Origin of the sequence: Methylobacterium terricola (assembly GCF_006151805.1) — a bacterium.
Lineage (GTDB): Bacteria > Pseudomonadota > Alphaproteobacteria > Rhizobiales > Beijerinckiaceae > Methylobacterium > Methylobacterium terricola.
In genome coordinates, this window is sequence record NZ_VDDA01000004.1 from 332,629 (window position 1) to 390,299 (window position 57,671).

Annotated in this window: 46 protein-coding genes (1 of these 46 running past the window's edge); 29 read left to right on the forward strand and 17 right to left on the reverse strand. The window is 71.7% G+C overall.

Features of this window, described 5'->3' with window-relative positions:
* Positions 1-301, reverse strand: partial view of a DUF1349 domain-containing protein gene (locus tag FF100_RS12050; RefSeq protein ID WP_139035942.1) — the 5' portion only. Its footprint begins 275 nt before the window's first position; only the first 301 of its 576 coding nucleotides appear in the window; its start codon is at positions 299-301; the stop codon falls past the left edge of the window.
* Entirely contained in the window at positions 301-3,081 is a 2,781-nt protein-coding gene (gene mutS, locus FF100_RS12055) for a DNA mismatch repair protein MutS (protein ID WP_139035943.1), read from the reverse strand. Before mutS ends, FF100_RS12050 begins: the two co-directional genes overlap by 1 nt.
* Positions 3,082-3,310: 229 nt before the next feature.
* Between mutS and FF100_RS12060 the strand changes: the two genes are divergently transcribed.
* Entirely contained in the window at positions 3,311-5,602 is a 2,292-nt protein-coding gene (locus tag FF100_RS12060) for an NADP-dependent malic enzyme (protein ID WP_139035944.1), read from the forward strand.
* Positions 5,603-5,609: 7 nt separating this feature from the next.
* Here the strand turns inward: FF100_RS12060 and FF100_RS12065 are convergent, their stop codons facing one another.
* On the reverse strand, positions 5,610-6,194 hold the full coding sequence (locus tag FF100_RS12065) for a metallophosphoesterase (protein ID WP_139035945.1): 585 nt from the start codon (positions 6,192-6,194) through the stop codon (positions 5,610-5,612).
* A gap of 225 nt (positions 6,195-6,419) precedes the next feature.
* Positions 6,420-6,683 carry a hypothetical protein gene (locus FF100_RS12070; protein ID WP_139035946.1) on the reverse strand — a complete coding sequence of 88 codons (264 nt, stop codon included), beginning with the start codon at positions 6,681-6,683 and terminating at the stop codon, positions 6,420-6,422.
* A 159-nt stretch (positions 6,684-6,842) separates the two neighbouring features.
* On the opposite strand from FF100_RS12070, the gene FF100_RS12075 reads away from it, so the two are divergent.
* The 3 genes from FF100_RS12075 to FF100_RS12085 all read left to right on the forward strand — a co-directional run bounded on the left by FF100_RS12075 (position 6,843) and on the right by FF100_RS12085 (position 12,812).
* The gene (locus tag FF100_RS12075; RefSeq protein ID WP_139035947.1) at positions 6,843-8,858 is read left to right on the forward strand and encodes a putative bifunctional diguanylate cyclase/phosphodiesterase; all 2,016 of its coding nucleotides are present in this window, start codon (positions 6,843-6,845) and stop codon (positions 8,856-8,858) included.
* A gap of 503 nt (positions 8,859-9,361) precedes the next feature.
* Complete coding sequence (locus tag FF100_RS12080; protein ID WP_139035948.1) at positions 9,362-10,567, forward strand: fumarylacetoacetate hydrolase family protein; 1,206 nt, start codon at positions 9,362-9,364, stop codon at positions 10,565-10,567.
* A 148-nt stretch (positions 10,568-10,715) separates the two neighbouring features.
* Positions 10,716-12,812 carry a carbohydrate porin gene (locus tag FF100_RS12085; protein ID WP_139035949.1) on the forward strand — a complete coding sequence of 699 codons (2,097 nt, stop codon included), beginning with the start codon at positions 10,716-10,718 and terminating at the stop codon, positions 12,810-12,812.
* Positions 12,813-12,822: 10 nt separating this feature from the next.
* On the opposite strand, the gene FF100_RS12090 is transcribed toward FF100_RS12085, so the two are convergent.
* The gene (locus FF100_RS12090) at positions 12,823-13,836 is read right to left on the reverse strand and encodes a PAS domain-containing protein (RefSeq protein WP_139035950.1); all 1,014 of its coding nucleotides are present in this window, start codon (positions 13,834-13,836) and stop codon (positions 12,823-12,825) included.
* A 263-nt stretch (positions 13,837-14,099) separates the two neighbouring features.
* On the opposite strand from FF100_RS12090, the gene FF100_RS12095 reads away from it, so the two are divergent.
* Both FF100_RS12095 and FF100_RS12100 read left to right on the forward strand, forming a co-directional pair.
* Positions 14,100-15,263 (forward strand): acyl-CoA dehydrogenase family protein, encoded by a 1,164-nt coding sequence (locus FF100_RS12095; RefSeq protein WP_139035951.1) that lies wholly within the window; start codon positions 14,100-14,102, stop codon positions 15,261-15,263.
* A gap of 52 nt (positions 15,264-15,315) precedes the next feature.
* Complete coding sequence (locus tag FF100_RS12100; RefSeq protein ID WP_139035952.1) at positions 15,316-16,017, forward strand: alpha/beta fold hydrolase; 702 nt, start codon at positions 15,316-15,318, stop codon at positions 16,015-16,017.
* Between the two features lie 4 nt (positions 16,018-16,021).
* Here FF100_RS12100 and FF100_RS12105 read toward each other — a convergent pair whose 3' ends face one another.
* Entirely contained in the window at positions 16,022-16,663 is a 642-nt protein-coding gene (locus FF100_RS12105) for a glutathione S-transferase family protein (protein ID WP_139035953.1), read from the reverse strand.
* Between the two features lie 94 nt (positions 16,664-16,757).
* Here FF100_RS12105 and FF100_RS37020 point away from each other — a divergent pair, with 94 nt between their 5' ends.
* Positions 16,758-16,949 carry a hypothetical protein gene (locus tag FF100_RS37020; protein ID WP_171070134.1) on the forward strand — a complete coding sequence of 64 codons (192 nt, stop codon included), beginning with the start codon at positions 16,758-16,760 and terminating at the stop codon, positions 16,947-16,949.
* Positions 16,950-17,068: 119 nt separating this feature from the next.
* Here FF100_RS37020 and FF100_RS12115 read toward each other — a convergent pair whose 3' ends face one another.
* From FF100_RS12115 to FF100_RS38500, 4 genes are all read right to left on the reverse strand, one after another.
* Positions 17,069-17,959 carry an NAD(P)H-hydrate dehydratase gene (locus tag FF100_RS12115; protein ID WP_139035954.1) on the reverse strand — a complete coding sequence of 297 codons (891 nt, stop codon included), beginning with the start codon at positions 17,957-17,959 and terminating at the stop codon, positions 17,069-17,071.
* Positions 17,956-18,720, reverse strand: coding sequence for a histidine phosphatase family protein (locus FF100_RS12120; RefSeq protein WP_139035955.1), 765 nt, complete (start codon positions 18,718-18,720; stop codon positions 17,956-17,958). The genes FF100_RS12115 and FF100_RS12120 overlap by 4 nt, the downstream gene beginning before the upstream one ends.
* Positions 18,721-18,908: 188 nt before the next feature.
* Positions 18,909-19,319 carry a hypothetical protein gene (locus tag FF100_RS12125; RefSeq protein ID WP_139035956.1) on the reverse strand — a complete coding sequence of 137 codons (411 nt, stop codon included), beginning with the start codon at positions 19,317-19,319 and terminating at the stop codon, positions 18,909-18,911.
* Between the two features lie 458 nt (positions 19,320-19,777).
* Complete coding sequence (locus tag FF100_RS38500) at positions 19,778-20,311, reverse strand: PIN domain-containing protein (RefSeq protein WP_425463302.1); 534 nt, start codon at positions 20,309-20,311, stop codon at positions 19,778-19,780.
* A 356-nt stretch (positions 20,312-20,667) separates the two neighbouring features.
* On the opposite strand from FF100_RS38500, the gene FF100_RS12140 reads away from it, so the two are divergent.
* The 4 genes from FF100_RS12140 (at position 20,668) to FF100_RS12155 (ending at position 26,715) form a co-directional block, all read left to right on the forward strand.
* On the forward strand, positions 20,668-21,171 hold the full coding sequence (locus tag FF100_RS12140) for a (2Fe-2S)-binding protein (RefSeq protein WP_425463306.1): 504 nt from the start codon (positions 20,668-20,670) through the stop codon (positions 21,169-21,171).
* Positions 21,168-24,716, forward strand: coding sequence for a molybdopterin cofactor-binding domain-containing protein (locus FF100_RS12145; RefSeq protein ID WP_139035958.1), 3,549 nt, complete (start codon positions 21,168-21,170; stop codon positions 24,714-24,716). The genes FF100_RS12140 and FF100_RS12145 overlap by 4 nt, the downstream gene beginning before the upstream one ends.
* A gap of 446 nt (positions 24,717-25,162) precedes the next feature.
* On the forward strand, positions 25,163-25,972 hold the full coding sequence (locus FF100_RS12150) for an FTR1 family iron permease (protein ID WP_139035959.1): 810 nt from the start codon (positions 25,163-25,165) through the stop codon (positions 25,970-25,972).
* 95 nt (positions 25,973-26,067) lie between these two features.
* Positions 26,068-26,715 carry a glutathione S-transferase family protein gene (locus FF100_RS12155; RefSeq protein WP_139035960.1) on the forward strand — a complete coding sequence of 216 codons (648 nt, stop codon included), beginning with the start codon at positions 26,068-26,070 and terminating at the stop codon, positions 26,713-26,715.
* A 280-nt stretch (positions 26,716-26,995) separates the two neighbouring features.
* Here FF100_RS12155 and FF100_RS12160 read toward each other — a convergent pair whose 3' ends face one another.
* Entirely contained in the window at positions 26,996-27,544 is a 549-nt protein-coding gene (locus tag FF100_RS12160; RefSeq protein WP_139035961.1) for a DUF924 family protein, read from the reverse strand.
* 217 nt (positions 27,545-27,761) lie between these two features.
* Between FF100_RS12160 and ilvC the strand changes: the two genes are divergently transcribed.
* The 7 genes from ilvC to FF100_RS37025 all read left to right on the forward strand — a co-directional run bounded on the left by ilvC (position 27,762) and on the right by FF100_RS37025 (position 34,478).
* Complete coding sequence (ilvC, locus tag FF100_RS12165) at positions 27,762-28,781, forward strand: ketol-acid reductoisomerase (RefSeq protein ID WP_048425858.1); 1,020 nt, start codon at positions 27,762-27,764, stop codon at positions 28,779-28,781.
* Between the two features lie 513 nt (positions 28,782-29,294).
* Positions 29,295-30,698 (forward strand): alpha/beta hydrolase, encoded by a 1,404-nt coding sequence (locus FF100_RS12170; RefSeq protein ID WP_139035962.1) that lies wholly within the window; start codon positions 29,295-29,297, stop codon positions 30,696-30,698.
* Positions 30,695-32,248, forward strand: coding sequence for a GMC family oxidoreductase (locus FF100_RS12175; RefSeq protein WP_139035963.1), 1,554 nt, complete (start codon positions 30,695-30,697; stop codon positions 32,246-32,248). The genes FF100_RS12170 and FF100_RS12175 overlap by 4 nt, the downstream gene beginning before the upstream one ends.
* On the forward strand, positions 32,245-33,123 hold the full coding sequence (locus tag FF100_RS12180; protein ID WP_139035964.1) for an SDR family oxidoreductase: 879 nt from the start codon (positions 32,245-32,247) through the stop codon (positions 33,121-33,123). The genes FF100_RS12175 and FF100_RS12180 overlap by 4 nt, the downstream gene beginning before the upstream one ends.
* Before the next feature lie 196 nt (positions 33,124-33,319).
* Positions 33,320-33,874, forward strand: coding sequence for a DNA starvation/stationary phase protection protein Dps (gene dps, locus FF100_RS12185; RefSeq protein ID WP_139035965.1), 555 nt, complete (start codon positions 33,320-33,322; stop codon positions 33,872-33,874).
* A gap of 197 nt (positions 33,875-34,071) precedes the next feature.
* Positions 34,072-34,332, forward strand: a complete 261-nt coding sequence (locus FF100_RS12190) for a hypothetical protein (RefSeq protein WP_139035966.1) — start codon at positions 34,072-34,074, stop codon at positions 34,330-34,332.
* A 2-nt stretch (positions 34,333-34,334) separates the two neighbouring features.
* Complete coding sequence (locus tag FF100_RS37025) at positions 34,335-34,478, forward strand: hypothetical protein (RefSeq protein ID WP_171070135.1); 144 nt, start codon at positions 34,335-34,337, stop codon at positions 34,476-34,478.
* Positions 34,479-34,485: 7 nt separating this feature from the next.
* Here the strand turns inward: FF100_RS37025 and ilvN are convergent, their stop codons facing one another.
* From ilvN to FF100_RS12215, 5 genes are all read right to left on the reverse strand, one after another.
* Positions 34,486-35,028, reverse strand: a complete 543-nt coding sequence (gene ilvN, locus FF100_RS12195; protein ID WP_139035967.1) for an acetolactate synthase small subunit — start codon at positions 35,026-35,028, stop codon at positions 34,486-34,488.
* A gap of 29 nt (positions 35,029-35,057) precedes the next feature.
* Positions 35,058-36,836, reverse strand: coding sequence for an acetolactate synthase 3 large subunit (locus FF100_RS12200; RefSeq protein WP_139035968.1), 1,779 nt, complete (start codon positions 36,834-36,836; stop codon positions 35,058-35,060).
* A 256-nt stretch (positions 36,837-37,092) separates the two neighbouring features.
* Positions 37,093-37,638 (reverse strand): biotin transporter BioY, encoded by a 546-nt coding sequence (locus FF100_RS12205; RefSeq protein WP_139035969.1) that lies wholly within the window; start codon positions 37,636-37,638, stop codon positions 37,093-37,095.
* A 29-nt stretch (positions 37,639-37,667) separates the two neighbouring features.
* Positions 37,668-38,276, reverse strand: coding sequence for an energy-coupling factor transporter transmembrane component T family protein (locus tag FF100_RS12210; protein WP_139035970.1), 609 nt, complete (start codon positions 38,274-38,276; stop codon positions 37,668-37,670).
* Complete coding sequence (locus FF100_RS12215) at positions 38,273-38,947, reverse strand: energy-coupling factor ABC transporter ATP-binding protein (protein ID WP_139035971.1); 675 nt, start codon at positions 38,945-38,947, stop codon at positions 38,273-38,275. The genes FF100_RS12210 and FF100_RS12215 overlap by 4 nt, the downstream gene beginning before the upstream one ends.
* 208 nt (positions 38,948-39,155) lie before the next feature.
* Here FF100_RS12215 and FF100_RS12220 point away from each other — a divergent pair, with 208 nt between their 5' ends.
* The 11 genes from FF100_RS12220 to FF100_RS12275 all read left to right on the forward strand — a co-directional run bounded on the left by FF100_RS12220 (position 39,156) and on the right by FF100_RS12275 (position 56,048).
* Complete coding sequence (locus tag FF100_RS12220) at positions 39,156-39,623, forward strand: chemotaxis protein CheW (RefSeq protein WP_342778996.1); 468 nt, start codon at positions 39,156-39,158, stop codon at positions 39,621-39,623.
* Positions 39,624-39,630: 7 nt separating this feature from the next.
* Positions 39,631-41,091, forward strand: coding sequence for a CheR family methyltransferase (locus FF100_RS12225; RefSeq protein ID WP_171070136.1), 1,461 nt, complete (start codon positions 39,631-39,633; stop codon positions 41,089-41,091).
* 33 nt (positions 41,092-41,124) lie between these two features.
* Positions 41,125-41,718, forward strand: coding sequence for a chemotaxis protein CheW (locus FF100_RS12230; protein WP_246102043.1), 594 nt, complete (start codon positions 41,125-41,127; stop codon positions 41,716-41,718).
* 34 nt (positions 41,719-41,752) lie between these two features.
* Positions 41,753-43,429, forward strand: coding sequence for a methyl-accepting chemotaxis protein (locus FF100_RS12235; protein WP_246102044.1), 1,677 nt, complete (start codon positions 41,753-41,755; stop codon positions 43,427-43,429).
* 10 nt (positions 43,430-43,439) lie between these two features.
* Positions 43,440-45,737, forward strand: coding sequence for a hybrid sensor histidine kinase/response regulator (locus tag FF100_RS12240; protein ID WP_139035974.1), 2,298 nt, complete (start codon positions 43,440-43,442; stop codon positions 45,735-45,737).
* A 17-nt stretch (positions 45,738-45,754) separates the two neighbouring features.
* Positions 45,755-46,807 (forward strand): chemotaxis-specific protein-glutamate methyltransferase CheB, encoded by a 1,053-nt coding sequence (gene cheB / locus FF100_RS12245; RefSeq protein ID WP_171070149.1) that lies wholly within the window; start codon positions 45,755-45,757, stop codon positions 46,805-46,807.
* Positions 46,804-48,534: a response regulator gene (locus FF100_RS12250; protein WP_139035976.1), complete on the forward strand. Its 1,731-nt coding sequence runs from the start codon at positions 46,804-46,806 to the stop codon at positions 48,532-48,534. The genes cheB and FF100_RS12250 overlap by 4 nt, the downstream gene beginning before the upstream one ends.
* 23 nt (positions 48,535-48,557) lie before the next feature.
* On the forward strand, positions 48,558-50,447 hold the full coding sequence (locus FF100_RS12255) for a response regulator (protein ID WP_171070137.1): 1,890 nt from the start codon (positions 48,558-48,560) through the stop codon (positions 50,445-50,447).
* Between the two features lie 327 nt (positions 50,448-50,774).
* A complete protein-coding gene (locus FF100_RS12260; protein ID WP_139035978.1) occupies positions 50,775-51,998 on the forward strand; it encodes an efflux RND transporter periplasmic adaptor subunit in 1,224 nt (407 codons plus the stop codon).
* 44 nt (positions 51,999-52,042) lie between these two features.
* Entirely contained in the window at positions 52,043-55,216 is a 3,174-nt protein-coding gene (locus tag FF100_RS12265; RefSeq protein WP_139035979.1) for an efflux RND transporter permease subunit, read from the forward strand.
* Between the two features lie 427 nt (positions 55,217-55,643).
* Positions 55,644-56,048: a type II toxin-antitoxin system VapC family toxin gene (locus tag FF100_RS12275; protein ID WP_139035981.1), complete on the forward strand. Its 405-nt coding sequence runs from the start codon at positions 55,644-55,646 to the stop codon at positions 56,046-56,048.
* 284 nt (positions 56,049-56,332) lie between these two features.
* On the opposite strand, the gene FF100_RS12280 is transcribed toward FF100_RS12275, so the two are convergent.
* A complete protein-coding gene (locus FF100_RS12280; protein WP_139035982.1) occupies positions 56,333-57,604 on the reverse strand; it encodes an aspartate aminotransferase type Ic in 1,272 nt (423 codons plus the stop codon).
* Positions 57,605-57,671 lie beyond the last annotated feature (67 nt).

The following is a 57,671-nucleotide window of genomic DNA, read 5'->3' on the forward strand; positions in this document are numbered from 1 at the left end:
CGCTGCTGATCATCGGCAGACCGTCCGACCATTCGATCCCCGCCTTGACCCACTGGCGCGGCGAGACACGCACCATCAGGCCGGCCTGATCGTACAGATCCTCGTACTGCGCCTGAACCCGCACCTGCGCGGTGAAATCGCCGACGCTCATCACCCCGAGGAAGTGGCCCGTATCGCGGGTGAATCCATAATGGGTTTCCCGCCAGAAATCGGTGGCCCGATCCGTGACGACGTGGAGGGCTCCGTGCTCCCGTCGCCACGTGACCGGCTCGTTGAGCCAGACCCCGTCCTCGACGCTCATCACCCCTCCGCCCGCGCCGCCTTCAACCGATAGAGCGCATCCAGCGCCTCCCGCGGGCTCAACGAATCCGGGTCGATCCCGTCGAGGAGCAGCCCGACCGGGTCGGGCTTCGCCACCGGCGGGGCCGGCGGCGGCGGGCCGGCCGGCATCGCGGAAAACAGCGGCAGCTCGGCCGGGGCCTTCCGCCGCCCAGACCCGCCCTCCCCCCGCTCCAATTCGGCGAGGAGCGCCTTGGCGCGGGCGATCACCGCGGCGGGCAGGCCGGCCAGCCGCGCGACCTGGAGGCCGTAGGAGCGGTCGGCGGCGCCGGGCACCACCTCGTGCAGGAACACCACGTCGCCCTTCCACTCCGTCACCTTGAGGGTGGCGTTGGAGAGCCGGTCGAGGCGCTGGGCGAGACCTGTCAGCTCGTGGAAGTGGGTGGCGAACAGCGCCCGGCAGCCATTGGCGCCGTGCAGGTGCTCCAGGCAGGCCCAGGCGATCGACAACCCGTCGAAGGTCGCGGTGCCGCGGCCGATCTCGTCGAGGACGACGAGGGAGCGCTTGGTCGCCTGGTTCAGGATCGCGGCGGTCTCGACCATCTCGACCATGAAGGTCGAGTGGCCCCGCGCCAGGTCGTCGGCAGCACCCACGCGGGAGAACAGCCGGTCGACGAGACCGAGATGGGCGGACGTCGCCGGCACGAAGGCGCCCATCTGGGCGAGCACCGCGATCAGCGCGTTCTGGCGCAGGAAGGTCGACTTGCCGCCCATGTTCGGGCCGGTGACGAGGAGGATCTGGCCCGCCGTGTCGCCGGAGAGGTCGCAGGCATTGGCGATGAAGGCCTCGCCGGCCTTCGTCAGCGCCGCCTCGACGACGGGGTGGCGCCCGCCCTCGATCCGGAAGGCGAGTCCGTCATCGACGACCGGCCGGGTCCAGTTCAGCTCGACCGCGAGTTCGGCGTGCGAGGCCGCCACGTCGAGGGCGGCCAGCGCGCCTGCCGCCGCGACGATCGAGTCGGATTCCGCCATCACGGCCTTGGACAGGCTCTCGAAGATCTCGAGCTCGAGGGCCAGCCCCCGGCCGGCGGCGTTGGCGATCTTGGTCTCGAGGTCGCCCAGCTCGACGCTGGTGAAGCGCATCGCGTCCACCATGGTCTGGCGGTGGACGAAGGTGGCGCGCCAGGGATCCTTCAGCAGCGTCTCGCCGACGGCCTGCGGCACCTCGATGAAGTAGCCGAGCAGGTTGTTGTGCTTGATCCGGAGCGTGCGGCAGCCGGTGTCGGCGGCGTAGCGGGCCTGGAGGCCGGCCACCACCTGACGCGAATCGCGCTGGAGCGTACGCGTCTCGTCGAGCTCGGGGCGGTAGCCCTCGCGCACGAAGTTGCCGTCGCGACGCTGGAGCGGCAGGTCGTCGGCGAGCGCCGCGGCGAGGTCGTCGGCGAGCGCCTCGTCGAGGCCGGCGAGGATCCGGGCGGCCTTGCCGATTTCGCCCGGCAGGGCGCCGGCCCCGGCGAGCGCCGTCGCGATGCCGCGGGCGGCGAGCAGCCCGTCGCGCAAAGCCGCGAGGTCGCGGGGCCCGGCGCGGCCGAGCGAGATCCGCGACAGGGCGCGGGCCATGTCGGGGGCCCGCGCCAGCTCGGCCCGGAGTTCGGCCCGCAGGGCCGCCTCGCCGACCAGGAACTCGACCGCGTCGTGCCGGCGCCGGATCAGCGCGAGGTCGGTCGAGGGGCCGGCGAGCCGCTCGGCGAGGAGCCGGGCGCCGGCACCGCCGACCGTGCGGTCGATGGCGGCGAGCAGGCTGCCCGACCGCTCGCCCGAGAGGGTGCGGGTGAGTTCGAGGTTCTGGCGCGTCGCCGCGTCGATCATCAGACTCGCGCCCGCCGCTTGGCGGGCCGGCGGGCCCAACGTCACCTTGGCGCCGAGCTGGGTGCGGGCGATGTAATGCAGCACCGCGCCCGCCGCCGCGACCTCGACCCGGCTGAAGGTGCCGAAGCCGTCGAGGGTCTGGACGCCGAACTGCTCCTTCAACGCCCGCTCGGCGGAGGCCGGATCGACGTCGCCGCGCCCGACCGGGGTCACCGCGGCTTTGGCGTCACGCCACAGGCGGGCGAGGTCGGGGTCCTGATAGATCCCCTCCGCCATCACGATCTCGCGCGGGTCGAGCCTCGCGATCTCGGCCGACAGACCTGCACCCTCGACCTCGCCGAGCGAGAAGCGCCCGGTCGAGATGTCGACGGCGGCAAGGCCGTAGCACCAGGCTGACTCCGAGGTGCGCCGGCGGGCGAGCGCCAGCAGCACGTTGGCCCGGCCGGGATCGAGCAGGCGGTCTTCCGTGATGGTGCCGGGGGTCACGAGGCGCACGACCTCGCGCCGCACCACCGATTTCGAGCCACGCTTCTTCGCCTCGGCCGGATCCTCGGTCTGCTCGCAGACCGCGACACGGTGACCGAGGCCGATCAGGCGCTGGAGGTAATCGTCCGAGCGCTCGACCGGCACGCCGCACATCGGGATGTCGGCGCCGGCATGCTTGCCGCGGCGGGTCAGCACGATGCCGAGCGCGCGCGCGGCGGTCTCGGCGTCCTCGAAGAACAGCTCGTAGAAATCCCCCATGCGGTAGAACAGCAGGGAGTCCGGGTTCGCCGCCTTGATCTCGATGTACTGCGCCATCATCGGCGAGACCTTGGTCTCGTCGTCGGGGGCGGCGGCCCGGCGGGTGCGGGCGGGCGGCGGCGGCGCCTCGTCGGCCGGCTCGTAAGCCTCGTTGCGCAGCAGGCGGCCGGTATCGCTATCCATCGTCATGAGATCAGGGGGCTGTCGTCGCATCCGCGGCATCGTGGTCGGGCAGACTACCAGAGGCTCGTGCCCGCGTTCCAGGCCGGCACTTCGGGGATGATGGGGATGATCATCCCCGGTTTAAAATGGGTCGGCGGCGGGTGTCAGCGCCGCAGCGCCGCTTGAGCCGGCCGGGTCATGGCCCTAAGGGACGTGTCCCCTTGAGTCTGATCCCGGTCGCAGAGAAGAGCTTGGCATGAGCGAGTCCCGCCCCGTCACCCGCGGCAAGCGCCCGACCTTCACCGACCAGGAGGCGCTGCAATTCCACCAGCAGGGCCGCCCGGGCAAGCTCGAGGTGGTGGCGACGAAGCCGATGGCGACGCAGCGCGACCTGTCGCTCGCCTACTCGCCCGGCGTCGCGGTTCCCGTGCTCGCCATCGCCGACGACCCGGCGCTCGCCTACGACTACACCGCCAAGGGCAACCTCGTCGCGGTGATCTCGAACGGCACCGCCATCCTCGGCCTCGGCAACCGCGGCGCGCTCGCCTCGAAGCCCGTGATGGAGGGCAAGGCGGTCCTGTTCAAGCGCTTCGCCGACATTGATTCCTTCGACCTCGAGGTCGGGACGGAGGATGCCGACGCGTTCATCAACTGCGTGCGCTATCTCGGGCCCACCTTCGGCGGCATCAACCTGGAGGACATCAAGGCCCCCGAGTGCTTCATCATCGAGGAGCGCCTGCGGGAATTGATGGACATCCCGGTCTTCCACGACGACCAGCACGGCACCGCGATCATCTCGGCCGCGGGCATGATCAACGCCCTGCACCTGACCGGCCGCGACATCGCCGAGACCAAGCTCGTCGTCAACGGCGCGGGCGCGGCGGGCATCGCCTGCATCGAGCTCGTCAAGGCGCTGGGCTTCCGCTCCGAGAACGTGATCCTGTGCGACACCAAGGGCGTGGTGTTCCAGGGCCGCACCGAGGGCATGAACCAGTGGAAGTCGGCCCACGCGGTCGCGACCTCGAAGCGCACCCTCGAAGAGGCGATGGAGGGCGCCGACATCGCGTTCGGCCTCTCGGTGAAGGGCGCCTTCACCCCTGCGATGATCGCCTCGATGGCGCCGCAGCCGATCATCTTCGCGATGGCGAACCCGAACCCGGAGATCACCCCCGAGGAGGTGGCGCAGGTCCGCGACGACGCCATCGTGGCGACCGGGCGCTCGGACTACCCGAACCAGGTCAACAACGTCCTCGGCTTCCCCTACATCTTCCGCGGCGCGCTCGACGTGCACGCGACCACGATCAACATGGAGATGAAGATCGCGGCGGCCGAGGCCCTGGCGGCCCTCGCCCGCGAGGACGTGCCGGACGAGGTCGCGGCGGCCTACCAGGGTACCCGGCCGCGCTTCGGGCGCGAGTACATCATCCCGGTGCCGTTCGACCCGCGCCTGATCCACACCGTCCCGCCGGCGGTGGCCAAGGCCGCGATGGAGACCGGCGTCGCCCGCAAGCCCATCGACAACATGGACCGCTACCGGGCCCAGCTCTCGGCCCGGCGCGACCCCGTCGCCGGCACGCTCAACCGGGTGTTCGAGCGGGTGCGCAAGTACCCGAAGCGCGTCGTCTTCGCCGAGGGCGAGGAGGAGGTGGTGATCCGCGCCGCGGTCTCCTTCGTCAACCAGGGCCTCGGCACCGCGATCCTGGTCGGCCGCGAGGACCGGGTGATGGCTAATGCCGAGGCCGCCGGCATCGACCTCTCGGGCCGCGACAATATCGAGATCCACAACGCCGCCAAGTCGGACCGCAACAGCGTCTACGCGCAGTTCCTCTACGCCCGGATGCAGCGCAAGGGCTTCCTGTTCCGCGACTGCCAGCGCCTGATCAACCAGGACCGCAACCACTTCGCCGCCTCGATGGTGGCGCTCGGCGACGCGGACGCGATGGTGACCGGCACCACCCGCAACTACTCGATCGCGCTCGAGGACGTGCGCCGGGTCATCGACCACAAGCCCGGCCACCGGGTGATCGGCGTCTCGCTCTGCCTCGCCCGCGGCCGCGTGGTGCTGGTGGCCGACACCGCGATCCACGAGATGCCGAGCGCCGAGGAGCTGGCCGGCATCGCGATCGAGGCCGCGGGCGTCGCCCGCCGCCTCGGCTACGAGCCGCGGGTGGCGCTGCTGTCCTTCTCGACCTTCGGCTTCCCCAAGGCCGAGCGCGCCGAGAAGGTGCAGGAGGCGGTGCGGATCCTCGACGGGATGCGGGTCGATTTCGAGTATGACGGCGAGATGGCGGCCGACGTGGCGCTGAACAAGGACCTGCTCGCGCAGTACCCGTTCAGCCGCCTCAAGCAGCCGGCCAACGTCCTGGTGATGCCGGCCTTCCACTCGGCCTCGATCTCGACCAAGATGCTGCAGGAGCTCGGCGGCGCCCAGGTGCTCGGGCCGCTGATCGTCGGCCTCGACAAGGCGGTGCAGATCGTGCCGCTCGGGGCGACCGATTCCGACCTCGTCAACATGGCGGCGCTGGCGGCCTACAACATCGGCGGCTGAGCGCCGCTCACTGGCCGCCCGCCCCGCGGGCGGCCTCCTCCCTCGCCCAGTCCCTCGCCAGCTCCTCCGGCACCAGCGTCGCCGCATCCTGGCGCGCGGCGATCGCCGCGAGCCTGACCGGGCGATACGCCCAGGCATCGACCCCGACGTCGCAGGACCGCGTGGTGTCGGGCAGCGTGCCGTGAGTGTGGCCGTAGAGGTGGCGGGTGCCGCGCCACAGGCCGGGCCAGGCCCGGTGGGCGTAGTGGGCCAGGAACAGCCGCCACTCGCGCCCGTCCTCGCGGAGGGTGACGCGGGCGCTCTCGACCGGCGGGTCGGCCCAGGGCAGGTCGAGGACGCGGTTGCTGTCGTGGTTGCCGCGCACCAGGCGCTTGACGCCGTTCAACCGCGAGAAGATCGCCTGGCAATGCGCGCGCTCGGCATGGGCCGCGAAGTCGCCGACATGCCAGACCTCGTCCTCGGGTCCGACGGCGGCGTTCCAGTTCGCCACCAGGGTCTCGTCGTGCTCCGCGATGGACGCGAACAGGCGACCGCGCTGACGCAGGATGTGAGCATCGCCGAAATGCGTGTCGGCGGTGAAGAAGACGGCCATGCGCACCCGGAGCGAGCGTGACGGATGCAGGCTCAGATGGGGCGGCGGCGGCCGGCGGCACGGGACGGATCGCCGCGTCGGCGGCCCTAGGCGGTGCCGCGGAGCCCCGGGATTTCATGCGCGCCGACGGCACGATCAGCCGCGTCCTCCCCAGGCCGCGAAGCGGAGCAAGGAATGACGCGGCGGGGCGCGACGATCAGCGGATCACCGTCCGCCGGTGAATCCTCAATAGCTCCGGCCGGCGCCGTAGCCGTAGCCGTCGCGCGGGCGCACCCGGGCGCCGTAATCCATGTCGCGCTGGGCGCGACGCTTGGCGAGGGCCCGGCCGGCGAGGCAGCCCGCCACGGCGCCGACGACGCCGCGCTCGGCGAGGTAGTGACCGGCGATGCCGCCGATGATCGCGCCCTTGATGCAGCCCTTGGCCTGCGCCGCGCCGGCACCCATCACGGTCATCGCCGCCACGACCGCCACCTTCGCCACGTTCCGCATGATGCTCCTCCGCTCTGCGAACACGTTAACAGCCAGGCTCGGCCCGCGTTCCGTCGCGGCAGTGGCGGCACTGGCGATCGGGCCGGGTTGACGTCGGGACCATCAACGATTCTTTACCCATAAGCTGGTACGACAGCGACGCTGACCCACCGAGGTGCCATGTCTGGACCAGGCCGCCAGAGAGCAGGTTCCGAGAGGCCGCGCGCGGATGACGGCCCGGTCCTGCGCGCCTCCATCCGGCGCGACCAGCTCGATTCCGTGCGCCTCAGCGTGCAGCAGGCGATGCCCGTCAACGCGATCCTGGGCGCGACCGGCGCCCTGGTGGCCGCCCAGGCCGGGCAGTGGCTGGCCGGCCTCGCCTGGTTCGCGGTCTCCTCGGTCGTCAACCTCACCCGGATCGGCCTGTGCCGCGCGCCCTGCGCCGGCCTCTCCGCCTCCGAGACGCCGTCGCCCGGGGAGGCGCGGGCGGCCGCCCGCTCGGTCGATCTCCACCTGCGACTCGCGACCCTGGCGGCGTTCATCTCGGGCGTGGTCTGGTCCCTGGTGGCGGTCCTGTGCGGTGGCTACACCGCGCCCCAGACCCTGTTTTACCTCATCGTTACCTGCGGCATCACCGCGGGCGCGGTCACCCACGGCATGGCCTTCGCGGCGATTCCCGCGAGCTTCATCACGCCGCCGCTCCTGACCGCGGCGGGCTGCCTTGCCTGGTCGGGCGGGTTCGACCGGATCTGCCTCGCCCTCACGGTGCTGGTCTATCTCGCCGCCCTCCTGCGCGCCGCCATCGAGACCGAGCGCGGCTTCCGCCGCACCTCCCGGCTGAAGAACGAGGCCACCGCCCTGGCCCAGGCCCGCCAGGAGGCGCACGAGGAGGCCTCGGCGCTCGCCGACGAGATGCGCCGCCGCGCCACCCACGACGCGCTGACCGGGCTGATGAACCGCGCCGGGTTCGCGCAAGGGGCGGAGGAGCGGATCGCGCGGCCCGGTCCGGCGCCGTGCCTGATGCTGCTCGACCTCGACGGGTTCAAGTCGGTCAACGACGTCTACGGCCACTCGACCGGCGACCGGGTGCTGGTCGAGGTGGCGCGGCGCCTGCGCCGGACCCTGCCGTCCGGCGCCCTGGCGGCCCGGTTCGGCGGCGACGAGTTCGCGGTGCTGTACGATCCGGCGGGCGGCCTGCCGCCGGCCGATCTCGCCGCCGCCCTGATCGCCGCGATCGTCGAGCCGTTCGAGAGCTTCGATACCGGCCGTCTCGGCGTCAGCATCGGCCTGTGCCACGCCCACGGGCCGAGCCTGACCCAGATGCTGAGCTGCGCCGACGAGGCGCTCTACGCCGCCAAGGCCGCCGGGCGGAACCGCTTCCGGATCTTCGACGAGGGCCTGCGCGGACGCCTCGAGATGCGGCGCGACAGCGAGCGCGACCTCTCCCACGCGCTGGTGGAGAACGGCCTGGCGGTGTGGTTCCAGCCGATCTTCGGCGAGGGCGGCGGCCGCATCGCCGGCCTGGAGGCCCTGGTGCGCTGGCGCCACCCGACCCATGGCTGGATTCCGCCCGGCGAGGTCGTCGCCGCCGCCGCCCGGGCCGGGCTGACCGAATCGCTCCTGCGCTTCATCCTGGAGCAGGTCTGCGGCGCGCTTTCGACCCTGCGTGCCGGCGGCGTGTCCGACATCCGGGTGGCGATGAACGTCTCGCCGCGGGAGATGGCGCAGGTCCCGATCGACGAGATCGTGCTCGACCGCCTGCGGGCGCTCGGCCTGCCGCCGTCCCTGCTCGAGATCGAGATCACCGAGGAGACCGCCCTCGACATCGAGGCGGTGCAGGACAAGCTCCTGGCCCTCTCCCGCGCGGGGATCGGCGTGGCGCTCGACGATTTCGGCATCGGCTACTCGTCGCTCGCCTCCTTGCGCCAGCTGCGCGCCGGCCGGGTCAAGATCGACCGGAGCCTCGTCACCGGCCTGGCGACCTCGGACGACAAGCGCGGGCTGGTCCAGGCGGTGCTCGGCCTCGGCCGGGCCCTCGGCATCGAGGTGGTGGCCGAGGGCGTCGAGACCGCCGAGGACCTGGCAACCCTCAGCGCCCTGGGATGCCCCTACCTGCAGGGCTACCATCTCGGCCGCCCGGCCCCCGCAGACCAGGTTCTGCGGCACGTCCTGGCCTGCCGCTCGGACGCGGCCTGACGCCCGCGGAATGTCGCCGTCGTGCGGGAGCGCGACCCGGGCACTGGGCGATCATGGGCCGTGTCCGGTCCATGATCGCCCCGGTCCGCTCACGGGACCGACGCGCCCCAGCCCCGCGCCGCCCTCGCCCCCAGAGCGCCCGCGGGCGGGAGCCTGCCGCGGGAGAGGCGCCACGTCGGGGCAATCCGACCGGCATGCCCGACCGACACCCGGGACGGGGATCCCGGCCGGTCCCGGGCCGCGAAGCCCGGACCCGGCGGCGCACGAAGCGCGATCCGGACGCGCGGGTGGGGCCGAACCGCGGAATGCCGGCCGCCCTCCCCTCGCCGACCTGCGGGTCTGGATCCCGGTCTCCGCCGCGCGGCGCCCGAGGGCATCGATTTCGTCGCGCATACCGGTCCAGACCCGCACCGGGCGCTTCCCCGCCGCTGCCGATCGGCTTAGGTCTCTCCCGGTGCCGCGCACCCGCCGAACGGGCGCCGGCCGGGAGGAGACCTCACCCCATGCAGCCGATTCTCGACGCCTACGACGCCCGCGCCATCCTGCCGGAGGATGGCTGTGCCGGAGCGCTGGCCGGCCGGATCTGGCGTCCGGAGCTGAACGGGCCGAGCATCGTCGCGGTGCGCCAGGGCGCCGACGGCGTGCCGGAGCTCGTCGACATCACCCGCGCCTTCCCGACCATCCGCGACCTGTGCGAGACGCCCGACCCCGCCGCCGCCCTGCGGCAGGCCGCCGGCGAGACCGTCGCTCCCCTCGACGCGGTGCTCGCCAACACGGCCCCGGACACCCGCGACCCCTCGAAGCCCTGGCTCCTCGCGCCGGTCGACCTCCAGGCGGTGAAGGCCGCCGGCGTCACCTTCGCGGTCTCGATGCTGGAGCGGGTGATCGAGGAGCGGGCGCGCGGCAACCCGGACGCCGCGGCGGCGATCCGCCTCGAGGTCGGCCGTCTCGTCGGCGACGACCTGCGCCGCCTCAAGCCCGGCTCGCCCGAGGCGATGTCCCTGAAGGCGGTGCTGGTGGCGCAGGGCGCCTGGAGCCAGTACCTCGAGGTCGGCATCGGCCCCGATGCCGAGATCTTCACCAAGGCGCAGCCGCTCTCCTCCGTCGGCTGCGGCCAGGAGGCCGGCCTGCATCCGGGCTCGCAGTGGAACAACCCGGAGCCCGAGGTGGCCCTGGTGGTGGCCTCCGACCAGCGCATCGTCGGGGCGACGCTCGGCAACGACGTCAACCTGCGCGATTTCGAGGGGCGCTCGGCGCTGCTCCTCGGCAAGGCGAAGGACAACGCCGCCTCCTGTGCGCTGGGACCGTTCCTGCGCCTGTTCGATGACGGCTTCACGCTCGACGACGTGCGCCGCACCGTGGTGAGCCTCGAGGTGACCGGCGAGGACGGATTCCGGCTGTCGGGCACGTCGGCCCTCTCCGAGATCAGCCGCGACCCGGCCGACCTCGTCGACGCGATGATGGGCGGCACCCACCAGTATCCGGACGGCGCGGTGCTGTTTCTCGGCACGATGTTCGCGCCGGTCGAGGACCGGGGCGCCCCGGGCCAGGGCTTCACCCACAAGGTCGGCGACCGGGTGACGATCCGCAGCCCGGGCCTCGGCGCTCTGGTCAACCGGATGCGCCATTGCCAGGATTGCGAGCCCTGGACCTTCGGCGCGGCCGCGCTGATGCGCAACCTCGCGGTCCGGGGTCTGCTGGCGGCCTGAAGTCCCGGGGCGCGAAAACCCCGTCGGGCCCACCGGCCGTGACATTAGCGTCACGGAAACCGTGGAGGCCTTCCCGCGCAAGCGTGACCGGTTGCCAGGAATATAGCAATGGCTATACCTGGCACCGGAACGGGACGGGGGCGCGGCGATGCGGCGGACGGGCGGAGCGGGTTTCGGGGTGGCTTTGGGCCTGTGCGCCAGCGTGGCGGCGGCGGCAGACCTGCGGGCCCCTGCCCCTGCCGCCCCGGCCGCACCCTCCTACACCGACTGGTCCGGGCCGTATCTCGGGATCGAGGGCAGCGCCGGTGCCTCGTTCGGCAATTACCGGTTCGGGCCGAGCACCGTCGGCGGCCAGGCGATCCCGGCCTTCCAGAGCGGCGATTCGACGAGGCGCTCGGATGCCGGCCGCACCGCCACAACGGCGGTCGGCGGGCTGTTCGGCGGCTACAACTGGCAGACCGGCCCGTATCTCTACGGGCTGGAGGCCGACCTCTACGGCGCCAACCTCAAGCGGCCGGTGCCCTCGACGGCCACCGGCTTCGGCTACGAGGATGTCGATCCGCCCTTCAGCGTGATCCGCGGCAAGACCGACCTCTACGGTGCCCTGCGGGGCCGCCTCGGCTACTCGTTCGAGAGCACCCTCGTCTACGCCACCTTCGGGCTTGCCGGCGCCAATGCCCGGGTGCTCGCGACCTATCCCGAACTCGCCACGGGCGCGGTGGCGACCGCCAGGAAGGATCTGTCGTTCCTCGGCTTCACCCTCGGGGCCGGCGTGCAATACGCCATCACCCCGAACCTCGCGCTCGGCCTCGACTACCGCTACATCGACCTCGGCCGCTCCGGCCGGTTCGATCTCGGCGCCGTGCCGGGCCTCGGCCCGGTCTCGACGCAGGCCGCCTTCTCGTCGCACCAGATGATGGCGCGGCTGTCCTGGTACCCCTACGGCCTGACCCTGCCGGCGGAGGTGGCGGAGGACGCGCCGGCGAGCCGCGACACCGGCCGCTACTCCTTCCACGGCCAGACCACCTTCGTGAACCAGGGCGTGCCCGGCTTCCGCGCGCCCTATCGCGGCGAGAACAGCCTGGTGCCGCACCAGGCCCAGGCCACCACCACCGCGACGCTGTTCCTCGGCGTGAAGCTGACCGACAGCACCGAGCTCTACTACAACCCGGAATTCTCTCAGGGATTCGGCCTGTCGCGCACGCTCGGCGTCGCCGGCTTCGTCAACGGCGAGGCGCAGAAGGCCGGCGCCCCGTTCCCGAAGCTGCGCTCCAACCGCTACTTCGTGCGCCAGACCTTCGGCCTCGGCGGCGCCACCGAGGACGTGCCCGACGGCGTCAACCAGGTGGCGATGACCCGCGACGTCGAGCGGATCACGGTGGTGGCCGGCAAGTTCGCGCTCGGCGACTTCTTCGACGGCAACGTCTACGCCCACGACCCGCGGGTCGACTTCATGAACTGGTCGATCTGGGGCTCCTCGGCCTGGGACTTCCCGGCCAACCTTCCCGGATTCACGCAAGGCGTGATGGCGGAATACAACCGGGCGGACTTCGCTCTCCGGGCCGCCTACACCCAGGTGCCGAAGCAGCCCTCGAACGACGTGCTCGACCCGCGGGTCTTCGAGCGCGCCGGCACCAACATCGAGTTCGAGGAGCGCCACGTCCTCCCGGGCCTCGAGCAGCCGGGCAAGCTGCGCATCGGCCTGTTCAGCAACGTCGGCAACACCGCCAATTACCGCCAGGTCGTCGCGCTGACTCAGGGCGGGATCTACGACGACATCAACGACGCGGCCTCCGCGACGCGCCGGCCCCGGCGCAAGACCGGCGCCTACATCAACCTGGAACAGGCGCTGACGCCGGATCTCGGCCTGTTCGCCCGGGCCAGCGTCTCGGACGGCCGCAACGAGAGCCTGTCCTTCACCGACATCGACCGCTCGCTCTCGGGCGGGCTCTCGCTCAAGGGCACCGCCTGGGAGCGGCCGGCCGACACGGTCGGCATCGGCGCGGCGATCAACGGCCTGTCGCCGTCGCACCGCGCCTTCTTCGCCAATGGCGGCCTCGGGCTGCTGATCGGCGACGGGCGGCTCAACTACGCCCCCGAGCGCGCCCTCGAGACCTACTACGCCCTCAGCCTGACCAAGGCGGTGACGCTGTCGCTCAACTACCAGCTGGTGGTGAACCCGGCCTATAACCGCGACCGCGGACCGGCGAACTTCTTCGGCACCCGCCTGCACGCCGATTTCTGAGGCGGCGGCCTCACGTGCGCGCCACCGCCACCCCGCCGTCGTCGAGGAGGATGAAGCGGATGCCGGCGTGGCGCAGGGCCCCGATCGCCTGGTGGCGCGAGCGGTGGGTGGCCGAGCCCTCTCCCTCCTCCAGGCGCCGCACCGTCGAGAGCGACAGGCCGCTCGCCTGCGCCAGATCCGTCATCGACCAGTCGAGCAGCGCCCGGGCGGCGCGGAGGTGGTGGCCGTCGACCGCCTGCTCCAGCCCCTGGCGCAGGTCCGCCATCGGGAAGGCGCCGAGGGCCGCCGGATAGACCAGGCTGCTGCGCTCCACCAACCGATCACATTCGTCTCGGACCGGGACCGACACGATCCGGTAGCGCTCGGGCTCCCGGTTGCGATGGCGGACCAGAGGCATGCCCTGAAAGACCTGGAAGAGGCCACGCTGCGCGGCGCTGTCGCGGAAGGCCGAGCGCTCGTCCGGCACGACGTCGGCGAAGGGGTCGGCATTGACCTCCGCGAGAGGGCGCCCGGTGAGCTGCGCCGCTTCGGGCGGGAAATCGAAGCTCTGGTCGAGGCCGACGCGCACGAACAACATCCGTCTCTGCGCGAACCATGCGCTGCGCCGGCGCAGGTCGGCCTGGCGCAAGCGCAGCAAGGCGCTCGGGTCGGTCACGTCGAGGGCGATGCCGGCCGCTGCCCGCGGGCGGCCATCCGGGGTCAGGTGCAGCTCGGTGCGCAGGGCCAGAACCCGCAGGGTCCCGTCCGGCCGCATCACCCGGGCCCGCTGCTCGGGCAGGGCGTAGCCCTGAGCCAGGTCGGCGGCGCTCGCCAGGGTGAGCCGGTCGTCGGGATGGACGAGGCTGGCGAGCAGGTCGTAGCTCGGCCGCGTGCGCGCCGGGTCGAGCCCGAGCAGGCGGTACAGGCCTGGCGACCAGGTCTGCAGGTCGGAGGCGAAGACCCAGCCCCAGGTCCCGGTGAGCCCGACCTCCTCGATCAGCCGCAGGAAATCGGCGGGTGCGAAGCTCAGGTCGGCCGCACGCATAAGATCACGAACCCCTCTTCCTGCGCGCCGCACCGCGACGGCCGGGGGAGTACAGGCTCACCGCTCCGCGGCGCAAGAACTTACCGTAAAACTCAACGGCAGGGGCCGACGGTCCGCGTCGGCGGAAAGCGTCGACAGGCCACGCCCTCGAAGGCTCGCGAGACCCGACACAAGTCGCCGCGAACGATGTAGCGTCGCGCCCGAACGGACAAGAGCCGCGACATCCCCGAGGGGACCCGCGGCCGGATGGATGGAGACGCCCGATGACCGAGACCGACAGCCTCCGGCACCCCGAGATCCGCGAGGAGGTCGCCAAGCTGTGCGCCCGCTTCCCCAACGAGTACTGGCGCCGGCTCGACGCCGACCGCGCCTATCCGACGGCGTTCGTCAACGCGCTCACCGAATCCGGCTACCTCTCGGTGCTGATCCCGGAGGAATATGGCGGCTCCGGCCTGCCGCTCTCGGCGGCGGCGGCGATCCTCGAGGAGGTGCAGCGCTCGGGCTGCAACGGCGCCGCCTGCCACGCCCAGATGTACACGATGGGCACCGTGCTGCGCCACGGCACCCAGGCCCAGAAGGAGCGCTACCTGCCGGAGATCGCGGCCGGGCGCCTGCGGCTCCAGGCCTTCGGCGTCACCGAGCCGACGAGCGGCACCGACACCACGGCGCTCCGCACCACCGCGCGCCGCGAGGGCGACCGGTTCATCGTCAACGGCCAGAAGATCTGGACCAGCCGGGCCGAGCATTCCGACCTGATGCTGCTGCTCGCCCGCACCACGCCCCGCGACCAGGTGGCGAAGAAGACCGACGGGCTCTCGACCTTCATCGTCGACATGCGCGAGGTGCTCGGCCGCGGCCTGACCATCCGGCCGATCCGCACGATGATGAACCACAATTCCTGTGAGGTCTTCTTCGACAACATGGAGGTACCGGCCGAGAACCTGGTCGGCGAGGAGGGCAAGGGGTTCCGCTACATCCTGTCGGGCATGAACGCCGAGCGGCTCCTGATCGCCGCCGAGTGCGTCGGCGACGCCAAGTGGTTCATCGCCAAGGCGTCCGGATATGCCAGTGAGCGCCAGGTGTTCGGCCGGCCGATCGGCCAGAACCAGGGCATCCAGTTCCCGATCGCCAAGGCCTACGCCAACATGCGCGCCGCCGAGCTGATGGTGCAGGAGGGCTTGCGCCTCTACGAGTCCGGCGCCAATCCCGGCGCGGAGGCCAACATGGCCAAGATGCTCGCCGCCGACGCCTCGTTCGAGGCGGCCAATGCCTGCATCCAGACCTTCGGCGGCTTCGGGTTCGCGGAGGAGTACGACGTCGAGCGCAAGTTCCGCGAGACCCGGCTCTACCAGGTGGCGCCGATCTCGACCAACCTGATCCTGTCCTACATCGCCGAGCACGTGCTCGGCATGCCGCGCTCCTACTGAGGAGTGTCGCCGCCCCTGGCGCCGGGTCCGCGATCCGGCCATAGGGGCGGTCATGACGACCGATCTCGCCCCGCTGCTGTTCCTGCCCGGGCTGCTCAACGATGCGGTCCTGTGGCGCGCCGCCATCGACGCGCTCGCCGACCGGACCGCCGCCGCGGTGGCGGACCTGACCCTCGACGACAGCGTCGCCGCGATGGCGCGCCGGGCGCTCGTCGTCGCACCGCCGCGCTTCGGGCTCGTCGCCCTGTCGATGGGGGGCTACGTCGCCTTCGAGATCCTGCGCCAGGCCCCCGAGCGGGTGACCCGGCTTGCCCTGTTCGACACCGCCGCCGCGCCGGAGGACCCGGGCCGGGCTGCGACGCGCCGCCAGGGCATGGACCAGCTCAAGGTCGGCCGCTTCGCCGGCGTCACCACCCGTCTGCTGCCGAAGCTCGTCCACGCCTCGCACGTGGACGGGCCGGTGGGCGAGGCGGTGAAGGCGATGGCCGAACGGGTCGGCGACGCCGCCTTCCTGCGCCAGCAGCGGGCGATCCTCGACCGGGCCGACAGCCGGCCGACGCTGTCCGCGATCCGGGTGCCGACCCTGGTGGCGGTGGGCGCGGACGACCAGCTGACGCCGCCGGCTCTCGCCCGCGAGATCCACGACGGCATCGCTGGTTCGCGCTTCGAGGTTCTGCCGGAATGCGGCCACCTGCCGCCGCTGGAGCGGCCGGACGCGACCGCCGCGCTGCTGCGGGACTGGCTGACGCTGTGAGGCGTCAGGTCAGCATCGGCGCGAGATCGGGATCGCCCTTCGCCATGGCGCGGCGATAGGCCGGGCGCTCGCCGATGCGCCGCAGGTAGGCGCGGATGTTGGGAGTGGGCGCGAGGTCGATGGGCTGGAACAGCCGCATCGTGGTGAGCGAGAACACGCTCATGATGTCGGCCGCCGTGAAGTCATCGCCCGCGAGGTACGGTACCTCGCCGAGCCGCGCCTCGATGAGCGCCATCACCCGGTCGAGGCGCCCCTGCACCGCGACCTGGACCGGATGGTCGGGGGAGAGCCCGACGCGGTTCACGATCATCAGCCGGCCGACGACCGGCTGGAGGTTCCCGTTGGCGAAGTGGAACCAGTACAGGAAGGCGGCATAAGCGGGATGCTCGGGCCCGGGCCGCAGGCGGCCGCCGCCGTGCCGGGCGATGACGTACTCGACGATCGCGGCGGATTCGGCCAGCACGAGGCCGTCATCCTCGATGACCGGCGCGGCGCCGAGCGGGTGCAGCGCCCGCAACTCCGGCGGCGCCAGGATCGTCTCTGGGTCGCGCCGGTAGCGGACGAGGTCGTAGGGGATCCCGAGTTCCTCGCACAGCCAGAGGATGCGCTCGGATTGCGAATGGCCGAGGTGGTGGATCGTCAGCATGGGGCCTCCCTCGTCCTCGCGCTTGCCGCCGGTCTCCGCGCGACCGGCCTTGCAGGGGGTCGCTCAGCGGTTCCCCACTGCCGGCCCACCCGCCGTGCCGCCGGTCCCCGGCGGGCCCGCGGTCGGGCTGCCGCCGATCCACACGCCCGGCGTGGTGCCGGGCACGGAATTGCTGCTCGGATTGCCCGGGAGATTGGTCGTCGGGCGCGAGGCGGGCGGCTTCGTCCCGGTGCCGGGACCCGGCGCGCCGACGGCGTCGCTCGGCGGCGGTACCCGGGCGGTCTGAGCCTGGGCAGTCCCGAGGAGGCCGAGGGTGAAAGTAAGGGCGACCGCGATCCTGATCATCATGATGTCCGTGCGGATGAGAGCACGCATCAACTGCGGGACAGAGCCGAAGTTCACGGCTCAGATCGCGCCCTCCGCCACGTCCCGCATCAGTCCCGGCACCTCGCCGGGCAGCTCACGGGCGAGGAACCCGATCGGCCCGCAGCTCTCGCCCAGCCGCCGCCCCGCCTCGCCGTGCAGGAACACGCCCCAGGCCGCGGCCTCGGCGGGCGTCGTGCCGCGGGCGAGCAGTCCGACGATGATCCCGGCCAGCACGTCGCCCGATCCCGAGGTGGCGAGGCCGGCGCCGCCGCCCGCGTAGTGCCAAGTCTCGCCCGCCGGATCGACGATCCAGGTCTCGGCGCCCTTCATCACCACGACGGCGCCGAGTTGGTCGGCGGCCTGCCGCGCCGCACCGAGGGGATCGGCCTCGACGGCGTCGCGCTCGCAGCCGAGGCAGCGCGCCATCTCGCCGGCATGCGGCGTGAGCACCACCCGGCCCGCCCGCGCCCGGACGAGGTCGCCGTTCTCGCACAACCCGTCGATGCTCGCCGCGTCGAGCAGGAAGGGCGCCTCGGCCGGGCCGGCGAGCAGCGCCGCGGTGAGCGCCTTGGTCGGCTCGCCCGACGCCATGCCGGCGCCGATCAGCACCGCGGCGGCGCGCTCGGTGCGCGGCAGCAGCACCGCGGCGGCTCGGCCGTGGTCGACATGACCATCGTCGCCCTCCGGCAGCCGCACCACCAGGGCCTCCGGCACCGCGAGCGCGGCGTGCGGCGCCGTACCGGCGGCGATCGACATCTGCAATTTGCCGGCGCCGGCCCGCAAGGCCGCGGTGCCGGCCAGGATCGCGGCGCCCGGCACCTCGACCGAGCCGGCGATGACGAGGGCGCTGCCCCGCGCCTCCTTGCTGCCGCCGGCCGGATCCGGCAGCGGCCGGCCGCGCAGGGCCCCGGCATCGATCTCGATCGTCATCGCGCAGCTCCCGTGGCGTCGGGCTCGGCCGTCACCGGGGCGCCGGCCTGCGTCAGCGGCGCCACGAAATTGTAGCGTTGCAGCACCAGCTTGCCGCTGCTGCCCCGATGGGGATCGAAGGCGTATTCGGTGACCGAGCAATTGGCGACGTCGCCCTCCCGGTCGATGGACAGGATCTCGTCCTCGGTCATGCCCTCGAGGAGGTAGCGCAGGCAGAGCACCACGACCTGATGCCCGACCACCAGCACCCGCCGGCCGCCGTAATGCAGCGAGATGGTGTCGAGGGCGCTGCGCAGGCGCAGGATCACGTCGCACCAGCTCTCGCCGCCCGGCGGCCGGTGGTAGAACTTGCCGAGCAGCCGCCGCAGCTCGGCCTGCTCGGGATGGAGCTGGACGATGCCCTCGCGGGTCAGGCGGTCGAGGATGCCGAACTCCTTCTCGCGCAGGCGCTCGTCGGTGACGTCGTCGAGCAGCGGGTCGGCGACGCCGCCGGCCTCGCGGATCAGCCGCGCGGTGGATTCGGCCCGGAGGTAGGGCGAGGTCAGCACCACGTCGGGCCGCTCGGAGGCCGGCATCTCCGAGAACCAGCGCCCGACCGCCCTGGCCTGGCGCTCGCCGAGCGGGCTCAGGGGCACGTCGACGTCGCGCTCGTTGATGTCGATATGGGTGTGCCCCGCCGCCTGGGCGGCGTCTCGTGCCACGTTGCCGGCGCTCTCGCCGTGCCGCACGATCCAGATCCGGTCCGGCCAGCGCTGCTGCATCGTTCGCCCCTCACGTCGATCGAGGAGCTAGCGGAGGCCGCGCGCTCAGCAAGCGCCGCGGTCGTGCGGCGTTTCGGTGCCGTGTCATCGGCGCGGGCCTTGCCCGGCGACGCGATGCCCCTCCGGGGAGGGACACCTCCGGGAGCCGCATGCAAACATCGCCCGGCGCGATCGGGCCCGGAGCCGGGTCAGGATGCGAGGTCGGTCCCCTCCCCGACGGCGAGACTCGTCTCGTCGCACAGGCAGATCTCGGCGTAAGGCGGTTCGGCGCCGGTGCCGGCCCCGGCCTCGGACGGATCGCCCGACCAGTGCGCGGCCCGGTCGCCGAACAGGCTGGTGCCGTCGATCAGGTCGGCCGCGAGCGCCGGCGCGGTCGTCCCGTCCGAGGCCTCGTCCACCGGATCGGCCCCGTCGCCGGCCTCCTGCCCGGCCGGCGGGCCGAGGATCAGCGCCTGGTCGGCGGCCCCGTCCGGGCCGTCATAGGGGACGATCTCGCCGGAGGTCGGGCCGGCGGGCTGCGTCTCGAGCGGTCGCTCCGGAACCGTCCTGCCCCCCGTCTCGGAGGCGGACGACCCGTCATGCATGGTCGGCCGGAACATGCTGACGGGGGCGGATACGGGGGGCGTCGTGTCGCCGGCGGCCGAAGCGCCGCCGGACGCGCCGGTCTCGGATGGCCCGGATCCGCCTTCCGGCGTACCGCCAAGGGGGGTATCTTCGGACAAAGTATCCTCCAAATCGATGTTGACTGATTTCTTTTTTAGAAACTTACAGCGATTTAAACTTAAATCATTAACATATTTAAGTTGCGCGATGACGGGCGATTGACTTTCCTTTAAAGTATAAACCATAAAATGATTTGCAGCGACGTGACGAACGGACTACGGCGCAAAACCAGGCCGGGGCGGCACCGTGCCGACGCTGTCGAGGACCGCCCGGTCCGGTGGTGTCGCGGCGGCGAGGCGGCCCGTCCATCGTTCGTCTGACTCGCCCGGTCGGCGGGATACTCTTCCGGCTTCCCGACGATCGGCGCGCACATCGAGGACGCGGCCGCTCCTCATCACGACATGGGCTCGATGTGGCCGTCGAAGACGGCATCGGCCGACACGAGCGGAACCCGGCGATGCTGCGCCGTTGCGGCGAGGAGACGATCGAACGGATCGCGGTCAGCCCAGGCCATCGTACCGGCCGTGATGCAGATCTCGGGGTCGAGCCTGGCGATCACCCCACCCTGCTCGTCGAGAAGCACAGGCCGTCGCAGGACATAGGGGTCCATCTCGGGCCATGTCCCGATACGGACCGTCTGCGCGATCTCGAAGAAGCCGACAGGACTGACGAGGATTGATCCGCCGACGCGATCTCGGCGACAGCCCTGCCGGACGAGCGCTCGCGACTGGTCAGGCTCCAGGCCCAGGCATGCGTGTCCAGCAGAACCGGCCTCACTGGCATCTTCCCAAAGATCGAGTTCATCGTCCGGCAGAGGCTCGAAGAAGTCGGGGCCGCTCCCCACCCGTCCCTCGAGCAGGCCGATCCTGAACGGCCGCCGGGCGATCGGAACGAGGCGTACGACCGGCTTGCTGCCTCTGGCGATCACGATCTCCCCCCCCGTTGAGGGCAGCCTCGATCAGCGTCGAGAGATGGGTGTTCGCCGCGTGGATGGTCACTTTGTTTCATGCCGGCTCCCCTGGCCAGCACCATGCCCTCATCGACCATCGATCCTAGCCAAGTTCGCGGCTGAAGGGCTGGAAGCGTTTCACCACGCGCCGTCTGGCCAAGCTCTTGCAAGCCAAGCTCTTGCAAGCCGGACGATCGGCGGGCAGGCCGGTTCCGGATGGGCCGGAAATCTGTGAGAACGAGCGGCAACCGGCGACGACCGGGCGAGGGGCAGGACAACAGCGCATGCAGGACGAGCGGCGGCCGGTCGCCGAAAATCCCCGCCCGGATCCCCGCCTGGCGCCGGTCCGGCACGGATTGACCGTCAACGGCCGGAGCGTGACGGTGGAGGCGGCGCCCGGCACCCGTCTGCTCTACGTGCTGCGCAACGACCTCGCGCTGAACGGCCCGAAATACGGCTGCGGCCTCGGCCAGTGCGGCAGCTGCACGGTACTGGTCGACGGGCGGGCGCTGCGCTCCTGCGCGATCCCGGTGCGCGCCGCGGTCGGGCGGCGGATCACGACGCTGGAGGGTCTGGCCGAGGGCGGGCGGCTGCATCCGGTGCAGGAGGCCTTCATCGCCGAGAACGCGGCGCAATGCGGTTACTGCCTCAACGGGATGATCATGACGAGCGTGGCCCTGCTCGCCGCCCATCCCGATCCGAGCGAGGCGGAGATCCGCTCCGGCCTCCAGGGCAATCTGTGCCGCTGCGGCACCCATGTCGAGATCCTGCGGGCGGTGCGCGCCGCCGCGTCGCGGCTGCGCGAGGCACGGACCGGCTCCGACGGAGACGACGCATGACCGTTCACCCCGCCGAACGCCGCCGGCACTGGCAGGAGGCGCACGACCTGCTGCTCGTCTACCGCGAGACGAAGGGCCGGCCGCCCCGCCTCGGCGACGCGCCGGGCGCCGCCCTGGCCGCGGGGCCGCAGCGCGCGCTCTACCTGGCGGTGGACAGCGACGGCCGGGTCACCGCCTTCAACGGCCACGTCGATCTCGGCACCGGCATCCGCACGGCGCTCGCCCAGATCGTCGCCGAGGAGCTCGACGTGCCGTTCGATCGCGTCGCGATGGAACTCGGCAGCACGGCGACCACCCCCGACCAGGGCGGCACCATCGCCAGCGAGACGATCCAGATCGCCGCAGAGCCCCTGCGTCAGGCCGCTGCCACCGCCCGCCGCCACCTGGTCGAGGCCGCCTCGCGCCGGCTCAACCGCGGCCTGGCGGAGCTCGTCGTCGAGGCCGGCACGGTGCGGGTCGCGGCCGAGCCGGATCTCGGCGTCGCTTACGGCGATCTCGTCAGGGGCCCGCGCGTCGAGCTGGATCTGGATCCCGACGCACCCCTGAAGGCGAGTGCGGATTACGCGATCGTCGGCCGGCCGGTGCCGCGGGTCGACATTCCGCTCAAGGCCACCGGTGCCTGGACCTACGTCCACGACGTGCGGGTGCCCGGCATGGTGCATGGCCGCGTGGTGCGGCCGCCCGCCCCGGGGGTCGATTCCGTCCTTGGTGGCCTGCTGCTCCGGGTGGACGAGGCCTCGGTCGCCCACATCCCCGGTCTCGTCGCGGTGGTGGTCGAGGGCGACTTCGTCGGCGTCGTCGCCGAGCGCGAGGAGAACGCCGCGGAGGCCGCCCGCTGCCTCGCGGCGACCTGGCGCTCCTTCGACGGGCTGCCCGACCTCAACCGGCCGGAGGCGGCGCTCCGCGGCAATCCCGCCAAGGCCCGCCGGCTCCTCGACGAGGGCGACGTCGAGCGGGCACTCGCCCACGCGACGGCGCGGCTCGACCGGACCTATGTCTGGCCCTACCAGATGCACGGCTCGATCGGCCCGTCCTGCGCCGTCGCGGCGTTCGAGGACGGCAACCTCGTGGTGTGGTCGGGCACCCAGAACCCGCACGTCCTGCAGAGCGACCTCGCGCTTTTGCTCGACCTTCCGGAAGCGCGGATCGCGATCGAGCGCCACGAGGCGGCGGGCTGCTACGGCCGCAACTGCGCCGACGACGTCGCGGCCGACGCGGCGCTGCTCGCCCGGGCGGTGGGGCGGCCGGTGCGGGTCCAGCTCACCCGCGAGCAGGAGCATGCCTGGGAGCCGAAGGGGGCGGCGCAGGTGATGGACGTGCGCGGCGGCCTCGACGCGGAGGGCGGCCCGGCGGCCTACGATTTCGAGACCCGCTACCCCTCGAACGGCGCCCCGACCCTGGCGCTGATCCTCACCGGCAAGGTCGCGGCCGCGCCGGCCGTCTACCCGATGGGCGACCGCACGGCGGTGCCTCCCTACGCCTTCGGCAACGCCCGGGTGACGGTGCACGACATGCCGCCGATCGCCCGCGCCTCCTGGCTGCGCGGCGTCTCGGCCCTGCCCAACACCTTCGCGCACGAATCCTATATCGACGAGCTCGCCATCGCGGCCGGCATCGACCCGATCGAATACCGCCTGCGCTACTTGGATGATCCCCGCGCCGCCGACCTCGTGCGCGCGGTCGCCGAGCGGGCGGCCTGGGTGCCGCACACCAAGCCCGGCACGCATGGCGGCGCCAGGGACATCCTGTACGGCCGGGGCTTCGCCTACGCGGTCTACGTCCATGGGCCGTTTCCCGGCAAGGCCGCCGCCTGGGCCGCCTGGGTGGCCGATGTCGCGGTCAACCGCGTCACCGGCGAGGTCGCGGTGACCCGGGTGGTGGTGGGCCAGGATTCCGGCCTGATGATCAACCCGGACGGGGTCCGCCACCAGATCCACGGCAACGTCATCCAGTCGACGAGCCGGGTGCTCAAGGAATCGGTCGGCTTCGACGCCACCGGGGTGACGAGCCGGGAATGGGGCAGCTACCCGATCCTCGCCTTCCCGCAGGTGCCCGAAATCGACGTGCTGATGCTGCCGCGCCAGGACCAGCCGCCGCTGGGCGCCGGCGAATCGGCCTCGGTGCCGAGCGCCGCGGCGATCACCAACGCGCTGTTCGATGCCACCGGCATCCGCTTCCGCGAGTTGCCGCTCACCGCCGAGGCGGTGCGCGCCGCCCTCAACCCGCCCCGGATCGCCGGGCCCGACGCCCCGCCGCGCCGCCGCCGCGGGTTCCTCGCAGGGCTGTTGGGCGCCGGAGCCGGCGCGCTGGCGCTCGCGACCACGCTGATGCCCTGGCGCCCGGCCTATCCATCGATCGAGCGGCCGGACCCGGCGGCCTATTCCGCCGCCACCATCGTCCAGGGGCGCCTCGTCGCGGCGGCCGGCGCCTGCCTCGTCTGCCATGCCGGGCCGGACCGCGCCTCCTTCGCCGGCGGGCGCGGGATCGAGACGCCGTTCGGCACCATCTACGCCTCGAACATCACGCCGGATCCGGTCGCCGGCATCGGCGCGTGGTCCTACCCGGCCTTCGCCCGGGCGATGCGGGAGGGCGTGTCGCGGGACGGGCATCACCTCTACCCGGCCCATCCCTATCCGAGCTTCTCAGGCATCGCCGAGCGCGACCTGCAGGCGCTCTACGCCTACCTGATGGCGCAAGGCCCGGTGGCGGCGCCGGCGCCCGCGACGGCGCTCCGCTTCCCGTTCAACGTCCGGCCGCTGATGGCGGACTGGAACGCCCTGTTCCACCGCCCGGCCGCGATCGTGGATCCGGCCCGGAGCCCGGACTGGAACCGCGGCGCCTACCTGGTCGAGGCCCTCGGCCATTGCGGCGCCTGCCACAGCCCGCGCAACGCGCTCGGGGCCGAGCGGCGCGGCGCGGCCCGCCTCGCCGGCGGCTTCGCCGACGGCTGGGAGGCCCCGGCCCTGACCGGCCTGTCCCGCGCGCCCCTGCCCTGGACCGAGGACGATCTCTTCGCCTATCTGCGCTCCGGCCGGTCGGCCCGCCACGGCAGCGCCGCCGGCCCGATGGCCGACGTGGTCGCCTCACTGGGCCCGCTGCCGGATACCGATATCCGCGCCATGGCGGTCTACCTCGCGAGCCTCGCCGGACCGGTGCCGGCACCCCGGCCCGAGAGCGCCGCCGCGGTCGCGCCACCGGGGGCGTCGTCGCTGTTCCAGGGCGCCTGCGCCGCCTGCCACGAAGGCGGGGCCGGCGGCGACCTGGTGCCGCTCGGCCGCGTGACCTCGCTCCACAGCGCCCATCCGGACAACCTGATCCAGGCCGTCCTCAACGGCGTTCCGGCCGCGGCCGAGCGCTTCACCAACCCCGACCCGTCGGCGCCGCCCGCCGCGATGCCGGCCTTCCGGGACACGCTCACCGACGGCCAGGTGGCGGAGGTGGTGGCCTATGCCCGCGCCCGCTACGCGCCCGGCGCGCCGGCCTGGGACGGGCTGGAGGCGGCGGTGGCGCGGGTGCGGGCACTGAAGCCGCATGCGGGGTTGTGAGGCGGGGCGCCGGTTCGCTCGCGTGCCGGCTCCTTTCCTGTCGCGATGCCCGGCATGACCGAGGCGCACGACGTGGCGCGGACATCGATATCCCTCGGCGGCGTCCTCGGGTTCGACGACGCCGAGAACCCGGGCTTCCCGACCGCTGACGGCACAGAACGCGGCGGCCGGTGTTGCGCTCCATCCTGGACCGTCGGCGGTCATCGATCCCGGGCCCCGCCGGGCGAGCTCGGGATGACGCCGGGAGATCTGGACACAGCGGGGATTTTTGTAAGTATAAGACGCAGGGATACGCTCGGCCGCACAGCCATCCTTCCAGATTAGAATTATACAAAACAAAGGCGCGCCGTTTGAACGCGACTTCATCCTCGCCTAAGAGGGCGGCCATCAGAGGAATGACGGGCGGCGCGACGGCGCCCTGACGCACGCGCAACGAGGAGCACCCCATGGCCGATGGATCCACCTTCGCACAGGCCTTCACCATCCTGTTCCGCGAAGGGCTCGAGGCGCTGCTGGTGGTGGCGGCGCTCGCGGCGTTCCTGCGCCGGGCCGGCGCGGCGGAGCGCATCCGCCCGCTCTATGCCGGGGCCGGTCTCGCGGTGCTGGCGAGCTTCGCCATGGCCTGGGTGTTCGAGGCCTTCTTCGACGGCAACCACAACGACCTGATCGAGGCCGGCGTGATGCTGGTCGCCGCCGGCCTGATGTTCACGATGAGCGGCTGGCTGTTCATGCGCCAGGACCCCGCGGCCTGGAAAGCCGAGATCAACCGCATGGCCGAGCGGGCGATGAGCGCCGGCACGGTGCTGTCCCTCGCCGGCATCGCCTTCCTGGCGGTGTTCCGCGAGGGCGCCGAGACGGTGCTGTTCCTGCACGCCCTGGCCCGCACCGTCGGCGGCTTCGACGCCTCGCTGCTCGGCGGCCTCGTCACGGCGGCCATCGCCCTCGCGGTGGTGTTCGTGGCGATGCAGTGGCTGGCCCTGCGCCTGCCGCTGCGCCCGGTCTTCCTGCTCACCTCCGCGTTCCTGTTCGTGATGGGCCTGCGCCTCGTCGGGGCGGCGATCCAGGAGTTCCAGGAGCAGGTGATCGTGCCGGTGCACAATGACGGTGTGCCGGAATTCGTGACCGATCTCGGCTTCAACGGCAGCTGGGAAGCGCTCGGCGTGCAGGCCGCGATCGTGCTCTGCGCCATCGTCTGGGTCGTGACGCAGCGCGCCCGCCCGGTCGCCCCGGTGGCTCGCCCGCAAGTGTCCGCCTGAGGCAAGTGTCCGCCCGAGACCCTGCGCCCGGGGCGGTACCGCTCCGGGCGCGCTCTGCGCTAAGGACGAGGGGCGGCTTTGCCGGGAGGTCCTCCTTGTCCGACACCACCACGCTCTACTACTCCCCGGGCGCCTGCTCGCTGGCGCCCCACATCGCGCTGGAGGAGACCGGCGCACCGTTCGAGGCGGTGAAGATCGACTTTTCCACCGCCGAGCAGCGCGGCGGCCGTTACCTCGCCGTCAACCAGAAGGGCCGGGTGCCGGCTCTTGCGGAAGGCGAGTGGGTGCTGACCGAGAACCCGGCGATCCTGCGCTACATCGCGCGGTCGCATCCGCAGGCCGGCCTGTGGCCCGAGGACCCGCGCGAGGAAGCACGCTGCGCCGAGTGGCTGGCCTGGCTCTCCTCCACCATCCACCCCGCCTACGCCCATATCCGCCGGGCCGAGCGCTACGCCACCGACGAAGCGGCGATCGAGGACGTGAAGGCCAAGGGCCACGAGACCTGCGCCGACCTGTGGACCATGATCGAGGTCGGCCTGTCCCGCGGCGGCTGGGCGGCCGGCGAGCATTACAGCGTCGCCGATCCCTACCTGCTGGTGTTCTGGCACTGGGGCCGCGGCCAGGTGCTCGGCTACGACATGGCCCGCCAGTTCCCGTACTGGACCGACCATGCCCGCCGCATGGCCGAGCGCCCGGCCGTCCAGCGCGCCTTCGCCCGGGAGGGGCTGCCGCTGCCGGCGTGAGTCATGCGATCGCAGTGTGATTCGTTCGCATGAAAGGCAGAGCGCGTCTCCCCTCTCCCGTGTGGGAGAGGGGTTGGGGGTGAGGGTGGCACGCTTCGGTGCGAAGCGGTGAGCGTCGTGCCGGCAGCGGGGCGGTTCCGAATGATCAGGAGGCGCGCCACCCTGCGCGATCGCCCCTCCCCCTCTCCCACACCCGGCGGCGATACCAGGCACGCCCGGGATCGCCTGGAACGGGGAACCCGCGCTTTGGTTTCATGCGAACAGACCGGGCGAAATCCTGTCAGCCCCGGAACGCGCCATCGCCGGCGAGATACTCCCGCTCGGCCTCCGTTTCAGGGCGGCCGAGCACCGCGTTGCGGTGCGGGAAGCGTCCGAAGCGGTGGATCAGCTCGTGGTGCTCATGGGCCGCCTTCAGGTTCACCGGAATGCCGAGGGCGGTGAACAAGGCGACACTGCGCTCCTGGTGGCCGAGATCCTCGGCATGCATCAGCGGCATGTACAGGAAGGCGCGCAAGGTCGGCTCGATCGCCCGGTCGTGGCCGCGCGCGATCGCCCGCTCGGCGGCGGCGAGCGCCGCCGCGTCGGTGGCCCAGGCCCGGGGCGTGCCGCGAAAGAGGTTGCGGGGGAACTGGTCGAGCAGCAGCACCAAAGCGAGGGCGCCCTCGGGTGTCTCCTCCCAAACGGCGAGCTCGCCCCGCGCCGCCGCCTCGTGCAGCGGCAGATACGTTCGGCAGGCGATATCGAAGGCCGGATCGGCCTTGAACCAGCGGTCGAATCCGGCCTCGCGCCAGAACTCGACCAGTTCGGCGGGGGTTGCCCGTAGCGTCATGCCGGTTGCCTCGTGAGCGCCTGAATCGGTCCAGACGCGCACGAAACCTGGCAGGCCAGTGCGCGTCTGCGCGCACGGAACCTAGCTGTCATGTGCGCGTCCGCGCGCATACCCTATTCCCTGACGCGAATCACGCCGCTACAAGCCGCCCGTCGCACGGCCGCTCCAGCGCCCGGAGCGTTCGAAATTCTCGCCATCTGCACAAGGGGGAGCCGCCATGCGGGTCTATTACGATCGTGATGCCGACATCAATCTGATCAAGGGCAAGAAGGTCGTCATCGTCGGCTACGGCAGCCAGGGTCACGCCCACGCGCTGAACCTGCGCGACTCGGGCGTGAAGGACGTGGTGATCGCGCTCCGCAAGGGCTCGGCCAGCGCCAAGAAGGCCGAGGCCGAGGGCTTCACGGTCATGGAGGTCGCCGACGCCGCCAAGCAGGCCGACGTCGTCATGATGCTGACCCCGGACGAGCTGCAGGGCGAGATCTACCGCGACTCGCTCCAGGCCAACATGAAGCAGGGCGCCGCCCTCCTGTTCGCCCACGGCCTCAACGTCCACTTCAACCTGATCGAGCCGCGCGCCGACCTCGACGTGCTGATGGTCGCCCCGAAGGGCCCGGGCCACACCGTGCGCTCGGAGTACCTGCGCGGCGGCGGCGTGCCGACCCTGATCGCCATCGCCCAGGACGCCTCGGGCAACGCCCACGATCTCGGCCTGTCCTACGCCTCGGCCAATGGCGGCGGCCGCGCCGGCATCATCGAGACCACCTTCAAGGAAGAGTGCGAGACCGACCTGTTCGGTGAGCAGGTCGTGCTCTGCGGCGGCCTCGTCGAGCTGATCAAGGCCGGCTTCGAGACCCTGGTCGAGGGCGGCTACGCCCCCGAGATGGCGTATTTCGAGTGCCTCCACGAGGTGAAGCTGATCGTCGACCTCATCTACGAGGGCGGCATCGCCAACATGAACTACTCGATCTCGAACACCGCCGAGTACGGCGAGTACGTGACCGGCCCGCGCATCATCACGCCCGAGACCAAGGCCGAGATGAAGCGCGTCCTGACCGACATCCAGAACGGCACCTTCACCCGCAACTGGATGCTCGAGAACAAGGTCAACCAGACCTCGTTCAAGGCGACCCGCGCCCGCAACGCCGCCCACCCGATCGAGGAGGTCGGCGAGCGCCTCCGCGGCATGATGCCGTGGATCAAGGAGAAGGCCCTGGTCGACAAGGCCAAGAACTAATCGTTTCGGTGCCGCAGCCCCTCGGGCGGGCCGCGGCTCTCTGGCGGACGCCGCGCGGAACCCCCTTCCGCGCGGCGTTTCGCGTTTTGCGGGGATGCCCGGGCGGCGAGTGGAAGCGGCCGGGCCGCGTAGATCCGTGGGCGTCGCCGGCTGCCGCGGCGAGATCTGGCGGAAGCCGCGAGGCTCTTCCGGCCCAAGGCCCAGGATGAAGCCGCATGGCGAACCTTCACATTAAAGAAATTTAACATAGGTCAAACTGAGCGCCCGGGCCGCCGATGCTGCCGGACCGGCCGATCGACGGACCGGTAAAATCCCATCATCTCACCGTCGAGGGACGACGACTGGCAGTCGAGTCAAGGTTTAGTCCTGGCGGCGTCCGAATGGGGACCGCCCGTGAGGCCGTCGACCGGCCCGTGTGATACGTCAAAGACTCGACATATCATCCGGGGGTGCTGCAAGGCGCCGCGGGCAGGCCGCCGTTGACGCAGCGCAGCGTCGCGCGATCTCGCCGGCATGATTGACCAACCCGTCCTCTTCTGCCTGCACTATCTCGGAGGCAGCGCCCGCACGTGGCGCCCCCTCGCCGAGCGTCTCGGGCCTCACGCGCGCTGCGTCGGCATCGACCTGCCGGGCTTCGGCGACGAAGCTCACAAGCCGGGCGGCGACGTCGCCGCCATGGCCGACCACGTCGCCGCGCGCATCACCGCCGAGGCCCCGCCGGGGCCCTGGCTCATCGCCGGCAACAGCATGGGGGCGAAGGTCGCGCTGGTGCTCGCCCGGCGCCATGAGGACGGGGATCCGGCGCTCGCCGGCCTCGCCGGGCTGGTGCTGCTGGCGGGCTCGCCGCCCGCGCCCGAGCCGATGGCGGAGGAGCGCCGTCAGGCGATGATCGCCTGGATCGACGCCGATCCGGAGACCCGGCAGCGGGAGGCGGAGGGCTTCGTCTCGGGCAATGTCGGCGCGCCCCTCGACCCGGAGGACCACGCCTGCGCGGTCGAGGACGTGCTGCGGGCCAACCCGGACGCCTGGAAGGCCTGGCTCGCCGGCGGCGCCAACGAGGATTGGCGCGAGCGTATCGGCGTCCTGTCCATCCCTGCGCTGGTGGTGAGCGGGGCGGAGGACGGCGATCTCGGGCCGGAATCCCAGGCCGCGCTGACCTTGCCTCACCTCGCCCGCCAACGCCACGAGGTCGCCCCCGGCGCCGGCCACCTGCTGCCGCTGGAGCGGCCGGAGATGCTGGCGGCCTTGATCCTCGCCATGCTCACGGCCCCGCCGCGCGCCGCGCAGGCCCCGACCCTGCCGCCGGCCTTCGCCGCGCTGATGTCGTCCGATCGCGTCAATACCCGCCTGCGCAGCACCCTGCGCGAGCGGATGCGCGAGCCGGACGGGCCGTTCTGCCTCGGTACGGACGAACGCGCGACGCTCGCCGCCTGCCTCGACCGGGTGCTGCCGCAGACCGGTCCGGGACGGATCGACCTCGCCCGCCGCATCGACGCGCGGCTGGCGGGCGGCACCGGCGACGGCTGGCGCTTCGTCGCCCTGCCGCCGGACCCGAAGGCCTATGCCCGGGCCCTGCGCAGTCTCGACGGCGCGGCGCGGGAGGCCCATGGGCGCCCCTTCACGGCCCTCGGCGGGGCCGAGCAGGACGCCCTTCTCGACCGCGCGACCTCCGGCGACCTGCCGGAGGTCGCGGGCGGCCTGGATCCCGATCTGATGACCTGCTGGTTCGAGGAGCTGCGCGGCGAGGCGGTACGGACCTTCCTCGCCCATCCGGCCGGCCTCGCGGCGATCGGCTTCACCGGAATCGGGGCGGGCGGCGACGAGGCCGATGCCCTCCCCGGCTACCGTCTGACCTACCTGAACGAGCGCGAGGCCTGGGAGGCCCCGGTCCTCGAAGCCGCTGGAGACGCCCGATGAACCTCTCAGGACAGCGGCGCTACGGCACCGACGAGGTCGTCGACGTGGTGGTGGTCGGGACCGGAGCGGGCGGCGCGCCGCTCCTCGCCGAGCTGGCGGCAGCGGGCTTGAAGGTCGTGGCCCTGGAGGCCGGGCCGAATTTCGACCCCGCTGCTTATGGCTTCGACGAGACGCTCGCCGACGAGATCTACTGGACCGAGGAGCGCCTGAGCGGCGGCTCGACGCCGGAGGCCTTCGGCGCCAACAACAGCGGCACGGGGGTCGGCGGCTCGACCCTGCATTGGGGCGCCTTCGTGCCCCGGGCCGATCCCCGCGACTTCCGGCTGAACACGGAGAGCGGCGAGGGCTGCGACTGGCCGATCGACCACGCCGAACTGGTACCGTTCTACGACCGCGTCGAGGCCTTCATCGGCACGTCGGGCCCGACGCCGTATCCGTGGGACGAGGCCCGCCGCTTCCCGCTGCCGCCGGTCCTGCGCAACGGCCCGGCCCAGCTGATGGCCTCGGCCTGCGACCGGCTCGGCATCGCGGCGACCGACGCCCCGGCGGCGGTGGTCTCGCGCGACTTTACGGTCGATCCGTCGGTGCCGGAGCGCAAGGCCTGCATCAATTGCGGCTTCTGCCACCAGGGCTGCCGCACCCGCGCCAAGGCCAGCATGGACGTGACCTACCTGCCCCTGGCGGTCGCGCGCGGGGCCGAGATCCGCTCTGACGCCCGGATGCACGGGGTCGAGCGCGACAAGGCCGGGCGGATCACGGCGGTGATCTACCGCAGCGGCGGCCGCGACCACCGCCAGCTTTGCGCCCACCTGATCCTGTGCGCCGGCGCCGTCGAGACGCCGCGCCTCCTGCTCCATCTCGACCTCGCCACCGGCAGCGGCCAGGTCGGGCGGAACTATATCGGCCACGTCGCGACACAGGTCTGGGGCACCTTCGCCGACGAGGTCGGCATGAACCGGGGCTACCCGTCCTCGCTCATCACCGAGGATTTCACCCGGCCGAAGGGGGCCGACTTCGCCGGCGGCTACCTGGTGCAGAGCCTCGGCGTCGAGCCGCTGACCTGGGCCAATTCCGTCGCCCGCGGCCGCGGCCTGTGGGGCCGGGCGCTGACGGACTACCTGAAGCAGTACAACCGCGTCGCCGGCATCGGCATCAACGGCGAGACGCTGCCCTGCGACGCGAATGTCCTGACCCTGTCGGACGAGACCGACGCGCTCGGGATGCGCAAGGCGCAGATCGATTTCGGCTACGGCTCGAACGAGGACGCCCTCAACCGCCACGCCACGAAGCTGATGCGGGAGATCTGGGAGGCGGCCGGGGCCCAGGACGTCTGGGTGCTGGAGCGGGTCGCCCACACGCTCGGCACCTGCCGGATGGGACGGAACCCGGACGCCTCGGTGGTCGATGCCGTCGGGCGCAGCCACGAGGTCGAGAATCTGTGGATCTGCGACGGGTCGGTCTTCCCGAGCTCGCTCGCGGCGAATCCGGCTCTCACCATCATGGCGCTGTCCTTACGCACCGCAGGTGCGTTCCTGAAAGGCAACCGATGAGCGACGATCCCCGCACGGCCGGCCCCCGGCCGCCCTTCCCCGGCGCGCAGCAGCAGCCGCGCCCCGGCCTCACCGGCCCGATGGATCCGCCGCCCGATCACGGCGAGGGGTCCTACGTCGGCAAGGGCCTGCTCACCGACAGGATCGCGCTGATCACCGGGGGCGATTCCGGCATCGGCCGGGCGGTCGCCATCGCGTATGCCCGCGAGGGCGCGGATGTCGCGATCTCCTATCTCGAGTCGGAGGAGGAGGACGCGCAAGCGACGAAGACCTGGGTCGAGAAGGCCGGACGGCGCTGCCTGCTCCTGCCGGGCGACCTGCGCGACGAGGCGCATTGCCGGGCGATCGTCGCGAGGACCGCGGCGGAGTTCGGCCGCATCGACGTGCTCGTCAACAACGCGGCCGCCCAGGTGGTGAACGAGGGCCTCGACGACGTCACCGCCCACGACGTCGAGGGCTCGTTCCGCGCCAACGTCTTCGCGATGATCTACCTGTCGCAAGCGGCGGTGCCGCATATGCGGCCGGGCTCGGCGATCGTGAACTCGACGAGCCAGCAGGCCAAGGTCGCGGATGCCAGCATGCTGGTCTACGCCGCCACCAAGGGGGCGATCAGCACCCTGACCGTCGGGCTGTCGAACCTGCTGGCGCCGAAGGGCATCCGGGTCAATTGCGTCGCCCCCGGCCCGGTCTGGACCCCGATCCAGCCGATCGTGAAGAAGCCCGAGCAGATCGAGCAGCTCGGCGCCGACACGCCGCTGGGCCGGGCCGGCCAGCCGGCGGAGCTGGCCCCGGCCTACGTGCTCCTCGCCTCGCGGGAGGGCAGCTACATGACCGGCGCCCTGGTGCCGGTCACCGGCGGCCAGCCGATGCTCTGACGGAAGGTCAGGGTTTCGCCCGGCGGGGTGTCTGCCCGGGTACCCCGCCCTAGCTCCTCCATCATCGGACGGGCCCGATGCGGGACCGTCCCACCGCTCCGGCGAAAAGTCCGGGACGGATCACGAAACCCCTCCGCAGCATCGGAACGGCCGCCCCCCGGCCTCGTTGTTGCGGGAAATCCACGGAGTACTCGACATGGCGGATTCCCAGGGCAAGGCCGGTACGCCCCGCAGCCACCGCACCCGCAACAACACCGACTCGAACGCCAAGCGCGTCTCGATCGAGACCCTGAATGCCCGGCTCGCCGACGGCATCGACTTGGCGCTCGACGTGAAGCAGGCGCACTGGAACCTGAAGGGCCCGCAATTCATCGGCATCCACGAGATGCTCGACGGATTCCGTACCGAGCTCGACGATCTCAACGACAAGGTCGCGGAGCGGGCCGTGCAGCTCGGCGGCACGGCGCTCGGCACCGCCACGGTGGTGTCCGCCACCTCGAAGCTGACCCCCTACCCGACCGACGTCTACGCCATCGCCGACCACCTCTCGGCCCTGATCGACCGCTACGCGGCCTACGCCAACGCCGTGCGCGAGAACATCGACCAGACCGACGAGGCCGGCGACCCGGACACCGCCGACCTGTTCACCGAGGTGTCGCGCGCCGTCGACAAGCAGCTGTGGTTCCTCGAGGCCCACGTGCAGGAGCCGACCGGTGCGATGCGCGACGGCGACGGCAAGGGCGCGCGCTGAGGCGGGCTTTGGAGAGCAGGGGCTTGCGGTTGAGCCGGCCCTGGCTTTGAAATCAATATCGGTTCGCCCACGCTGAACACTCGAAGCGTGACCCGCCTCCCCCGCCCTGGGGGAGGCATTTTTTATGTGCGAGGACAGGTATCGACGGGGGAGGAACGGCCGGTTACGCTAGGTCATGGACCAGTGAGGCCGCCTGCGTGACCGAGGCCACGTCTGATGCAGCCGAGATTGCTGCGCGTCGCAAGCACGTCGCGAAGCGCCTGAACGAACATCTCAAGCTGTTGGCGGCCTACATGAATGCCATGGCGATCGCAGTCGCTGGCGCGGCCATCATCGTACCGTTGGTCAGCAGTCCGAATGCAGCCTTGGGTCGGTCGCACCTCTCTTGGTTCGCGGCCGCTCTCGCCTTACATTGCGTCGGTCACGTCGTGATCAGATTTCTGCCCCGGGAGGAGTGACGATGCCCTGGGACGCCACCCTCGCAATGCTCGGCTTCGCCCTGTTCATCTCGGTAACGGGCATCACCGGTGCTTGGTACGCCGTCTACCGCTTCGAGCGGAAATACGGTCAGGCGGGGCGCACCGGCACCCCGCCCGCCGCGTAGCGAAACGCTACATCGCCTCCGGGCCACGGCCCATCGCGGCGACACCGGTCCGCGACACCTCGACCAGCCCCACCGACGCCATCAGCTTGACGAACCGGTCGATCTCGTCGGTCGAGCCGGTCAGCTCGAACACGAAGGACGAGAGCGTCGCATCGAGGGTACGGGCGCCGAAGGCCGCCGCGAGGCGCATCGCCTCGACCCGGTGCTCACCCTTGCCGGCCACCTTCACCAGCGCCAGCTCCCGCTCGAGCGAGTCGCCCTGAAGCGTCAGGTCGACCACCCGGTGCACCGGCACGAGGCGGTCGAGCTGGGCCTTGATCTGCTCGATCACCGCGTTGGTGCCCGCGGTCACGATGGTGATGCGCGAGATGTGCCGGGCCTGCTCGGTCTCCGAGACGGTCAGGCTCTCGATGTTGTAGCCGCGGCCGGAGAACAGGCCGGCGATGCGGGCGAGCACGCCGGGCTCGTTGTCGACGATGACCGCCAGGGTATGGCGGTTCACCGGCTCGACGCGGACCGGATCGGGGTAGTGGGTGTTCATGGCGTTCATCGTCCTAAACCCTGTAGACCCTTGCCCGCTCAGACCAGCATCTTGCCTTCGTCGGAGATCACGTCGCCCAGATCCGCCCCGGTCTCGCCGAGGTAGTCCGAGAGCAGCATCTCGTTATGCGCCTTGCCCGACGGGATCATCGGGAAGCAATTCTCGGTCTTGTCGACGATGCAGTCGAAGATGACCGGGCCGTCATAATCCAGCATTTCGGCGATCGCCGCGTCGAGGCTGCCGGGATCCGAGCAGCGGATGCCCTTGGCGCCGTAGGCCTCGGCGAGCTTGACGAAGTCGGGCAGGCTCTCCGAATAGCTCTCGGAGTAGCGCGAGCCGTGCAGCAGCTGCTGCCACTGGCGCACCATGCCCATATACTCGTTGTTCAGGATGAAGATCTTGACCGGCAGGCGGTACTGCACGGCGGTCGACATCTCCTGGATGTTCATCTGGATCGAGGCCTCGCCGGCGATATCGATCACCAGCGCGCCGCGATGGGCGAGCTGGGCGCCGATCGCCGCCGGCAGGCCGTAGCCCATCGTGCCCAAGCCCCCCGAGGTCATCCAGCGGTTCGGCTCGTCGAACTTGTAGTACTGCGCCGCCCACATCTGGTGCTGGCCGACCTCCGTGGTGACGTAGGTCTCGCGCCCCTTGGTCGCCTCATAGAGGCGCTGGACGGCGTATTGCGGCTTGATGGTGGTGCCCGACGGCCAGTAGCCGAGGCACTCGCGCGCCTTCCAGCCGCGGATCTTCGACAGCCACTCGGTCAGGCGGCCCTGGTCGGGCTCCGGCGTCACCGCCCGCCACTCGCGCAGCATGTCGCGGAGCACCGAGCCGCAATCGCCGATGATGCCGATATCGGCCTTGACGGTCTTGTTGATCGACGAGGCGTCGATATCGACGTGGATCTTCTTGGAGAAGGGCGAGAAGGCGTCGAGCCGGCCGGTGATGCGGTCGTCGAAGCGCGCGCCGATGCACACCATGACGTCGCATTCGTGCATCGCCAGGTTGGCCTCGTAGGTCCCGTGCATGCCCAGCATGCCGAGGAACTGCGGGTCCGAGCCGGGGAAGGCCCCGAGGCCCATCAGCGTCGAGGTGACCGGGAAGCCGGTGGCGCGGGCGAGCTCGCGCAGCAGCTCGGAGGCCTCGGGACCCGCGTTGATGACGCCGCCACCGGTATAGAAGACAGGCCGGCGCGCGCCGGCCATCAGCGCCACGGCGGCGCGGATCTTCTCCGGATCGCCCTGGGTCTGCGGGTTGTAGGTCTTGTGGCTGTTGTCGACCGGGCGGCGGTAGAGGCCGCTGGCGAACTGGATGTCCTTCGGCAGATCGATGACCACCGGGCCGGGCCGGCCGTGCGAGGCGACATAGAACGCCTCGTGCAGGATCCGCGGCAGGTCCTCGATCGATTTGACGAGGTAATTGTGCTTGGTGCAGCTGCGGGTGATGCCGACCGTGTCGCATTCCTGGAACGCGTCGGAGCCGATCAGGTGGGTCGGCACCTGGCCGGTGATGCAGACGAGCGGGACCGAATCGAGCAGCGCGTCGGTGAGGCCGGTGATGATGTTGGTGGCGCCCGGCCCCGAGGTGACGAGCACGCAGCCGACCTTGCCCGACGAGCGGGCATAGCCCTCGGCCGCGTGGACCGCGCCCTGCTCGTGCCGGACCAGGATGTGCTTCACCGTCTCCTGATGGAAGAGCGCGTCGTAGATCGGCAGCACCGCGCCGCCCGGATAGCCGAACAGGGTGTCGACACCCTGATCCTGAAACGCCCGGATCACCATCTCGGCGCCCGTCATGACCTCGCCCGCACTCATCGTCGCGCTCCGTTCCTTGGTCTTGTCCGCGCTCTCGGGTCCGTTTTACGCAACAAAAAAGGGCCCCGAAGGACCCTGCACGCGCCACCCCTGGGATGCCGGGCTTCTCAAGCCCGCCCCTTCGGTGGCGCCTCCGCTACAATAAGGACCGTACGCATGCTGCTCGAAAGCCTGCTGGTGAGAGAGTGGCGCGGACCCTACGCCGCTCGACCGGCAGGGTCAACCGGTTATCGATCCGCGCGTCGACGCTTGAACGTCAGCGGGGCTGCAGCGTCGGATAGGCCCGGCGCACGGCCCGCGCGATCAGCACCGCGAGCACGACCTTCACGGCATCGCCCGGCAGGAACCAGGCCGAGCCGATCGCCGCCTTGGCGAGGTCGATCCGGGCGACCGCGGCGATCCACGGGATGCCGACCGCGTAGGTGAGCACGATGCCGCCCAGCACCAGGATCAGCGCCTCCTTCCAGACGGTCAGCGCCTTCAGGTTGCGTTCGACCAGGAAGCCGATGACGAAGGCGGCGACCGGCCACATCAGCACGAAGCCGCCGCCCGGCCCCATGACGATGCCGAGCCCGCCGCGGCCGCCGGCCATCAGCGGCAGCCCGGCGCAGACCAGGACGACGAACAGGGCGAGCGCCGCGCCGCCGCGCTTCGCCCCGGCGATCGCGCCGGCGAGCATCGGCCCCATCGACTGCGCGGTGATCGGCACGCCGACGACCGGCAGGGTCACCGGCGGGAACAGGCCGAGGGCGGCGGTGAGGGCGGCGAAGAGCGCGACGAAGACGATGTCACGGGTCGACATGGGAGTCCTTGAACGAAGAGAGGAGCGTGTCAGCCGTCGGCCCGGTCGGGATCGTAGGACCGCGCGTCGATCGCCGCCGCGATGTCGTCGCTCATCTTCAGCATCCGCACGACGACCGGGACGGCGAGCGCCACCAGGCTGCCCTCCAGGCCGCGCGCCCGCTGGGCCTCGCGCACCTCGGCGGTGATGGCGGCGAGCACCGGGATGAAGCGCAAGGTGAGCGCGATGGCGAGCCCGACCTTCGCAGGGTTGGCGCCGAGCGGCCGCAACCAGGCGAGGCCGCGTTGCAGCGCCTCGATCAGGTCGGAGGACCGGGTGGTCAGGGTCACGAGGCCGGCGAGCAGCACCAGCGCCGCGAGGCGGGCGGCCACCAGCAGGCCGGCCTGCCAGCCGTCGAGGGCGAGCTGGACCAGGGCCAGGACCGCGAGGATCCAGGCGAGCGGCCGCAGCTGCGCCAGCACCAGCCGGGCCGGGATCGCGGCCAGGCCGTAGAGCAGACCCGCCCCTGCCAGCGCCGCGAGCGCGAAATCGAGACGCGGCCATGCGAACAGGATCGTGCCGGCCGCAACGAGCGTGAGAATTTTGGCGCCCGGCGGGCAGCGATGGACGGGGCTCCGTCCTGGGACGTACGGGGTCACGACATCCTCGCGACATAGGCCGGGAGCGCCGCCGCGGGCTTATCGTCGACGACGATGCGGCCATCCTCGAAGACCAGCACCCGGTCGAAATGCTCCAGGAAGGCGAGGTCGTGCGAGACGACGACCGCGCGCTGGGGCAGCGCATCGATGGCCTGCGCGATCCGGCGCTTGTTGCGCAGGTCGAGCAGCGTCGTCGGCTCGTCGAACACGATGACGTCCGGGGCCATCGCCAGCACGCCGGCGAGGGCGAGCAACTGCTTCTGCCCGCCGCTGAGCAGATGGGCCGGATGCTCGGCGAGATCCTGCAGGTCGTAGCGGCGCAGGGCCTCGTCGACGCGACGGGCGATCTCGTCCTTCGCCAGCCCGAGATTCTTGAGCCCGAAGGCGAGGTCCTCCGCCACCACCGGCAGCACGATCTGGTTGTCGGGATTCTGGAACACGAACCCGACCTTGCGGCGCACCGCCTTGCCGTCGCGGCGGGTGTCGAGCCCGTCGACCCGCACCGTGCCCCGGCTCGGCACCAGGAGGCCGTTGAGCAGGCGGGCGAAGGTGCTCTTGCCGCTGCCGTTGGCCCCGACCACCGCGATCCGCCGCTCCGTCAGGTCGAGGGTGAGGTCGCGCAGGACCTCGCGCTCCCCGAAGGCATGGCCGACCTGCCGGATCTCGATCATCGCCGGGGACGCTCCTGGTGTTTCGGCGGCGCCTCATAGCACCTCCGGCGCGGCGCGACAGGGCACGGGTCGGGTGATCAAGCCGGGTGGTTTGGCGGGCGGTTTGGAAAGTCGATCCGCCTCCCCTATCTGAGGCGCCATCCGCCGCGGCGGATCGGATTCCATCGATGCGGGGCGCGACGCGATGACGACCGGGACGGCTTACCTCTTGGTCGATATCGCCGGGACCGAGTGTGCCCTGCCGCGCCGGGCGGTGCGGGAGGTGCTGCCCCTGCCCCGCCTGTGGCGGCCGCCGGGCGCGCCGGCGGCGCTCGCGGGCTTCCTCAACCTGGCGGGCGCCGCAGTGCCGGTGCTCGACCTCGCGATCCTGTTCGGCCTCGGCCGAGCGGCGACGGCGCGGGCGGCGCTCTACCGCCACCTCGTCCTGCTCCACGGCGACACGCCCCTGGCGCTGATGGTCGACCGGGTCGCCGACGTGGCGCGGGTGGCGCCGGACCAGGTCCGGCCCGTCGCCGACGCGGCGACGCTGAACGGCTGCGTCGCCGCCGAGATCCGCGTGGGCGACCGGCTGGTGCACGGGCTCGCGGTCGACCGCATCCTGCTCGCCGAGGAGGAGGCCCGCCTCGCCGCGCAGACCCGGGACGCCCAGGCGCGGCTCGCCGAGTGGGCGGCCTGAGCCGGACATGGCGCTCTCACGGGGCACCGCCCCGGGCATCGGGATCTCGCGGGGCACCGCCCCGATGGGGGACCCGGCCTTCGCGGCGTTGAAGACGCGCCTCGTCGCCCGCACCGGCCACCATTACTACGCCGACAAGGACGATCTGCTGTGGGAGCGGGTCGGTCGGCGCATGCGCGCCCGGGGCATCGCGGAGCCCGCCGGCTACCTGGCGTTGCTCGAGGAGTCGGAGGCCGAGTGGGCGGCGCTCGAATCCGAGATCACCATCGGGGAGACGTTCTTCTTCCGCTACGCCGAGCAGTTCGCGGCCCTGCGCGGGACGATCCTCCCCGAGCGCATCGCCGCGCGGAGCGAGGAGCGGCGCCTGCGGATCTGGAGCGCCGGCTGCTCCACCGGCCCCGAGACCTACTCGGTCGGGATCGTGCTGCACGAATTGCTCGGCGAGCGCCTGCCCGACTGGCGCCTCGCGCTCACCGGCACCGACATCAACCGCGACGTGCTGGCGGTGGCACGGCGCGGGGTCTACGGCACCTGGGCCCTGCGCACCCTCGGGGCGGAGGAGCGCGGGCGCTACTTCCGGCCCGGACCGCGGGAAGGGACCTTCGCGCTCCGGCCGGAATACCGCGGCCTCGCCCGGTTCGAGCCGCAGAACCTGATGAGCCTTCTCGACGGCACCGCCTCCCTGGCGCTGACCGATTACGACCTCATCCTGTGCCGCAACGTCCTGATCTACTTCCACCCCGACGTGGTGCAGGCCCTGGTGCGGGCGCTGGCCCAGCGCCTGCGGCCGGGCGGCTGGCTGCTGCTCGGCCATGCCGAGCCGAACCCGTCCTTCTCCGAATTCCTCGACGCCATCTCCCTGCCGGGCACCGCCGCCTATCGTCGCCCGGAGGACGGCGCGCGGCCGGAGGCGCAGCCGTACCCGCCACCGAACCTCGCCGCGTTGCAGGTCCCGCCGGACCCGGCCCCGGCCCCGGACACCACCTGGGCGCCGCTGCTCCCGCCGAAGGCGACATCCCCCGCGGCACCGCCCGCTCCCGCGTCGAAGGCGGACTTGACGGCGGACTCGCCGCCGGGCCCGCTCGCCCTGGTCCGGTCGCTGGCCGATGCCGGCGACCTCGATGCGAGCTGGCGCGCCTGCCGGGCGGCTTTGGGGCAGGACCCGACCGATCCGCGCCTGCGCTACTACGAAGGCCTGCTCGCCCGCGCCCGGGCCCGTCCCGACGAGGCGGAGCGCGCCTTTCGCGGCGCGCTCTATCTCGATAAAGGCTTCATCATGGCCCATTACCACCTCGGGTTGACCCTGATCGCCGCCGGCCGAGGCGAGGCCGGCCAGCGCGCCGTGGCCAACGCGGTGCGGCTCGCGGCCGGCCTGCCCGGTGACGCGCCCCTGCCCGAGGGCGACGGGCTCAAAGCCGCCGACCTCGCCGGCGCCGCCCGGCCGCTCCTCGGCGACGAGGCCGCCTGATGCCCGAGACCGCCTGATGCCCGAGACTGCCTGATGCCGAAGACAGCCTCCGCCGCCGGGCCGCAGATGCCGGGCGACGCCTTGAGCGCCGAGCGGATCGACGCGATCCTCGATGACCGCACCCGCAGCCTCGCCGCCCGCGGCGCGACGCCCGAGGCGCGGCCGACCCGGGCCCTGCTTCTCTGCCGCGCCGGCACCGAGGCGGTCGGCCTGCCCCTGGAGGCGGTCGCCGAGGTGTTTCCGTTCCGCCCCTGCACCCCGGTGCCGGGCGCACCCGCCTCGCTCATCGGCCTGACCGGGCGGGGCGGCATCCTCATCAGCGTGGTCGATCTCGCGGCGGCGCTCGGTGCCGCGACGGCGCCCGCGGCGGGCGGCGGTCACGTCGTCGTCCTGCGCCGGGACGGCCCGCGCATCGGCCTCAGGGTCGAGCGCGTCCTCGCAGTCGCCGACGCCGCGTTGGAGGCCGGATCCGAGGGGCTGGGCAGGCGGGCGGTGGCGGGCTATGCCCGCGCCGCGCCGTCAGGCTCCCGTCCGGACGCGAACGTCACCGAGGCCGGCTTCGCGGTGATCGATGTGCCGGCCCTGCTGGCCCCGCTCCTCGCGGCCGGCCGCCCCTCGCCGGCCTGACCCGCCCGCCGCCTCCAGCCAAAGGGAACCCCGCGTGTCGCTCTCGATCGGGAACCGCATCCTCCTCGGCTTCGCCGCCGTCGTCCTGGTGATCGTGGCGCTCGGCGTCTACGCGGTCGGGCAGATCGGCGAGGTGCGCAACGCCACCGACATCATCGTCACCCGCGACCTGACGGTGATGCACCAGCTCGAGAACATCCGCGAGGCGCAGCGCCGGATGAGCGACCTGCGCGACGAGGCCACCACCCGCTACTACCTGCGGGCGCTCGGCCGCGAGCCGGCGACGAAGGAGGAGCCGGTGGTGACCTGGCGCCGCAACGCCGCCACCGCCGAGACCGCGCTCGCCGGCGCCGTCACCACCGCCAACGAGTACCGGGCCCAGTCGCTCTCGTCCGAGCGCGCCGCCGCCTGGCAGCGCATCTCCGAATTGCTGGTCGCCGCCGGCGCCGAATTGCGCACCACCCGTACCGCCACCGAGCGCCAGTTCGAGGCGATCGCGGCCAACGACGTGCCGGGCATCCAGGCGGCCGAGACCGCCCTCGACCAGTCGGGCGAGAATTTCGTGCGCACCATGGCGGCCGCCCGCGAGGCCCTCAACGGCGCGATCACCGCCGGCCAGCGCCGGGTCGGCGCGATCTACGAGGAGAGCCGGCTGTCGACCCTGGCGGCGCTCGCGGTCTGCGTCGTGATGGCCCTCGTCATCACCGTGCTGATCCGCCGCTCGGTGGTGCAGCCCCTTGATGCGGTTATGGCCTTCGTCGGCAAGGTCGGGAGCGGCGACCTCACCGGCCGCATCGCCGATTCCCGCCGCGACGAGCTCGGGCGGCTCGGCGGCGTCCTCAACCAGATGGTCGAGGGCCTGCGCCAGCTCGCGAGCCAGAACCGCGCCTCGACCTCGAACCTCAACGCCGCCGCGGCCGAGATCCGCGCCTCGGCCCAGGAGCAGGCCGCCAGCGTCGAGGAGCAGTTCGCCGCCGTGCAGGAGACCGCCGCGACGGTCGACGAGATCACCCATGCCGGCGCCCAGATCGGCAAGCGCGCCCAGGAGGTCATCGCCACCGCCCAGGCCACTGCCCAGACCTCGAGCGCCGGCCTGCGCGCCGTCGACGAGACCGCGAAGGCGATGGACGCGATCCGCGAGCAGAGCGAGGCGGTCGCCGAGAACATCGTCAGCTTGAGCGAGAAGACGCAGGCCATCGGCGAGATCATCGCCACGGTCAACGACGTCTCGGAGCGCACGCACCTCCTGGCGCTCAACGCCGCCATCGAGGCGGCGGCGGCGGGCGAGAGCGGGCGCAGCTTCGCGGTGGTGGCCTCCGAGATGAAGGCGCTCGCCGACCAGGCCAAGGAGGCGACCGGCCAGGTGCGGGCGATCCTCGGCGACATCCAGCGCGGCATCAACGCCTCGGTGATGCTGACGGAGGAGGCGGTCAAGCGCGTGGCGGTCGGCAAGGAGCGCACCGACACCACCCATGCGACGATCGAGGAGATCACCGCCCGGGTGCAGGAGAGCGTGCAGACCTTCCAGCAGATCGTCGCCTCCACCAACCAGCAGCAGCTCGGCATCGAGCAGGTGATGGGCGCGCTCCAGAACATCCGCCAGGCGAGCCAGCAGACCGCCGCCGGCACGCGCCAGGTCGAGGCCGCCGCCGCCAACCTGAGCGAGCTGGCGAGCGCCCTCCTGGCGCTCGCCGAGCGCTACCGGCTCTGACCCGGTTCCGATGGACGATATCCGCCAGCTCCTCCTCGCGGCCTTCGACGTCGAGCACCGCGAGCATCTCGCGGCGATCCGGACGGCCCTCGCCGCCGCCGAGGCGGGCCGGCCGGCGGACTGGAACGACGTCTTTCGCCGCGCCCACAGCCTGAAGGGCGCGGCGCGAGCCGTCGACCTGCCGGCCGTGGAGGAGGTGGCCCACCGGCTGGAGGCCCTGTTCGACCGGGTGGTGCAGGACCGCGCCGGCCTCGACCGGGCGACCGCCCGCGTGGTCGATCTCGCCCTCGACCGGATCGAGGGCCTGGTCGCGGGGCTGGCGGAGACGCCGGAGCCCGAGGCGCCGGCCGACGCCATCGCGGCCCTCGATGCCTGCCTGTCCGGCGCGGCGGTCCCGCAGGCCGATCCCGAGCCCCAGCCGAAGCCCGAGCCCGCACCGGAGCCGAAGCCGGATCCTAGGCCGGAAACCAAGCCCGAGCCGGCCCCGCCCCCGCCGGAGGGCGCCGTCTCCTACCTGCGCATCGCCAGCGATCAGGTCGAGGCCCTGTCGAAGGCGGTGCACGATCTCACCGCCGTGCTCCAGGGCCAGGAGACCATCGGGGTCTCGGTGGCGAGCCTCGAATCCGGGGCCCGGACCCTGCGGCGCAGCGTCGACACGGTGCAGGGCCGCACCGGCGAGATGGTGGCGCTGGCTCGCCGCCTGCGCGAGGCCGGCGACCCGGCGGGCATCGCCCTCGACGGCTTCGTCGACCGGGTGCGCCGCCTCGACGACGATCTGCGGGGCGTGATCCGCGGCATCTCGGGGCTCGCCCGGGTGCAGAGCCGCAGCACCGGGGCCGTCGATTCGGCGTTGCGCCGCCTGCGCGACGATGCCGACCGCCTGCTCCTCGTCCCGGCCGAGACGGTGTTCGGCGGCTACGGCCGGATGGTGCGGGAGATCGCCCGCGAGGCGGGCCTCGCCGTCGAGGTGCGGCTCCAGGGCCTCGACCTCCAGGTCGATCGCGGCCTGCTCCAGGCCCTCAAGGATCCGGTGCTGCACGCCCTGCGCAACACGATCAGCCACGGCGCCGAGCCGGCGGAGGCCCGCCGGGAGGCGGGGAAGACGGAGGCGCTCTCCGTCACCCTGTCGGTCGCCTCGAAGGGCAGCCAGCTCGTCGTGACGATCCGCGACGACGGCCGCGGCCCGGATCTCGGCCGCATCCTCGAGACCGGACGGCGTCAGGGGCTGGTGGAGCCCGGGGCCGAGCCCGACCGGGACGCGGTCCTCGACCTCGTCTTCGCGCCGGGCTTCTCCACGGCCGCCGCGATCGACCGGATCGCCGGGCGCGGCATGGGCCTGTCGGTGGTGGCGGAGGCCGCGCGGTCCTTGCGCGGCCGGGCCTCCCTCCGGCCCGCCGCGCCGTCCGGCACCGAGGTGACGATCACCGTGCCGCTCTCGGCCGCGCGCCAGCCGGTGCTGCTCGTCGAGGCGGTCCTGGCGACCGGCGCGGCGCCCCAGACCTTCGCCCTGCCGAGCGGTGCCGTCGCGCAATTGCTGCGGCTGTCCCCCCGCGACCTCGCTTCCGTGGGGGGCGAGCCGGCAGCACGGATCAAGCAGGGGGGACGGGACGTTGTCGTCCCGCTCGTTCCCCTCGCGTCGCTCCTCGGATCCGGTGTCGCTCCTCTTCCCCTCCGTGACGGCCTCGTCCGCGCCGTGCTCCTGCGCTGCGGCCCCTCGCTCTGTGCGCTGGCCGTCGATCGCCTGCTCGACGTGCGGGTCCTCCTCGTCGGCCCGGCCCCGCCCCTCGGCGGCGATCCCGCGCTGATGTCCGGCACCGTGATGCTCGCCGACGAGACCCCCGCCCTGGTGCTCGACCCCGACGGCCTGTGCGCCCGCGCCCGGGTCGGCGGCCTGGTGGCGGCCTCGCCCGCGGCCGCCCCGGAGCGAGGGCGGAAGCGCACCCGTACGGTGCTGGTGGTCGACGATTCGATCACCACCCGGACCCTGGAGAAGAGCATCCTGGAGGCGCATGGCTACCGGGTCTTCGTCTGCGTCGACGGCCAGGACGCCCTCGACCGCCTGCGCCGGGACGGCCCGGAGGTGGACGTGGTGGTGGCCGACGTCGAGATGCCCCGCCTCGACGGGTTCGGCCTGCTCCGGTCGATCAAGGCGGATCCGGGCTTGACGCGGCTGCCGGTGATCCTGATGACCTCCCGCGGCGATCCCGCCGACATCCGCCGCGGCCTCGATCTCGGCGCCGACGCCTACCTCACCAAGCAGAAGTTCGACCAGCGCGAGCTTCTCGATACGATCGGTCAGCTGCTGTGAGCCCGCCTATCCGCGTCATGCTGGTGGAGGATTCGCTGGTGGTGCGCCAGCTCCTCGCCCACATCGTCAGCCGCGATCCCCGCCTCGCCCTCGCGGCCGCGGTCGATTCCGGCGAGGAGGCCCTGCGGGAGATCCACCGGGTCCAGCCCGACGTGATCTCGATGGATATCCGCCTGCCGGGCATCGACGGACTCGAGACCACCCGGCGGATCATGGCCGAGCGGCCGACCCCGATCGTGGTCGTCGCCGACGCGATCGAGGATTCCTCGCTCAAGATCTCGATGAACGCCCTGCGGGCCGGCGCGCTCAGCGTGGTCGAGAAGCCGGTCGGCACCGGGCACCGCGCCTACGAGGCGATCGCCGACCAGATCTGCACCCAGCTGCGGATCATGAGCCAGGTGCCGGTGATCCGGCGCCGGCCGATCGGGTCGGAGCGATTGGCGACGCCGCGGGACGAGACCCGCGGGCCGGCCGCCCCGATCCCGGCGACCCAGGCCCCGAGCCTGCTGGCGGTGGCCGCCTCCACGGGCGGGCCACCGGCCTTCGCCAAGCTGCTCGGCGCCCTCCCGGCGGATTTCCCGCTTCCGGTGCTCCTCGTCCAGCATATGGGCGCGGCCTTCATGGAGGGCTTCGCCGACTGGCTCAACGGCGTCGTGCCGCTCGCGGTCGGCCTCGCCCGTGAGGGCGTACGGCCTCAGGCAGGCCACGTTTACGTCGCGCCCGGCGACCGCCACCTCGCCCTCAGCCCCGGCGGGCTCATGACCCTCCTCGACGAGGCGCCGGTCGGCGGGCAGCGGCCCTCCGCCACGGTCTTGTTCCGCTCCGTCGCCCGCTCGGCCGGGCCGCGGGGCTTCGGCGTGCTCCTCACCGGCATGGGCGAGGACGGCGCCGCCGGCCTCCTCGACATGCACCTCGCGGGCGCCGCCACCATCGCCGAGCACGAGAGCTCGGCCGTCGTCTACGGCATGCCGGCGGCGGCGGTGCGCCTCAAGGCGGCCGGCAGCGTGCTGCCCCTCGACCTGATCGCCCCGCGCATCCTGCGGGCGGCCCAGCCGGGCCTGTCCCCGTGACCGTCTCAGCAGCACAGGCGAGCCCGCCCCGCATCCTGCTGGTCGAGGATTCCGAGACCCAGGCGCTGCAGCTGCGCCTGTTCCTGGAGCGCAGCGGCTTTGCGGTGGTGCGCCACGCCACCGCGGAAGCCGCGCTCGACGCGATGAATCACGGCCTGCCCGACCTCGTGGTGGCGGATTACCACCTGCCCGGCATGAACGGCGACGAGCTGACCCGGCAGATGCGGCTTGCGCTTCGCACCCGGGCGACGCCGGTGCTGATGCTGACCGAGGCGAGCGGCCGCGACATCGAGCGCCAGGGCCTGGAGAGCGGCGCCGACGCCTACGTGCCGAAATCCGCCGACCGCGACCTCCTGCTGCTGCGCATCCGCGCGCTGTTGCGCGAGCGCGCCGCGGTCCCGGCGGACGAGCCGGGCCGCCCGGCGAGCTTCCGCCGTGCCCGCATCCTGGTCGTCGACGGCTCGGCCACCTTCCGGGCCTTTCTCGCCGCGCTGCTGGCCCAGGAGGGGCACGAGGTCGTCACCGCCGAGGGACCCGACCAGGCGATGGCCGCCCTCGACGCCCCGGGCGAGGGGTTCGACTGCGTCACGGTCGATCTCCTGGGCAGCGGCTTCGACGCCATCGCGCTGTGCCGCCGGATCGACACCCTCCGGGGCGCCGCCACCGGCGCGGGCGCGCCGGGCTTCTACCTCGTCGGCATCGGCTCGGCGGCCTCGTCGAGCAAGGACCTGCTGGTCGAGGCGTTCTCGGCCGGGGCCGACGACGTGGTCGCCAAGGGAGCCGATGCCGACCTGCTGGCGATCCGGGTGCGCACGCTGGTGCGCCGCAAGCTCCTGGAGGAGGACGACCGCCGGGTCGCCGACGAGGTGCGCCGCCACGCGCTCGCGGCCGAACGCGCCCAGGCCGAGGCCACCGCCGCCGAGGCGAAGGCGGCGCTCGCCGGCGCGCTGGCGCAGGCCAACCACGACCTCGAACAGGCCAATCACCGCCTGAAGGACACCCAGGCCAAGCTGGTCCAGGCCGCCAAGATGGCCTCGCTCGGCGAATTGGTCGCCGGCATCGCCCACGAGATCAACAATCCGCTGGCCTTCATCCTCGCCCATCAGGGCACGGTCGAGCGGCTGATCGGCGAGGTCGCCGGCTCGGTGGCGGAAGGCACGCCCTCCCGCCGCGCCCTCGACAAGGCGCGCGACCGGGTCGGCTCGATGCGCCTGGGCCTGTCGCGGATCCAGGACCTCGTCGTCAACCTGCGCAAGTTCTCGCGCCTCGACGAGGGCGAGATGCAGACCGTCAACGTGCCGGACGCGATCGAGAACGTGCTGGCGCTGATCCAGCACAAGCTCGGCAGCCGGATCGCGATCCGCAAGGAGTTTTCCGGCGCTCCCGAGATCTGCTGCTCGCCGGCCCTGCTCAACCAGGTGGTGATGAACATCCTCGGCAACGCCGCCGACGCGATTCCCGGCGACGGCACCATCACGATCGAGACCGCGATCCGCGACGACCACGACGTCATCCGGATCTGCGATACCGGCCCGGGCGTGCCGGAAGACCTGCGTGAACGGATCTTCGAGCCGTTCTTCACGACCAAGCCCGTCGGATCCGGCACCGGGCTCGGTCTCGCCATTGCCTACAGCGTCGTGCAGGCGCATAGCGGACAGATCTCGGTCGAATCCGCGCCTGAAGGAGGAGCCTGCTTCGTGATCAGCATTCCGCGGCGGGCCGCATGACCGTGGGCGCAACGAGCGAGGCGATGTATCCAACCGTGCGCGGGACGATCCTGGCGGTCGACGACGAGCCGGATATTCTGGTCGCCCTCGAGGATCTGCTCGAGGACGAATACCGGGTGCTCACCACCAGCCGGCCGGCCGAGGCCCTGGAGCTGATCGCCTCCGAGCCCGACATCGACGTCATCCTGTCGGACCAGCGCATGCCCGGCCTGACCGGCGACGCCCTGCTGGCCCAGGCCCGGGAGATCTCGGACGCGCAGGCGATCCTGCTCACCGGCTATGCCGACATCTCGGCGGTGGTCTCGGCGCTCAACCGCGGCGGCATCACCGGCTACGTCACCAAGCCGTGGGACCCGTCGCTCCTGCGCAACGCGGTGCGCAGCGCCTATGAGCGCCACCGGCTCGCCCGCGAGCTCGCCACCGAACGCGCCCTGCTGCGCGGCCTCCTCGATCATTCCGGCGACGCGATCGCCTTCAAGGACACCGACGGGCGCTACCTGCGCCTGAACGCCCGCATGGCGGCGCGCCTGGCTGCGCCCTCGGTCGAGACCTGCCTCGGCCGCCGCGAGGCCGAGTTCGCCGTACCCGGGAGCGAGGCCGCCGAAGCCGCAGACCGGGCCGCCATCGCGTCCGGCGCGCCGACCGAGATCGTGGTCGGGGGCGCCGAGACGGCACAGGGCGCGAACGCGGAACGCTGGAGCCAGGTCACCCGGGTGCCGATCCGCGACGAGGCCGGCGCCGTCGTCCACCTGGCGGTGATCGAGCGCGACATCACCGAGCAGCGCCTGCTCGAGGGGCGCTTGCGCCAGGCCGACAAGATGCAGGCCCTCGGCACCCTCGCGGGCGGCGTCGCGCACGACTTCAACAACCTGCTCACCGCGATCCTCGGCAGCCTGGAACTCGCCCTGCCCAAGGTGGCGGGCGACGCGCGGCTGACGCGGCTGATGACCAACGCCGCCCAGGCGGCGCAGCGCGGCGCGGCGCTGACCAAGCGTCTCCTCACCTTCAGCCACCGCCGCGACCTCCAGGCCCGCGTCGTCGACCTCAACGCGGTGATCCGCGGCATGGACGACCTGCTCGGGCGGAGCCTGGGCGGCTTCGTGCAGGTCGAGCACGCCTTGAGCGACGACCTCTGGCCGGCCAAGGTCGATCCCGACCAGCTCGAACTCGCGATCCTCAACCTCTGCATCAATGGCCGCGACGCGATGCCGGAAGGCGGCATCGTCGTGCTCTCGACCCGCAACGAGAGGGTCAGCGGCAGTACCGACCCGAACCTCAAGGACGGCGACTACGCGGTGACCGCGATCCGCGACACCGGCACCGGCATCCCGCCGGAAATCCTCGGCCGGGTGTTCGAGCCGTTCTTCACCACCAAGGGCGTCGGCCAGGGCACCGGCCTCGGCCTCGCCATGGTGTTCGGCCTCGTCCAGCAATCCGGCGGCACGATCCGCATCGACAGCGAGGTCGGGCGCGGCACCACGGTCCTGCTCTACCTGCCGCGGTCGCACGAGTCGGTGGAAGCCGTGTCCGCCGCAAAGGCGGTGCCCGCCCCGGCCTCGCGCCGGGCCCGGGTCCTGGTGGTCGACGACGATCCCCAGGTCCGCCACGTCACCGCCTCGTTCCTCAACGGCTTCGGCTACGACGAGGCCGAGGTGCCGAGCGGCGAGGCGGCCCTGGAACGGCTGGCGGCGGAGCGGTTCGACATCGTGGTCGCCGATCTGGCGATGCCGGGCATGAGCGGAATCGACCTCGCCGAGGAGGTGCGCCGGCGCTGGCCCGCCCTGCCGTTCCTGCTCGTCACCGGCCACGCCGAGGCGGCCCGGATCCCGGCGGATTTCTCGGTGCTGGAGAAGCCCTTCCCCTCCGCCGACCTGGCGGCCCGGGTGGCGGCGCTGCTCGCGCCGGAAGGGTGAGTTTCGCAAGCCGGGCGATCGCCGCGGCATGTCGGCTCGGTCCTGCCGACTCGGCACTTCCGTCGATATCCCCCCGCATCGTCCCGGGTTCCGCTGTGCGGCCCCGGGACGATGCGGAGAGCGCGAGGTCCGTCGGGAGATTCGCCCGATCGAGGGCGGGATGGACGGCAAAGTGTCTCACCGACGGCACGGTAGAGCCGAAATCATCCAGCCTCCGCCGTCGTTCACGCTTGCGTCAGCAAGTTTTGCGAAGTGTTGCCCCACGATTGCCGAACGGTCGTCCCCGCTTTAAGGCAGCGGCGCGCCTGACGAAGAGTGTGACACGCGATGCCCCGGACGCTGAGACCGAGCCTTCAGATCGTCGTCCTGGCCGTCGTGGCCGCAGGCGCGGTCTTCGCCTACACCGCCCTCCGCCCGGCCCACCGCCAGGAGGCGATCGCCACCTTCGCGGACGTGCCGGCCCGCAAGCCCAACAGCGGCTTCACCCTGACGGCGTCGCAGCTCGCCACGGTGACGAGCGAGCCGGTGGTCAAGCGCCAGTTCTTCGAGGAGATCGCCACCGAGGGCAAGATCAGCGTCGACGAGTACATGGCGACGCCGGTCTTCTCGCCCTATCCGGGCCGGGTCATCGCGATCTTCGTCCGCACCGGCGACCAGGTGAAGCGCGGCCAGCCCTTGTTCTCGGTCCAGGCCAACGAGATGGTGCAGGCCCAGAACGATTATCTCGCGGCGCTCAACGTGCTCAACAAGAGCCGCTCGCAGCTCACCTTCGCGCAGGCCGCCGAGAAGCGGCAGCGCGACCTCTACGAGACCCGCACCACCACGCTGCGCGAGCTGCAGGTGGCCCAGAACGACCTCACATCGGCCAGCAACGACAACCGCACCGCCGAGGTCGGGCTCGAGGCGGTGCGCAACCGCCTGCGCATCCTCGGCCTGCGCGACGAGGACATGTCCGCCCTCTCGAAGGGCTCGGCGATCAACCCCGACACGCCCATCAACGCACCGCTCAGCGGCACCATCATCCAGCGCAAGATCGGCCCGGGGCAGTATGTCGGCTCGGGCGGCGAGCCGCCCTACACCATCGGCGACCTGTCGAAGGTCTGGCTGGTGGCGCAGCTGCGCGAGGCCGACGCGGCGAAGGTCGAGATGAACGAGAAGATCGCCTTCCGCGTGCCGGCCCATCCGGACCGCACCTTCGAGGGCCGGATCAACTTCATCGGCACCTCGGTCGACCCGGCGACCCGGCGCATCACCGTGCGGGCCGAGATCGACAACCGCCAAGGTCTGCTCAAGCCCGAGATGTATGCCAGCGTCCGCATCATCAACGAGCGCGAGAGCCTGTCCCATGCCGTGCCCCGCGCCGCGGTGATCCTGGAAGGCAACAAGGCCAGCGTCTGGGTGCTCAAGCCCGACAACTCGGTCGAGAGCCGGCCGATCAAGCCCGGCATCGTCGACGGCACCACCGTCGAGATCCTCGACGGCCTGAAGGAGGGCGAGCGGGTGATCTCCCGCGGCTCGCTCTTCATCGACCGGATGTCGACCCAGAGCTGACGCTCGTCCCTCCCCTTCGATCCCGAACCTTCGGATAATCGGCCATGACCGGCATCGTCGGCCTCGCCCTGCGCCAGCGCGCCCTCGTCGTCCTGGCCTTCGTGGCCCTGATGATCGGCGGCCTCGCGGCGTTCCAGAGCCTCAACATCGAGGCCTATCCCGACCCGACGCCGCCGATGGTGAACGTCATCACCCAGGCGCCGGGCCTCTCGGGCGAGGAGATCGAGCGCTACATCACGGTGCCGATCGAGGTGATCACCTCGGGGCTCCCCGACCTGAAGCAGGTCCGCACCGTCTCGCTCTACGGCCTGTCCGACGTGAAGCTGCAATTCGGCTTCGCCAACAGCTACCGCGAGGCCGAGCAGCAGGTCCTCAACCGCCTCGCCCAGCTCGACGGGCTGCCGAACGGCGCCAAGCCGACGATCTCGCCGGTGAGCCCGATCGGCGAGATCTTCCGCTACAAGCTCGTCGCGCCGGACGGCTACAGCGTGCTCGACCTGAAGACGTTGCAGGACTGGGTCCTGCGCAAGCGCTTCCGCGCCGTGCCGGGCGTCATCGACGTGATCGGCTGGGGCGGCAAGACCAAGACCTTCGAGATCGGCGTCGACCTCGACCGGCTGATGGCCCATGGCCTGACCCTGTCGGGCGTGGTCAAGACCCTCAACGACAGCAACCTCAATGTCGGCGGCAACCGCATCACCCTGGGCAGCCAATCGGCGGTGGTGCGGGGCGTCGGCCTGATCCGCTCGGTCGACGACATCGGCGAGACCGTGCTGTCGCAGTCCGGCGGCGCGCCGGTGCTGGTGAAGGACGTCGCCACCATCACCATCGGCCACCAGCCGCGGCTCGGCATCGCCGGGATGAACGACGACGACGACATCGTCCAGGGCATCGTGCTGATGCGCCGCGGCGAGCGCTCGACCCCGTCGATCGAGGCGGTGAAGGCCGAGGTGGCGAAGATCGAGGCCGCCGGCATCCTGCCGCCGGGGGTGAAGATCGAGCGCATCTACGACCGCGCCGACCTCATCGCCGTCACCACCCACACCGTCCTGCACAACATGATGGTCGGGATCCTGCTGATCCTGGTGGTGCAGTGGCTGTTCCTCGGCAACCTGAGGAGCGCGATCATCGTCGTCGCGACGATTCCGTTCGCGCTGTTCTTCGCCGTCATCATCCTGGTGGTGCGGGGCGAATCCGCCAACCTGCTGTCGGTCGGCGCGCTCGATTTCGGCCTGATCGTCGACGGCACCGTGATCATGGTCGAGGCGATCTTCCGCCGCCTGTCCGGCCACGGCCCGCCGCTGCCGCATGCCCTTGCCGGCGCCAAGGGGATGCCGAGGAAGCTCGGGCTGATCTCGCTCGCCTCCTCGGATGTCAGCCGCTCGATCGTCTTCGCCGCCATCATCATCGTCACCGGCTTCCTGCCGCTGTTCACGCTGTCGGGCGTCGAGGGCAACATCTTCGGGCCGATGGCCCAGACCTACGCCTACGCGCTGGCCGGCGGCCTCATCGCCACTTTCACGGTGACGCCGGTCCTCTCGGCCTACCTGCTGCCGGAGCACATCGACGAGGTCGAGACGATCCTGGTCCGGGCCCTCGACCGGGCCTACCGGCCGGTGATCCGGGCGGCGCTCGGCCACCGCATCCTGACGCTCGGCGTCGCCGGCCTGATCTTCGCCGGCGTCGCGGTGGAGGGGCGCAACCTCGGCCTCGAATTCCTGCCGAAGCTGGAAGAGGGCAACCTCTGGATCCGCGCCACGATGCCGGCGACGATCTCGCTCGAGGAGGGCAACCTGTACGTCAACCGGATCCGCCGGGTGATCGCCGAGGTGCCGGAGGTCGAGCGCGTGGTCTCGCAGCACGGCCGCCCCGACGACGGCACCGACGCCGCCGGCTTCTTCAACGGCGAGTTCTTCGCGCCGCTCAAACCCGCCGAGCAGTGGCGCGAGGGGATGAGCAAGGACGCGATGACCGGCGCCCTGCTGGAGCGGCTGCGGACCGAGTTCCCGGGCGTCGAGTTCAACCTGTCGCAGTATCTCCAGGACAACGTCGCCGAGGCGGTCTCCGGCATCAAGGGCGAGAACTCGTTCAAGGTGTTCGGGCCCGACCTGCAGACGCTCACCGACGTGGCGCGCCAGGTCGAGGCGGTGCTGAAACGGGTGCCCGGCGTCACCGATCTCGGCGTCTTCACCTCGCTCGGCCAGCCGACGGTGCAGATCAACGTCGACCGGGTGCGCGCCGCCCGCTACGGCCTCACCCCCGGCGACATCAACACCACGGTGCGCACCGCCGTCGGCGGCGACGCGGCGGGCGAGCTCTACGACACCGGCAGCGAGCGCCACTACCCGATCGTCGTGCGCCTCGCCTCGCAGTACCGCCAGAGCGTCCGCGCCATCCGCGAATTGCGCATCGCGGGGCAGAACCAGAACGGGGTGAACGTCCAGATCCCGTTGAGCGCCGTCGCCGACGTCGAGGTGGTGTCCGGCCCGGCCTACATCTACCGCGAGGGCCAGGAGCGCTACCTGCCGGTCAAGTTCAGCGTGCGCGACCGCGACCTCGGCAGCACCATCATCGAGGCCCGCGAGCGGGTCGCGCAGGAGGTGAAGCTGCCGCCCGACTATCGGCTCGAGCTGGTGGGCGAGTTCAACAACATGCAGGGGGCGCTGGCCCGCCTCTCGGTCACCGTGCCGCTGGCGATCCTGCTGATCGCGGTGCTGCTCTTCGTCAATTTCGGCTCGCTCGTCGACACGCTGCTGGCGCTCAGCGTGATCCCAATGGCGGTGGCCGGCGGCATCGTGGCGCTCGCCGTCACCGAGACGCCGTTCTCGGTCTCGGCGGCGATCGGCTTCATTGCCCTTCTCGGCATCGCCGTGATGGACGGCATCATCGTCCTCACCCACTACAACGCCCTGCTCGCCCGCGGCGAGGCGCGGGCCGAGGCGATGCTGAAGACCTGCTACACCCAGATGCGCCCGGTGGTGATGACCTGCGTCGTCGCCGGCGTCGGCCTGCTGCCCGCCGCCTTCTCGCAAGGCGTCGGCTCGCAGGTCCAGAAGCCGCTCGCCCTGGTGGTGGTCGGCGGCATGAGCCTGGCGCCGCTCCTGATCCTGATCATCCTGCCGGTGCTGATCCTGCTGTTCTCCCGCCGGCGTCCGGCCGCGGTCCCGGTGCCGGCGGAGCACGGCGCGCCAGCGCCGGCCGGCGCCGCGGTCCACTGATCCCGCCGCGCCGTCGAACGGATCAGTTCGACGGCGCAAGGCAAGTCCGAACGGGCACCGGCGCCGATGCGCCGGACGCCGTGGCATCGACGTGTCGATGCAAGGCGCGAGGGTATGAGACGGGAGCCGCCTGACAGCGCCGATGGCCTCGTGTAGAGGGCGTCGGTGACGCAGCGGAGGGCGACGGTTTGGCCGATCAGGACAGGGGCGAGGCCCAGCCGCGGCGGATCGGCCGGCGCGCCTTTCGGGCACGGATGGAGGCGTATCTCGGCGAGGCTCGACAGGGCCGATCCTTCGCCGTCACCTCGCATGGACGGGTGATCGCCGAGATCCACCCGCCCTCGATCCCGGAGCCGCCGCGCCGCCGGCCAGGGGCGCTCAAAGGCAGGATCCGCCTGTTGGGGGGAGCGGCCGGGGACGAGCGCGCGTGAAGCTGCTCCTCGGCACCCCTGCCCTGCTCTGGTGGCTCAGCGACGATCCCCGTCTCGGGGACAAGGCTCGCGCGCGGATCGCCGATCCCCGCCACGTCGTGCTGGTCAGCGCGGTCTCGCTCTTCGAGATCACGCAGGCGATCCGTCTCGGCACCCTGGAGGCCGAGATCCGCGACATCCTCCAGGCGGTCGAGGGCGGGGGCTGCACCTGGCTCGACCTGCGCCCCGAACACCTTCGGATGCTGCGCAAGCTGCCGCCCGGGCCGGGCCGGCAGGATCCGTTCGGCCCCCTACTCATCGCCCAGGCCATGGCCGAGCAGGCGACGCTGGTTTCGGACGATCCGGAGGTGCCGCGCGTCATGATGCGGTTCATGCGATGCGGAGACGCGCCCGAGCGTTGACGCGACGCGAGAACCGGTCGAGCGGGCGGTATTCACGTCCTCCATGGGTCATTCCAGGGCGTCGCAGCCGCGCCGGGAATGATGCCGGTCCCGGCTTCGCGGCCCTGGAATGACGAGGCGGGTGTCGGCCGCTCAGCGCGCATGAGGCAAGGTCACGGCATCGCCGCGGAATCGCGGCTCCTCGCAGGGGACACCGAATCCCGCGCCGCCCCTGGCTCCGCCTCGATCACCCGGGACTCGCGCGCCGTTCGACACGCGGGCGATTCCCGATCGCAGAGCGGGCTTTACGCCGCCACCGTCCCGGCGCCGCCATTCTCCCGGCTCTCCGCCGCCGCCAGCAGCACGCAGACCGCCACCACCTCGGCCGCCGCCTCGACCTCGGACGGCTTCGGGTAGGACGGGGCGAGGCGCAGCAGGCGGTCCTGCGGGTCGCGGCCGTAGGGGTGAGTGGCGCCGGCCGGGGTGAGCGCGAGCCCACAGGCCGCGGCGAGCTTGACCACGCGGGTGGCGCAGCCCTCCGGCACTTCGAGCAGGATGAAGTAGCCGCCCTCCGGCTCGCTCCAGCGCGCCACACCGGTGCCGCCGAGATGGCGCGACAGGGTCTCGGTCACCGCCCGGAACTTCGGCGCCAGCAGCCGGCGATGCTCGTCCATCAGCGCGTCGAGCCCGCCCTGGTCGCGCAGGAAGCGGACGTGACGCAGCTGGTTGACCTTGTCCGGGCCGATGCTGCGCTTGCCGGCATTGGCGAGGTACCAGCGGATATTCGCCTCCGACGAGGCCAGCATCGCGAGGCCCGAGCCGGCCAGCGTCACCTTCGAGGTCGAGGCGAAGACGATCGCCCGGTCCGGGTGTCCGGCATCAGGGCAGGCGTCGAGCACGTTGCGGAGGCTCGGCCGGCGCTCGGTCAGGTGGTGCAGCGCGTAGGCATTGTCCCAGAACAGCCGGAAGTCCGGCGCGCCGGCCTCCATCCGGGCCAGCCGCTCGACGGTGGCGTCGGAATAGGTCTCGCCGCCGGGGTTCGAGTATTGCGGCACCGCCCACATCCCCTTCACCCGGGGATCGCGGACCTCGCGCTCGACCACGTCCATGTCCGGGCCGTCGGCGGTCATCGGCACCGGGATCATGCCGATGCCGTAGGTCTCGCACAGGGCGAAGTGGCGGTCGTAGCCGGGCACCGGGCAGAGGAAGCGGATCTCCTCCTCCTTCACCCACGGCCGGGCCCCGCCGGGCACGCCCTTGAGCAGGGCGTAGGCGATGCAATCGTGCATGAGCGCGAGGCTCGAATTGTTGCCGACCGCGATCCGGTCGGCAGACGCGCCGAGCACCGGGGCGAACAGCGCCCGCACCTCGGCCAGCCCCTGCACGCCCCCGTAATTGCGGGCATCCTCACCGGCCTCGGTGCGGTGGTCGCGGTTGCCCGGCAGGGTCAGCAGGCCCTCCGACAGGTCGAGCTGCTCCGGGGCCGGCTTGCCGCGGGTCATGTCGAGCTTGAGGCCGCGCTCCTGCAGGGCGGCGTAGCGGGCCTGGAGATCGGCGAGGGCGGGAATCGCGGTCATGGGAAGGGTTTCGCTGGTGGACGGAAAAGCGCGTCTCCTTTGCGCCTCCCGCCGCCCGGAATCCAGG

Bases quoted from the DNA above. Each gene is read 5' to 3' on its own strand.
- mutS (WP_139035943.1), bottom strand. From the start codon at position 3,081: ATGACGATGGATAGCGATACCGGCCGCCTGCTGCGCAACGAGGCTTAC.
- FF100_RS12060 (WP_139035944.1), top strand. From the start codon at position 3,311: ATGAGCGAGTCCCGCCCCGTCACCCGCGGCAAGCGCCCGACCTTCACC.
- FF100_RS12065 (WP_139035945.1), bottom strand. From the start codon at position 6,194: ATGGCCGTCTTCTTCACCGCCGACACGCATTTCGGCGATGCTCACATC.
- FF100_RS12070 (WP_139035946.1), bottom strand. From the start codon at position 6,683: ATGCGGAACGTGGCGAAGGTGGCGGTCGTGGCGGCGATGACCGTGATG.
- FF100_RS12075 (WP_139035947.1), top strand. From the start codon at position 6,843: ATGTCTGGACCAGGCCGCCAGAGAGCAGGTTCCGAGAGGCCGCGCGCG.
- FF100_RS12080 (WP_139035948.1), top strand. From the start codon at position 9,362: ATGCAGCCGATTCTCGACGCCTACGACGCCCGCGCCATCCTGCCGGAG.
- FF100_RS12085 (WP_139035949.1), top strand. From the start codon at position 10,716: ATGCGGCGGACGGGCGGAGCGGGTTTCGGGGTGGCTTTGGGCCTGTGC.
- FF100_RS12090 (WP_139035950.1), bottom strand. From the start codon at position 13,836: ATGCGTGCGGCCGACCTGAGCTTCGCACCCGCCGATTTCCTGCGGCTG.
- FF100_RS12095 (WP_139035951.1), top strand. From the start codon at position 14,100: ATGACCGAGACCGACAGCCTCCGGCACCCCGAGATCCGCGAGGAGGTC.
- FF100_RS12100 (WP_139035952.1), top strand. From the start codon at position 15,316: ATGACGACCGATCTCGCCCCGCTGCTGTTCCTGCCCGGGCTGCTCAAC.
- FF100_RS12105 (WP_139035953.1), bottom strand. From the start codon at position 16,663: ATGCTGACGATCCACCACCTCGGCCATTCGCAATCCGAGCGCATCCTC.
- FF100_RS12115 (WP_139035954.1), bottom strand. From the start codon at position 17,959: ATGACGATCGAGATCGATGCCGGGGCCCTGCGCGGCCGGCCGCTGCCG.
- FF100_RS12120 (WP_139035955.1), bottom strand. From the start codon at position 18,720: ATGCAGCAGCGCTGGCCGGACCGGATCTGGATCGTGCGGCACGGCGAG.
- FF100_RS12125 (WP_139035956.1), bottom strand. From the start codon at position 19,319: ATGTTCCGGCCGACCATGCATGACGGGTCGTCCGCCTCCGAGACGGGG.
- FF100_RS12145 (WP_139035958.1), top strand. From the start codon at position 21,168: ATGACCGTTCACCCCGCCGAACGCCGCCGGCACTGGCAGGAGGCGCAC.
- FF100_RS12150 (WP_139035959.1), top strand. From the start codon at position 25,163: ATGGCCGATGGATCCACCTTCGCACAGGCCTTCACCATCCTGTTCCGC.
- FF100_RS12160 (WP_139035961.1), bottom strand. From the start codon at position 27,544: ATGACGCTACGGGCAACCCCCGCCGAACTGGTCGAGTTCTGGCGCGAG.
- ilvC (WP_048425858.1), top strand. From the start codon at position 27,762: ATGCGGGTCTATTACGATCGTGATGCCGACATCAATCTGATCAAGGGC.
- FF100_RS12170 (WP_139035962.1), top strand. From the start codon at position 29,295: ATGATTGACCAACCCGTCCTCTTCTGCCTGCACTATCTCGGAGGCAGC.
- FF100_RS12175 (WP_139035963.1), top strand. From the start codon at position 30,695: ATGAACCTCTCAGGACAGCGGCGCTACGGCACCGACGAGGTCGTCGAC.
- FF100_RS12180 (WP_139035964.1), top strand. From the start codon at position 32,245: ATGAGCGACGATCCCCGCACGGCCGGCCCCCGGCCGCCCTTCCCCGGC.
- dps (WP_139035965.1), top strand. From the start codon at position 33,320: ATGGCGGATTCCCAGGGCAAGGCCGGTACGCCCCGCAGCCACCGCACC.
- FF100_RS37025 (WP_171070135.1), top strand. From the start codon at position 34,335: ATGCCCTGGGACGCCACCCTCGCAATGCTCGGCTTCGCCCTGTTCATC.
- ilvN (WP_139035967.1), bottom strand. From the start codon at position 35,028: ATGAACGCCATGAACACCCACTACCCCGATCCGGTCCGCGTCGAGCCG.
- FF100_RS12200 (WP_139035968.1), bottom strand. From the start codon at position 36,836: ATGAGTGCGGGCGAGGTCATGACGGGCGCCGAGATGGTGATCCGGGCG.
- FF100_RS12205 (WP_139035969.1), bottom strand. From the start codon at position 37,638: ATGTCGACCCGTGACATCGTCTTCGTCGCGCTCTTCGCCGCCCTCACC.
- FF100_RS12215 (WP_139035971.1), bottom strand. From the start codon at position 38,947: ATGATCGAGATCCGGCAGGTCGGCCATGCCTTCGGGGAGCGCGAGGTC.
- FF100_RS12225 (WP_171070136.1), top strand. From the start codon at position 39,631: ATGGCGCTCTCACGGGGCACCGCCCCGGGCATCGGGATCTCGCGGGGC.
- FF100_RS12230 (WP_246102043.1), top strand. From the start codon at position 41,125: ATGCCGAAGACAGCCTCCGCCGCCGGGCCGCAGATGCCGGGCGACGCC.
- FF100_RS12240 (WP_139035974.1), top strand. From the start codon at position 43,440: ATGGACGATATCCGCCAGCTCCTCCTCGCGGCCTTCGACGTCGAGCAC.
- cheB (WP_171070149.1), top strand. From the start codon at position 45,755: ATGCTGGTGGAGGATTCGCTGGTGGTGCGCCAGCTCCTCGCCCACATC.
- FF100_RS12255 (WP_171070137.1), top strand. From the start codon at position 48,558: ATGTATCCAACCGTGCGCGGGACGATCCTGGCGGTCGACGACGAGCCG.
- FF100_RS12260 (WP_139035978.1), top strand. From the start codon at position 50,775: ATGCCCCGGACGCTGAGACCGAGCCTTCAGATCGTCGTCCTGGCCGTC.
- FF100_RS12265 (WP_139035979.1), top strand. From the start codon at position 52,043: ATGACCGGCATCGTCGGCCTCGCCCTGCGCCAGCGCGCCCTCGTCGTC.
- FF100_RS12280 (WP_139035982.1), bottom strand. From the start codon at position 57,604: ATGACCGCGATTCCCGCCCTCGCCGATCTCCAGGCCCGCTACGCCGCC.